39 protein-coding genes (1 of these 39 only partly in view) are annotated in these 57,671 nt (G+C 73.3%); 25 read left to right on the plus strand and 14 right to left on the minus strand.

Translation table 11 applies throughout. From position 1 onward, the window contains the following. The 8 genes from OG823_RS03385 to OG823_RS03420 all read left to right on the plus strand — a co-directional run. Nucleotides 1–936 carry the 3' portion of an ABC transporter ATP-binding protein gene (locus OG823_RS03385; protein ID WP_371477359.1) on the plus strand. 831 nt of this gene lie to the left of the window's left edge, so only the last 936 of its 1,767 coding nucleotides appear in the window; its start codon lies beyond the left edge, outside the window; the stop codon is at nucleotides 934–936. Nucleotides 937–1,272: 336 nt separating this feature from the next. Further along, on the plus strand, nucleotides 1,273–3,111 hold the full coding sequence (locus tag OG823_RS03390; RefSeq protein WP_371477361.1) for a cellulase family glycosylhydrolase: 1,839 nt from the start codon (nucleotides 1,273–1,275) through the stop codon (nucleotides 3,109–3,111). Nucleotides 3,112–3,397: 286 nt separating this feature from the next. Beyond that, on the plus strand, nucleotides 3,398–5,893 hold the full coding sequence (locus OG823_RS03395) for a glycoside hydrolase family 9 protein (RefSeq protein ID WP_371477363.1): 2,496 nt from the start codon (nucleotides 3,398–3,400) through the stop codon (nucleotides 5,891–5,893). 85 nt (nucleotides 5,894–5,978) lie between these two features. Continuing rightward, the gene (locus tag OG823_RS03400) at nucleotides 5,979–7,436 is read left to right on the plus strand and encodes an endo-1,4-beta-xylanase (protein ID WP_371477365.1); all 1,458 of its coding nucleotides are present in this window, start codon (nucleotides 5,979–5,981) and stop codon (nucleotides 7,434–7,436) included. Between the two features lie 393 nt (nucleotides 7,437–7,829). Then, nucleotides 7,830–9,938: a discoidin domain-containing protein gene (locus tag OG823_RS03405; protein WP_371477367.1), complete on the plus strand. Its 2,109-nt coding sequence runs from the start codon at nucleotides 7,830–7,832 to the stop codon at nucleotides 9,936–9,938. Nucleotides 9,939–10,354: 416 nt separating this feature from the next. After that, nucleotides 10,355–11,413, plus strand: coding sequence for a phosphatidylinositol-specific phospholipase C domain-containing protein (locus OG823_RS03410; protein WP_371477368.1), 1,059 nt, complete (start codon nucleotides 10,355–10,357; stop codon nucleotides 11,411–11,413). A gap of 186 nt (nucleotides 11,414–11,599) precedes the next feature. Further along, nucleotides 11,600–12,403 (plus strand): VOC family protein, encoded by an 804-nt coding sequence (locus OG823_RS03415; RefSeq protein WP_371477369.1) that lies wholly within the window; start codon nucleotides 11,600–11,602, stop codon nucleotides 12,401–12,403. A gap of 574 nt (nucleotides 12,404–12,977) precedes the next feature. Continuing rightward, on the plus strand, nucleotides 12,978–14,192 hold the full coding sequence (locus OG823_RS03420; protein ID WP_371484286.1) for a carbohydrate-binding protein: 1,215 nt from the start codon (nucleotides 12,978–12,980) through the stop codon (nucleotides 14,190–14,192). A 237-nt stretch (nucleotides 14,193–14,429) separates the two neighbouring features. On the opposite strand, the gene OG823_RS03425 is transcribed toward OG823_RS03420, so the two are convergent. Then, nucleotides 14,430–14,711, minus strand: coding sequence for a hypothetical protein (locus OG823_RS03425; RefSeq protein ID WP_371484287.1), 282 nt, complete (start codon nucleotides 14,709–14,711; stop codon nucleotides 14,430–14,432). Between the two features lie 353 nt (nucleotides 14,712–15,064). On the opposite strand from OG823_RS03425, the gene OG823_RS03430 reads away from it, so the two are divergent. Beyond that, nucleotides 15,065–17,302, plus strand: a complete 2,238-nt coding sequence (locus OG823_RS03430) for an RICIN domain-containing protein (RefSeq protein WP_371477370.1) — start codon at nucleotides 15,065–15,067, stop codon at nucleotides 17,300–17,302. A gap of 229 nt (nucleotides 17,303–17,531) precedes the next feature. Here the strand turns inward: OG823_RS03430 and OG823_RS03435 are convergent, their stop codons facing one another. Next, the gene (locus OG823_RS03435) at nucleotides 17,532–20,402 is read right to left on the minus strand and encodes an RICIN domain-containing protein (RefSeq protein ID WP_371477372.1); all 2,871 of its coding nucleotides are present in this window, start codon (nucleotides 20,400–20,402) and stop codon (nucleotides 17,532–17,534) included. A gap of 161 nt (nucleotides 20,403–20,563) precedes the next feature. Next, on the minus strand, nucleotides 20,564–22,810 hold the full coding sequence (locus OG823_RS03440) for a glutaminase domain-containing protein (protein WP_371477373.1): 2,247 nt from the start codon (nucleotides 22,808–22,810) through the stop codon (nucleotides 20,564–20,566). A gap of 662 nt (nucleotides 22,811–23,472) precedes the next feature. Here OG823_RS03440 and OG823_RS03445 point away from each other — a divergent pair. The 6 genes from OG823_RS03445 (at nucleotide 23,473) to OG823_RS03470 (ending at nucleotide 30,590) form a co-directional block, all read left to right on the plus strand. After that, nucleotides 23,473–24,570 carry an ABC transporter substrate-binding protein gene (locus tag OG823_RS03445; RefSeq protein ID WP_371477375.1) on the plus strand — a complete coding sequence of 366 codons (1,098 nt, stop codon included), beginning with the start codon at nucleotides 23,473–23,475 and terminating at the stop codon, nucleotides 24,568–24,570. A 98-nt stretch (nucleotides 24,571–24,668) separates the two neighbouring features. Next, entirely contained in the window at nucleotides 24,669–26,330 is a 1,662-nt protein-coding gene (locus tag OG823_RS03450) for a sugar ABC transporter ATP-binding protein (protein ID WP_371477376.1), read from the plus strand. Then, complete coding sequence (locus tag OG823_RS03455) at nucleotides 26,327–27,298, plus strand: ABC transporter permease (protein ID WP_371477378.1); 972 nt, start codon at nucleotides 26,327–26,329, stop codon at nucleotides 27,296–27,298. The genes OG823_RS03450 and OG823_RS03455 overlap by 4 nt, the downstream gene beginning before the upstream one ends. Then, nucleotides 27,295–28,308, plus strand: a complete 1,014-nt coding sequence (locus OG823_RS03460) for an ABC transporter permease (RefSeq protein ID WP_371477380.1) — start codon at nucleotides 27,295–27,297, stop codon at nucleotides 28,306–28,308. The genes OG823_RS03455 and OG823_RS03460 overlap by 4 nt, the downstream gene beginning before the upstream one ends. 124 nt (nucleotides 28,309–28,432) lie before the next feature. Continuing rightward, complete coding sequence (locus OG823_RS03465) at nucleotides 28,433–29,446, plus strand: LacI family DNA-binding transcriptional regulator (RefSeq protein ID WP_371477381.1); 1,014 nt, start codon at nucleotides 28,433–28,435, stop codon at nucleotides 29,444–29,446. 61 nt (nucleotides 29,447–29,507) lie between these two features. Beyond that, nucleotides 29,508–30,590: an aldose epimerase family protein gene (locus OG823_RS03470; protein ID WP_371477383.1), complete on the plus strand. Its 1,083-nt coding sequence runs from the start codon at nucleotides 29,508–29,510 to the stop codon at nucleotides 30,588–30,590. Nucleotides 30,591–30,614: 24 nt separating this feature from the next. On the opposite strand, the gene OG823_RS03475 is transcribed toward OG823_RS03470, so the two are convergent. The 3 genes from OG823_RS03475 to OG823_RS03485 all read right to left on the minus strand — a co-directional run bounded on the left by OG823_RS03475 (nucleotide 30,615) and on the right by OG823_RS03485 (nucleotide 34,673). Next, on the minus strand, nucleotides 30,615–32,855 hold the full coding sequence (locus OG823_RS03475) for an MMPL family transporter (RefSeq protein WP_371477384.1): 2,241 nt from the start codon (nucleotides 32,853–32,855) through the stop codon (nucleotides 30,615–30,617). 185 nt (nucleotides 32,856–33,040) lie between these two features. Then, the gene (locus OG823_RS03480) at nucleotides 33,041–34,072 is read right to left on the minus strand and encodes a ribokinase (RefSeq protein ID WP_371484288.1); all 1,032 of its coding nucleotides are present in this window, start codon (nucleotides 34,070–34,072) and stop codon (nucleotides 33,041–33,043) included. A gap of 67 nt (nucleotides 34,073–34,139) precedes the next feature. After that, on the minus strand, nucleotides 34,140–34,673 hold the full coding sequence (locus OG823_RS03485; protein WP_371477386.1) for a GNAT family N-acetyltransferase: 534 nt from the start codon (nucleotides 34,671–34,673) through the stop codon (nucleotides 34,140–34,142). 264 nt (nucleotides 34,674–34,937) lie between these two features. On the opposite strand from OG823_RS03485, the gene OG823_RS03490 reads away from it, so the two are divergent. Then, on the plus strand, nucleotides 34,938–35,840 hold the full coding sequence (locus OG823_RS03490) for a hypothetical protein (RefSeq protein WP_371477388.1): 903 nt from the start codon (nucleotides 34,938–34,940) through the stop codon (nucleotides 35,838–35,840). Nucleotides 35,841–36,016: 176 nt separating this feature from the next. Further along, nucleotides 36,017–37,504 (plus strand): bifunctional phosphatase PAP2/diacylglycerol kinase family protein, encoded by a 1,488-nt coding sequence (locus OG823_RS03495; protein WP_371477390.1) that lies wholly within the window; start codon nucleotides 36,017–36,019, stop codon nucleotides 37,502–37,504. A 314-nt stretch (nucleotides 37,505–37,818) separates the two neighbouring features. Here the strand turns inward: OG823_RS03495 and OG823_RS03500 are convergent, their stop codons facing one another. The 3 genes from OG823_RS03500 to OG823_RS03510 form a co-directional block, all read right to left on the minus strand. Next, nucleotides 37,819–38,322: an AAA family ATPase gene (locus OG823_RS03500; protein ID WP_371477392.1), complete on the minus strand. Its 504-nt coding sequence runs from the start codon at nucleotides 38,320–38,322 to the stop codon at nucleotides 37,819–37,821. Between the two features lie 91 nt (nucleotides 38,323–38,413). After that, nucleotides 38,414–40,747 (minus strand): SpoIIE family protein phosphatase, encoded by a 2,334-nt coding sequence (locus OG823_RS03505; protein ID WP_371477393.1) that lies wholly within the window; start codon nucleotides 40,745–40,747, stop codon nucleotides 38,414–38,416. Between the two features lie 546 nt (nucleotides 40,748–41,293). Beyond that, on the minus strand, nucleotides 41,294–41,632 hold the full coding sequence (locus OG823_RS03510; protein ID WP_371477394.1) for a hypothetical protein: 339 nt from the start codon (nucleotides 41,630–41,632) through the stop codon (nucleotides 41,294–41,296). A gap of 376 nt (nucleotides 41,633–42,008) precedes the next feature. On the opposite strand from OG823_RS03510, the gene OG823_RS03515 reads away from it, so the two are divergent. Further along, nucleotides 42,009–43,739, plus strand: a complete 1,731-nt coding sequence (locus tag OG823_RS03515; protein ID WP_371477396.1) for a SpoIIE family protein phosphatase — start codon at nucleotides 42,009–42,011, stop codon at nucleotides 43,737–43,739. 324 nt (nucleotides 43,740–44,063) lie between these two features. Here OG823_RS03515 and OG823_RS03520 read toward each other — a convergent pair whose 3' ends face one another. Together OG823_RS03520 and OG823_RS03525 are read right to left on the minus strand one after the other, a co-directional pair. Further along, nucleotides 44,064–45,689: a cellulose binding domain-containing protein gene (locus OG823_RS03520; RefSeq protein ID WP_371477397.1), complete on the minus strand. Its 1,626-nt coding sequence runs from the start codon at nucleotides 45,687–45,689 to the stop codon at nucleotides 44,064–44,066. A gap of 284 nt (nucleotides 45,690–45,973) precedes the next feature. Continuing rightward, nucleotides 45,974–46,924 carry a diiron oxygenase gene (locus OG823_RS03525; RefSeq protein WP_371477400.1) on the minus strand — a complete coding sequence of 317 codons (951 nt, stop codon included), beginning with the start codon at nucleotides 46,922–46,924 and terminating at the stop codon, nucleotides 45,974–45,976. 449 nt (nucleotides 46,925–47,373) lie between these two features. Between OG823_RS03525 and OG823_RS03530 the strand changes: the two genes are divergently transcribed. The 4 genes from OG823_RS03530 (at nucleotide 47,374) to OG823_RS03545 (ending at nucleotide 50,015) form a co-directional block, all read left to right on the plus strand. After that, nucleotides 47,374–48,384 (plus strand): NUDIX domain-containing protein, encoded by a 1,011-nt coding sequence (locus OG823_RS03530; protein WP_371477402.1) that lies wholly within the window; start codon nucleotides 47,374–47,376, stop codon nucleotides 48,382–48,384. Between the two features lie 209 nt (nucleotides 48,385–48,593). Further along, nucleotides 48,594–48,875: a hypothetical protein gene (locus OG823_RS03535; protein ID WP_371477405.1), complete on the plus strand. Its 282-nt coding sequence runs from the start codon at nucleotides 48,594–48,596 to the stop codon at nucleotides 48,873–48,875. Nucleotides 48,876–48,945: 70 nt separating this feature from the next. Next, nucleotides 48,946–49,158: a DUF6480 family protein gene (locus tag OG823_RS03540; protein WP_371477406.1), complete on the plus strand. Its 213-nt coding sequence runs from the start codon at nucleotides 48,946–48,948 to the stop codon at nucleotides 49,156–49,158. 74 nt (nucleotides 49,159–49,232) lie between these two features. Then, nucleotides 49,233–50,015, plus strand: coding sequence for an SGNH/GDSL hydrolase family protein (locus OG823_RS03545; RefSeq protein ID WP_371477408.1), 783 nt, complete (start codon nucleotides 49,233–49,235; stop codon nucleotides 50,013–50,015). A 271-nt stretch (nucleotides 50,016–50,286) separates the two neighbouring features. On the opposite strand, the gene OG823_RS03550 is transcribed toward OG823_RS03545, so the two are convergent. Beyond that, nucleotides 50,287–50,823 carry a MarR family winged helix-turn-helix transcriptional regulator gene (locus OG823_RS03550; RefSeq protein ID WP_371477410.1) on the minus strand — a complete coding sequence of 179 codons (537 nt, stop codon included), beginning with the start codon at nucleotides 50,821–50,823 and terminating at the stop codon, nucleotides 50,287–50,289. A gap of 268 nt (nucleotides 50,824–51,091) precedes the next feature. Between OG823_RS03550 and OG823_RS03555 the strand changes: the two genes are divergently transcribed. Together OG823_RS03555 and OG823_RS03560 are read left to right on the plus strand one after the other, a co-directional pair. Beyond that, the gene (locus tag OG823_RS03555; protein WP_371477411.1) at nucleotides 51,092–53,236 is read left to right on the plus strand and encodes an MMPL family transporter; all 2,145 of its coding nucleotides are present in this window, start codon (nucleotides 51,092–51,094) and stop codon (nucleotides 53,234–53,236) included. 277 nt (nucleotides 53,237–53,513) lie between these two features. Beyond that, nucleotides 53,514–54,977 carry a DUF2252 domain-containing protein gene (locus OG823_RS03560; RefSeq protein ID WP_371477412.1) on the plus strand — a complete coding sequence of 488 codons (1,464 nt, stop codon included), beginning with the start codon at nucleotides 53,514–53,516 and terminating at the stop codon, nucleotides 54,975–54,977. Nucleotides 54,978–55,088: 111 nt separating this feature from the next. Here OG823_RS03560 and nadE read toward each other — a convergent pair whose 3' ends face one another. Then, entirely contained in the window at nucleotides 55,089–55,919 is an 831-nt protein-coding gene (nadE, locus tag OG823_RS03565; protein ID WP_371477413.1) for an ammonia-dependent NAD(+) synthetase, read from the minus strand. A 230-nt stretch (nucleotides 55,920–56,149) separates the two neighbouring features. Between nadE and OG823_RS03570 the strand changes: the two genes are divergently transcribed. Further along, on the plus strand, nucleotides 56,150–57,382 hold the full coding sequence (locus OG823_RS03570) for a DUF5685 family protein (RefSeq protein WP_371477415.1): 1,233 nt from the start codon (nucleotides 56,150–56,152) through the stop codon (nucleotides 57,380–57,382). A gap of 66 nt (nucleotides 57,383–57,448) precedes the next feature. On the opposite strand, the gene OG823_RS03575 is transcribed toward OG823_RS03570, so the two are convergent. Then, the gene (locus OG823_RS03575; RefSeq protein ID WP_371477417.1) at nucleotides 57,449–57,598 is read right to left on the minus strand and encodes a hypothetical protein; all 150 of its coding nucleotides are present in this window, start codon (nucleotides 57,596–57,598) and stop codon (nucleotides 57,449–57,451) included. Nucleotides 57,599–57,671: the final 73 nt, after the last annotated feature.

The following is a 57,671-nucleotide window of genomic DNA, read 5'->3' on the forward strand; positions in this document are numbered from 1 at the left end:
GTCGCGTACTACGGCTGGCTGGACGTCACGGCGGGCCAGGTCGTCATGCTCAGTGCCTACTTCTCCAGCCTCACCGGCTCGGTGACCAGCCTGATGAGCCTCACGCCGATCATCGGCAAGGGACTGGCGTCGGTCCGCTCGGCCGGCGAGGTGCTCCAGGCCCCGGACCTGGAGGAGAACTCCGGCAAGGCGGAGGTCGCCCGGGTCCGCGGCCGGGTGGACTTCCGCGGCGTCGGCTACCGCTACGAGGGCGCCGAGCAGGACTCGATCAGCGGCTTCGACCTGAGCGTCCGGGCCGGCGAGACGATCGCGCTGGTCGGCGGGTCGGGCGCCGGAAAGTCCACGGTGCTCAATCTGGTGATCGGCTTCCTGCGCCCGACCGAGGGGCGGATCCTGCTCGACGGCCAGGACATGGAGGCGCTGGACCTGCGCAGCTACCGCAAGTTCCTCTCCGTGGTGCCGCAGGAGTCGATCCTCTTCGAGGGCACCGTGCGGGAGAACGTCACGTACGGCATGCGGGACGTCGGCGAGGAGGTTGTCCGGGCGGCCCTGCGGGACGCCAACGCGCTGGAGTTCATCGACCGCCTTCCGCAGGGTCTGGAGACGGTGGTCGGCGAGCGCGGCGCCCGGCTGTCGGGTGGCCAGAAACAGCGCCTGGCCATCGCCCGCGCGCTGATCCGCGACCCGCGGATCCTCGTCCTGGACGAGGCCACCTCGGCGCTGGACTCGCGCTCGGAGGCGCTGGTGCAGCAGGCGCTGGGCCGGCTGGTGCAGGGCCGGACGGTCTTCGTGGTGGCGCACCGGCTCTCCACCATCAAGGGCGCCGACCGGATCGTGGTGCTGGACGGTGGCCGGATCGCGGAGATCGGCTCGCACGCGGAACTGCTGCGCGGCGGCGGCGCGTACGCCGGTCTGCAGGCGGCGCAGCTGGCCTGAGCGGGCGGCCGGCCACCGGGTGACCGGGGTCCCGAGGGGTGGTCCGCATCGTGCGGGCCACCGCCACCCACGTCCCGTCAGAGTGCCCTCCCGGCGGCCGAGTTGAGCGCGGAAGTTGGTACACCGGTCGATTTGCGTTCAGATAGTGAAGGATGAGCGGGCTCTTGACGCCCCGACCGTCCATGGGTTCACTGGAGCCCGCCAACTCGGCATGCCCGCCCCCACCCCGGGCGACCACCCCCACTCCAGCGGCAACGATCGAGCCCTCCCCCGCCACCGCACGTGGGAGCGCTCCCATAGATCATCCGCCGGACAGTCCCAGAGAGGACCAGCGACGTGCTCCACCCCGTACGCCGCCTGCGCGAGGCCCTGCTGGCCGTCGCCCTGGCATCATCGGCACTCCTGCTCCCGACCGCGGCGGCGCAGGCCGCCCAGGCCGCCGCACCCGCCGCCGCCACTGCCGCGACCACGGCCGATGCCCTCGGAACCGGCGCCGGCTACTGGCACACCAGCGGTCGCCAGCTCCTCGACGAGGCCAACCACCCGGTCCGCATCGCGGGCATCAACTGGTTCGGCTTCGAGACCGCCAACTACTCCCCCCACGGGCTCTGGTCGCGAGACTACAAGAGCATGCTCGACCAGATGAAGTCGCTGGGCTACAACACCATCCGGCTCCCGTACAGCGATGACATCTTCAAGCCCGGCACGTCACCGTCGAGCATCAACTACTCCAGTGGCATGAACGCGGACCTTCAGGGCCTGAACTCACTCGGCGTCATGGACAAGATCGTCGACTACGCCGGGACCACCGGCCTCAAGGTCATCCTCGACCGCCACCGCCCCGACTCCAGCGGTCAGTCCGCGCTCTGGTACACCGCCGCCGTGCCCGAGACGACCTGGATCAACGACCTCACCGCGATCGCCACCCGCTACTCGGGCAAGTCCGCGGTCGTCGGCATCGACCTGCACAACGAGCCGCACGACCCGGCCTGCTGGGGCTGCGGCGACACCAGCGTCGACTGGCGGCTGGCCGCCGAGCGGGGCGGCAACGCGGTGCTCGCCGCGAACCCGAAGCTGCTGATCTTCGTCGAGGGCAACCAGACCTTCAACGGCAGCTCGTACTGGTGGGGCGGCAACCTCCAGGGCGCCGGTCAGTACCCCGTGCGGCTGAACGTCGCGAACCGGCTGGTCTACTCCGTGCACGACTACGCGACCAGCGTGGCGCAGCAGACCTGGTTCACCGACCCGTCGTTCCCGGCCAACATGCCGGGCATCTGGGACAAGAACTGGGGCTACCTGTTCAACCAGAACATCGCGCCGGTCTGGGTCGGCGAGTTCGGCACCACCCTGCAGTCGACGACGGACCAGACCTGGCTGAAGGCGCTGGTGCAGTACCTGCGGCCGACCGCGCAGTACGGCGCGGACAGCTACGGCTGGACGTTCTGGTCCTGGAACCCCAACTCCGGTGACACCGGCGGGATCCTGAACGACGACTGGACCACCGTCAACACCACCAAGGACGCGTACCTCGCCTCCGTCAAGGCGCCGTTCGGCGCCGCGACCGGCGGCGGCGGGGGTGGCGACGTCCAGGCGCCCACGGCTCCGGCCGGGCTCACCGCCACGGGCACCACCAGCAGCACCGTCGCGCTCGGCTGGACCGCCTCGACCGACAACGTCGCCGTCACCGGTTACGACGTCTACCGGGGCGCCACCCTGGTCGGCACGGCCACCGGCACCTCCTACACCGACACCGGCCTGACCGCCGCCACGGCCTACTCGTACAGCGTCAAGGCCCGTGACGCGGCCGGCAACGTCTCGGCGGCCTCGGCCGCGGTGAGCGCCACCACGGCGGCCGGCGGCGGCACCGGCGGCACCGGCGGGGGCTGCACCGCCGCCTGGCACGTGGACAACCAGTGGAGCACCGGGTTCACCACGACGGTGACGGTCACCGCGACCGCCGCGACCAAGTCGTGGACGGTGGCCTGGGTCTGGCCGAACGGCCAGCAGCTCAGCAGCGCCTGGAGCGCGACCGTCCAGCAGACGGGCAGCTCGGTCACCGCGGCCAGCCTGGCGTACAACGGCACGCTCGCCGTCGGCGGCACCACCTCGTTCGGCCTGCAGGGCACCTGGAGCGGCACCAACGCCACTCCGACGCTCAGCTGCACCGCCGCCTGACATCCATAGGAGCATCCGTCCGACACCGGCGGGGGCGGGCCACCACCCGGCCCGCCCCCGCCCCCACACCCACCCCCGCACCGCCCCCGCACCCGCCCCGCACCGCGCCACCCGGCTCGCCGCCCCCGGCGGCGCCGTCCCCGGGACCCCGCGCCACCGCCCCGCGTGCCCCACGCCGGCGCGGGCGGCGAGCAGGGGCGCGCCCCCATGCCCCCACGCCCCCATGCCCCCATGCCCCCACGCCCCCATGCCCCCATGCCCCCTCCCCCGACGAAAGGCCCCACCCGTGCCTCCCGTCACCACCCGTGCCACCGCCCGCCGCCGGCCGGCCGCCCTGCTGCTCGCCGGCGCCCTGCTGGCCGCCGGCGCCGCCACCGGACTGCCGGCCCTCACCGCCGACGCCGCCGTACCGACCGCCGCCCAGGCGGGCTCCGCCACCGGCCCGAGCGTCCGCGTCAACCAACTCGGCTACCTGCCCGACGGCCCGAAGCGGGCCACCGTGGTCAGCGGTGCCACCGCGCCGCTCGGCTGGCAGCTGCGCAACGCCGGCGGCGCGGCCGTCGCCTCCGGCGCCACCGTGGTGCACGGCGCCGACGCGGCCTCCGGCGACGCCACCCACACCGTGGACTTCTCCGCCTTCACCGGCTCCGGCACCGGCTTCACTCTCGTCGTGGACGGGGTGAGCAGCTACCCGTTCGACATCTCGGCGTCGCTGTACGACGGCCTGCGCGCCGACAGCATGTCCTTCTTCTACCAGCAGCGCAGCGGCATCGCGATCGACCCCGCGCTGGCCGGAGCGGCCTACGCCCGCCCGGCCGGGCACCTGGGCGTCGCGCCGAACAAGGGGGACGTGGCCGTCCCCTGCCAGGCGGGCGTCTGCGACTACACCCAGGACGTGCGCGGCGGCTGGTACGACGCGGGCGACCAGGGCAAGTACGTGGTCAACGGCGGCATCGCCACCTGGGAGCTGGTCAACTCGTTCGAGCGGGCGAAACGCGCCGGGACGGACGCGGCGGTCGGCGACTCCACGCTGCGGATCCCCGAGCGCGGCAACGCCGTACCGGACGTCCTGGACGAGGCCCGCTGGGAGCTGGACTTCCTGATGCGGATGCAGGTGCCGGCCGGGAAGCCGCTGGCCGGAATGGCCTTCCACAAGGTGCACGACGCGCAGTGGACCGGCCTGCCGACCCGTCCCGAGCAGGACGACCAGCAGCGAGAACTGCACAAGCCGTCGACCGCCGCCACGCTGAACCTCGCGGCCACCGCCGCCCAGTGCGCCCGGGTCTACGCGCCCTACGACGCCGCCTTCGCCGCCCGCTGCCTGGACGCGGCCAAGCGCGCCTGGACGGCCGCCAAGGCGAATCCCGACCTGCTCGCCCCCAGCACCGACAGCACCGGCGGCGGTGCCTACGAGGACGCCCAGGTCGGCGACGAGTTCTACTGGGCCGCCGCCGAGCTGTTCGCGACCACCGGGGAGAGCCAGTACCGCGACGCGGTGACCTCCTCGCCCTTCCACAGCGGGCCCGCCGACTCCTTCTGGTGGGGCGGCACGGCGACGCTCGGCCGGATCACCCTGGCCACCGTCCCCGGCGTGGCACTGCCCGCCGACGACCTGGCGCGGATCCGCGCCTCGCTCACCACCGCCGCGGACGGCTATCTCACCACCATGTCCGGACAGGGCTACGACGTCCCGATCGCCGCCGACGGCTACGTCTGGGGTTCCAACAGCTCCGTCGCCGACAACGCGATGGTGATCGCCGTCGCCTACGAGCTGACCGGGCAGCAGCGCTACCGCTCGGCCGTGCTGGAGTCGATGGACTACCTGCTCGGGCGCAACGCGCTCAACCAGTCGTACGTCACGGGCTACGGCGAGCACGCCTCCGAGAACGAGCACCACCGGTTCTGGGCGCACGAGAACGACGCCTCGCTGCCGCACCCGCCGGCCGGCTCGTTCGCCGGCGGGCCGAACGCGGGCCTGCAGGACCCGGTGGCGCTGGCCCAGCTGACCGGCTGCGCGCCCGCCAAGTGCTACGTCGACGACATCGGCTCGTACTCCACCAACGAGGTGGCGATCAACTGGAACGCGCCGCTGGCCTGGCTGGCCGCCTTCGCCGCCGACCGCTCCGGCGCGACTCCCCCGGCCCCGCCCAAGGTCCTGGCCGCACCGGCGAACGTGACGGTGCCCGAGGGCTCCTCGGCCGCGGTGGCCGTACGGCTGTCCGCCGCGCCGGCCCAGAACGTGACGGTCGGCGTCACCCGCGCCTCGGGCGACCAGGATCTGTCGGTGACCGGCGGAGCGAGCCTGGTCTTCACCCCGGCGAACTGGTCCACCCCCCAGCAGGTGACGGTGTCGGCCGCACAGGACGCGGACACCCTGAACGGCACGGCGGCCTTCGCGGCCGGCGGCACGGGCGTCGAGGCGGCCTCCTTCACCGCGGTCGAGGCGGACGACGACACGCCGCCCGCGGCCGCCTGCTCCGTCGCGTACCACGTCGACAGTGCCTGGGCCGGCGGCTTCACCGCGACCGTCACGCTCAAGAACACCGGACCGGCGACGATCACCGGCTGGACCCTCGGCTGGACCTTCCCCGGCAGCCAGCGGATCACCAACGGCTGGAACGCCACCGTCGTCCAGAGCGGCGCTGCGGTCACCGCCAGGGACAGCGGCTGGAACGGCACGCTCGCCCCCGGCGCCACCGCGAGTTTCGGCTTCCAGGCGGGCTACTCCGGCAGCAACGACGCACCCTCGGGATTCACGCTGGGCGGCGCCGCCTGCGGTTGATCCGGGCCGCCACCGCCCGGCCCACGAGCCGGCCGCCGGGACCCACCCGCCCGGCGGCCACCCCCAAGGAGAGGACGACCCACCCATGCGCCACCTGTTCGCCCGTCATGCCGCCCGGCTGAAACGGGCCGGCCTGGCCACCGCCGTGCTGGCCGCCACCGCCCTCGGCGCGGCCGTGCTGCCCGGCGCGGCCCACGCCGCCGACACCCCGCTGCGCGACCTCGCCTCCACGAAGGGGATCTACGTCGGCAACGCCGTCGCGGGCGGCAAGCTGAGCGGCACCGCCCAGTACGCGGCCATCGCGGGCACCCAGTTCAGCTCGCTGACGCCCGAGAACGCCATGAAGTGGGGCTCGGTCGAGGCCAACCGGGGCACCTTCAACTGGGCCGAGGCCGACCAGATCGTCGCCTTCGCCCAGGCCCACAACCAGCAGGTACGCGGCCACACCCTGGTCTGGCACAGCCAGAACCCGAGCTGGCTGACCAACGGGAACTTCGGCGCGACCGAGCTGAGCGGCATCCTCCAGCAGCACATCGCCACCGAGGCCGGGCGCTACCAGGGCAAGATCTACGCCTGGGACGTGCTCAACGAGCTCTTCAACGAGGACGGCACGTACCGCACCTCGCTCTGGTACAACACCCTGGGCACCGGCTTCATCGCCAACTCGCTGGCCTGGGCCCACCAGGCCGACCCGGCGGCGAAGCTCTACATCAACGACTACAACGTCGAGGGGCTCGGCGCGAAGAGCGACGCCCTCTACAACCTGGTCAAGTCGCTGAAGGCACAGGGCGCGCCGATCGACGGGGTGGGGCTGCAGGCGCACTTCATCCTCGGGCAGGTCCCCTCCACGCTCCAGGCCAACATCCAGCGGTTCGCGGACCTCGGCGTCGACGTCGCGGTCACCGAACTCGACATCCGGATGCAGACGCCGTCCACCGCCGCCAAGCTGACCCAGCAGGGCGCCGACTACACCACGGTGGTGAAGGCCTGCCTGGCGGTCACCCGCTGCAAGGGCATCACCGGCTGGGACATCTCCGACGCCGACTCCTGGGTGCCGAGCGTGTTCTCGGGCTACGGCGCCGCGACCCTGTACGACGAGAGCTACCAGCCCAAGCCCGCCTACCAGGCGGTCGCCACGGCGCTGGGCGGGAGCACGAGCACGGCCTCCCCCTCGCCCTCGGCCTCCGCGTCGGCCTCCCCCTCGCCCTCTCCCACCGCCACCGCCACCTCGACACCGACCGGCGGCAGCGGCTGCACCGCGGCGTACTCGGTGTCGAACCAGTGGAACACCGGCTTCAGCGGCGCCGTCCAGGTCAGCTGCCCCGCGGGCGCCTCGCTGGCCTCCTGGAAGGTCGGCTGGGACTTCGGAGCCGGCCAGCAACTCACCCAGGCGTGGAACGCCACCTGCACCCAGAGCGGGGTCCACGTCACCTGCACCAACGCGACGTGGAACGGCGCCGTACCGGCCGGGGGCTCCGCCTCCTTCGGCTTCAACGCCAACTGGGCCGGCAGCAACCCCGTCCCGGTGGTGACCCTGGGCTGACCGGCCCGGCGGGCTGCTGGGGGTGGGGGCGCGGCGGTGCCCCCACCCCCTTCGGCATGCCCGAACGCCTGCGGCCAACATCTCGGCTGTGTTTCGGAATTGACGTCACAATCATCTGAAGGCCGACATTTCGTAGCGGCCAGCGTGCACATGCCTTGACACTTCGGAAACGCCGCCGCAATCATCGGCTGAGTCGGAGAGCGTTCTCCACGCACTCGCCGACCGGCCCGGTCTTCCTCACCCTCCGTGTTCCACAGCCTTGTCGTCCGGCGCCGCACCACCAGTCCCCCACCCTCGGAACCACTTCCCCCAGGAGGTTTCGTGCCAGTCCCTTCTTTCGACTTCCGAACGCGAGACGGAGCCGCCGGAGCAGTCCGGCGCGGCTTCCGGCCCGTGACCCTGTTGCTGGTCGTCGCCCTGATCGCCGCGCTCGCCCTCGCCGTCACCGGCGCGCCCGCGCGGGCCGCGGGCACCCTGCTCTCCCAGGGCAAGCCCGTCACCGCCTCCTCCGTGGAGAACGCGGGCACCCCCGCCTCCGCCGCCGTGGACGGCAACACCGGTACCCGCTGGTCGAGTGCGGCCGCCGATCCGCAGTGGATCCAGATCGACCTCGGCTCGACCGCGACGATCAGCCAGGTCGCCCTGAACTGGGAGTCCGCGTACGCCAAGGCGTACCAGATCCAGACCTCCGCCGACGGCTCCACCTGGACCACGGTGTACGCCACCACCACCGGTTCCGGCGGCACCGAGACGCTCAACGTCACCGGCAGCGGCCGCTACGTCCGGATGAACGGCACCGCCCGGGCCACCGGCTACGGCTACTCGCTCTGGGAGTTCCAGGTCTACGGCACCATCGGGACCGGCACCGGCGGCGCCTGCAGCAGCAACAACGCCGCGCTCAACCGGCCCTCCTCGGCCTCCTCCAGCGAGAACGCGGGCACCCCGGCGAGTTCCGCGTTCGACGGCAACACCGGTACCCGGTGGTCGAGTGCGGCCGCCGACCCGCAGTGGCTCCAGGTCGACCTCGGCTCGGTGCAGTCCGTCTGCGGCGTCCAGCTCGCCTGGGAGTCCGCGTACGCCAAGGCGTACCAGATCCAGACCTCCACCGACGGCACCAACTGGACCACCGTCTACTCGACCACCACCGGCCCCGGCGCCACCGAGCTGATCACGCTCACCGGCACCGGCCGCTACGTCCGGATGACCGGCACCCAGCGCGCCACCCAGTACGGCTACTCGCTCTGGGAGTTCCAGGTCTTCACCGGCACGCCGGCGAACAACGGCCCGGCGCTGCTCTCGTACGGCAAGCCCGCCACCGCGTCCTCCTTCCAAGACGACGGCAACTGCTCCGGCTGCACCCCCGCCAAGGCCTTCGACGCCGATCCGGCCACCCGGTGGGCGAGCAACGCCACCACCGGCTGGACCGACCCGGGCTGGATCTCCGTCGACCTCGGCGCCACCGCCGCGATCAGCAAGGTCGTCCTGCAGTGGGATCCGGCCTACGCCTCGGCGTACCAGATCCAGACCTCGGCCGACGGCACCAACTGGACGAGCATCTACTCCACCACGACGTCCACCGGGTACAAGCAGAGCCTGGACGTCTCCGGCACCGGCCGCTACGTCCGGATGTACGGCACCGCCCGCGGCACCGCGTACGGCTACTCGCTCTGGGGCTTCGACGTCTACGGAACCGGCGGCAACCCGACCGCGCCGCCCGCCACCCCGCCGAACCCGGGCAACCCCGAGAAGCTGGTCTGGAGCGACGAGTTCAACTCGGCGGCCGGCACCGGACCGGATCCGGCGAAGTGGACCTCGGACTCCGGCGCGGGTGTCAACAACGAGCTGGAGTACTACACCCCCGGCAACAAGAACACCTACCAGGACGGCACCGGGAACCTGGTCATCGAGGCGCGCAAGGAGGTCACGGCCGGCTCCTCGTGCCCCCGCGACCCGCTGAGCGGCAGCACCACCTGCCAGTACACCTCGGGCCGGATCAACACCTCCGACCACTTCAACTTCACCTACGGGCACGTCGAGTCGCGGATCAAGGTCACCGGCACCCAGGGGCTGTGGCCCGCGTTCTGGCTGCTCGGCTCGAACTTCAAGACCGGTACGCCGTGGCCCAACTGCGGTGAGATCGACATCATGGAGCACGTCGGCAAGGTCGCGGACTCCGTCTACTCCACGCTGCACGCACCCGCGTACTTCGGCGCGGCCGGCTACGGCTCGCCCTACACGGTGGCCGGCAGCGACTTCGCCTCGGCGTTCCACACCTACGCGCTGGACTGGGACTCCAGCCACATGACCTTCTCGGTCGACGGCAACGCCTTCTTCACCGTCAACCGCAGCACCCTGGAGCAGACCCGCGGCCCGTGGGTCTACGACCACCCGTTCTACATCATCCTCAACAACGCGGTCGGCGGCGACTGGCCGGGCGCGCCGGACGCCACCACCGTCTTCCCGCAGAAGATGCTGGTCGACTACGTGCGGGTCTCCCAGTAGCGCCCACCGCCCACACGTAGCCGGCGCCGGGCCGGAGAGGTCCGGCGAGCGGCAGGACAGGCACCGAGCCGGTGCGGACGGAGTACTTCCGTCCGCACCGGCTCCGCCGTTCCCCCGCCGTTCCCCCGCCGTTCCCACCGCCGTTCCCACCGCCGTTTCCACCGCCGGCGCGACCCGACCCCCGAGCAGCGGGCGGCCACCGACCACCCGCCACCCGCCACCCGCCACCGACCCCGCCTTCGTGAACGTCGTTGGCCGAAAACGGATGTGACTTTCAGTCAGGCGAGAACCGGCACCCGTCGGCGGCCCCGGATTCTTTCGACACGGTGTCAGCAGAATTCCTTGTCATGTCACCTCGAATCCGCTCGGATGGGCGAGGCTTTCGTCGCCGACCCGGCCCTGACGAGGAGACCCCGTTGTCCGTACGCCGCTTCATCGCCGCCGCCACACCGCTGCTGGCCGCCGCAGCGCTCGCCCTCGCCGTCCCCGCGCAGCAGGCGGACGCCACCGGGCCGTCCGATCTCCCGTTCTCCGGCGCCACCACCGTGGGGCTGCACAACACCTACGACCCTGCGGCCTTCCCGTTCCTGGCCCAGGCGCTGGACACCGGCACCGGCCTGATCGAACTCGACGCCTGGACGGACACCGTCACCACGGAGTGGAAGGTCAGCCACTCCAACCCGCTCGGCAACGCCAACAACTGCGTCAGCGCGACCAGCCCCGCCCAGCTCTACAGCGGCGGGGCCAACAAGAACCTGGAGACCTGCCTGGACGACATCCGGGTCTGGCTCGGCGCCCACCCCGGCAGCGGACCGCTGGTCGTCAAGCTGGAGCTCAAGGGCGGCTTCGCCGCGAACCGCGGAATGGGCCCGACCGAGCTGGACTCGCTGATCGCCGCCCACCTCGGCAGCGCCGTCTTCCGGCCCGCCGACCTGCTGGCCAAGCCCGGGGGCGGCGCGTACGCCACGCTCGACGACGCGGCCCGGGCCGGCAACTGGCCGAGCCGCTCGGCGCTGGCCGGCCGGGTCCTGCTGGACGTCATCCCCGGCACGGTGGAGGAGCAGAACCCGTTCGACACGCTGCACACCGACGTCGAGTACTCCCGCCACCTGCGCGACCTGGTCGCCGCCGGACAGGCCGGCAAGGCCCAGGTGTTCCCGGTCGTCCACGGCGCCGCGGCGGGCGACCCCCGCAGCGCCTACGCGGAGACCTCGATCCGTCCCTGGTTCGTGGTCTTCGACGGTGACGCCGCCGCCTACCTCGGCGGGATCGACACCGGCTGGTACGACAGCCGCCACTACCTGCTGGTGATGACGGACGCCCAGAACGTCGCCCCGGCCATCAGTGCCACCGACCCGACCGCCGACCAGGCCGCCGCCCGGGCGGCGCAGCTGGCCGCGGCCCACGCGAGCATCGTCTCCAGTGACTGGCGCCACCTCCCCTCCGTACAGTCCCAGGTGCTCCCGCGCGGCTGACCGGGGCCGCCGCCCCGCCCCGGGCCGCGAACGGCGGCCCGGGGCGGGGCGCCCACGGGGCCCTGCCCGTGCCGTGCCCTTCGAGACCCCTCGACGCCGTGCTTCCCCCGACTGCCCCGGGCGGCGCGCGCCGACCGGGACCGGATGCCAGGCTGGCCGGGCAAGGGATACCCGAAGGGAAGCACCATGATCACCACTGACTACGTCGACGGCTCGCCCTGCTGGATCGACCTCGGCGCTCCGGACGTCCCGGCCGCGGTCGCCTTCTACGGCGCGGTGTTCGGCTGGAAGTTCCAGCCCTACGGTCCGGACGGGGGCGACTACGGCTTCTTCCGCTCGGACGGCAGGACCGTCGGCGCGGTCGGCCGGCTCACCGAGGAGGGAGCCCGCTCGGCCTGGATGCTCTACTTCCGGACGTCCGACGCCGAGGCGACCGCGCGGACCGTGGAGCAGGCCGGCGGCGCCGTGCGGACGGCGCCGGGCGACGTCGAGAGCCACGGCCGGATGGCGCAGTTCACCGACCCGCAGGGAGGACAGTTCGCGGTCTGGCAGCCCCGCGCCACCCAGGGCATGGAGGCCGTGGACGAGCCCGGCACGCTCAGCTGGGTCGAGCTCTACACCACCGACGCGAAGGCCGCCAGAGCCTTCTACGGCACCGTCTTCGGATGGGCCACCCAGGACATGCCGATGCCCGGTGGCAACGAGGGGACGTACACGCTGATCACCCCGGCCGGCCTCGCCCCCGAGCGGATGCACGGGGGGCTGATGGAGCTGCCGGCGGAGCACCTCGCGCTGAACGGCGGCCGCCCCTACTGGCACCCGGTGTTCGGCACGGCGGACTGCGACGCGAGCGTCGCCAAGGTGACCGCGAACGGCGGGAGCGTGCAGATGGGCCCGGATGACGCGCCCGGTGTCGGCCGGATCGCCGTCTGCCTCGATCCGCACGGCGCGGACTTCGTGCTGCTCGCCCCGGCGCCGGCGGAGGGCTGAGGGCCGGGCCCGAAGCCCCTCCGGATCCGGGGCGAGCGGCCCCAGGAGCGCCCCCGGCGCACTGCGGGACAGCACCCGAACGGCCCGAACGGCCCGGGCGCACCACGCGACTCCCCGCGTGGTGCGCCCTTTCGCGTGCCCCCACGCCGCCTCCCGCCGCCCGACGCCGCCGGTCGCCGCCGCTCCCGCCTTCGGCGACGCCGCCCCGCCGCTCACCGGGCACGACGGCGGCCGGCGGCCGACCGACAACCTTCACGCTCTCGCCAACAGCGGTCCGGCTGCCCTGGTCGCGGGTCAACGGTTGGTCAAATAATCGATGACGTGGCAGTGACAGCAGGCCGAGGCCTTGACCTGCCAACTGGTCTAGTCCAACTTAGGGGCAAGCCGATCCGCCCTCCGCTCCGCGCCCAAGTCCCCACCGACGCGCGGGCCACGGCCTCCCACGCCATGGGCGGCCGGCCTCCCCCACAGCCCGCGCATCGAGAGGTTCACCATGGAACGAAACCAGCCTTCGGTGACACCCGCACCCTCCGCCCCCGCCGGGCACCGCCGTCGTCGGCGCACCCTGGCCGGCATGGCGGCGTTCGGCCTGCTGGCCGGCGGTCTGAGCGCGCTGGCAGTCGTCGGCTCGGCCGACGCCGCGACGACCACGACCGCGCTCAGCAGCAACTGGTACGCCTCCGCGCCGTACCTGATGCCCGAGGACAACAACCCGCCGGACGCCGCGGCAGTCATGGACGCCACCGGCCAGAAGGCCTTCCAGCTCGCCTTCATCCTGGACTCCGGCGGCTGTAACCCCGCCTGGGGCGGCACCTCCTCCATCAACACCGACACCACCATGCCCGCGGTGATCCAGAAGATCCGCGACAAGGGCGGCGACGTCTCCGTCTCCGTCGGCGGCTACGGCGGCAACAAGCTCGGCCAGAGCTGCGGCACCCCCGAGGCGACCGCGGCCGGCTACCAGAAGGTGATCACCAAGTACAACCTCAAGGCGATCGACTTCGACCTGGAGGAGCCGGAGTACGAGAACACCGCGGCGATCCACAACGAGATCGGCGCGGCCCGGATCCTGCAGCAGAACAACCCCGGCCTGTACGTGTCGATCACCACGGCGGGCACCACGGCCGGCACCGGCTGGTTCGGCACCCAGATGCTCAACGAGGCCAAGTCGCAGGGCTTCACGCCGAACAACTTCTCCATCATGCCGTTCGACGGCGGCTTCAGCGGCGCGGCCGCGCAGACCGACGCCCTGGTCAAGTTCAACACCCTGCTGCAGACCACCTTCGGCTGGAACGAGGCCACCGCCTACGCCCACGAGGGCGTCTCGTTGATGAACGGCCGCACCGACGCCGCGGAGTACTTCAAGCAGGCCGACTTCCAGACCGTCCTGGACTTCGCCACCGCGCACCACCTGGCGCGCTACACCTACTGGTCCGTCAACCGCGACCGGCAGTGCGCCGGTTCGGTGGACCCGGGCCTCTCCGGTGCCTGCTCCAGCGTCGCCCAGGCCGACTGGGACTTCACCAAGTACACCGTGAAGTTCGCCGGTGCCACCCCGCCCACCACCACCGCCAGCCCGACGGCGACCGCGACCGCCTCGCCGACCAGCACCACCACCTCCAACCCGGGCACCTGCACCGCACCGGCCTGGAGCGCGACCACGACCTACGTCGCGAACGACAAGGTCTCCTACAGCGGCCACAACTACCACGCCAAGTGGTGGACGCTGAACGAGAACCCGAGCGCCAGCGGCCAGTGGGGCGTGTGGGGCGACGACGGCGCCTGCTGATCCTCCGATCCCCGTTGGGGGCGCCGCCCGGCCGGTCCGACACCCGGGCCGGACCGGCGGCGCCCCCAACGGCCGGGAGCCCGTGTGGGCGGGTGACCCGGCGCAGCCCGTACGAACGCCGTCCCCGGTGGTGCTCCAGTGCCGCCGGGGGCGGCGTCCGCGTGCGCCGGCTGCGCCGTCCGGGCGAAGCGGTGCCGGCGGCGGGTGGTTCACCGCTCCCCCGCCGCCGACCCTCCCTCATGCCTCCGCGGGCGCGCCGAACCAGCTCGCCAGGGCCAGCCGCAGCCCCTCCCGGGCCTCCTCGGCCGGCTCTTCGCGCGCCGCGGCCCAGGCGACGTAGCCGTCGGGGCGGATCAGCAGCGCCGCGGCGGGCGCGCCCGGGCAGGCGGCGGCGCGGACGTCCACCAGGCCCCGCTCCTGCGCCGGGCGCAGAGCGGCCCAGCTCAGCGCGGCCCAGCTCAGCGCGGCCCGTCGCCTGCTTCTTGCGGTCCCGCAGCCCCGGTGGAGCCGCCGGACCAGGGTGCCCGTCGGTCGTCATGGGAGTCAATCCAGCGAGTTCTGCGCGCCACGCACGATTGCCGACCACGCAATCTTTTGGATTCGTGGACGGCCGGACCGGTCGGAGGTCTTGACGCGCTCCTGCCGGACCAGTTAGATCGCGACTTGAACTAAGAGTCGAACTAAGAGCGGGGCGCGGCCCGTTCATGCGTTTCCGTCGGCGGGCGTGCGGCCGGCCCGGCGGAATCCGACACCATCGTCGGCCGGTTCGACCTGCCCCCACCGAAGAAACCGTCCGGCATCCGGCGCGAGCCGATGCCCGACAGCCGAATCCGGCGCGGCCCGACGGGCGGCGCCGGGGATGGAGGAGCTCCATGTCAGCACATCGACCCACGGCGCCCGCACGCCCGCGCCCACCCGCCGGCCGGATCCGGGGCGGACACCCGCGCGCCCTGGCCGGAGCGCTGGCCGGCACCCTGCTGGCCACCCTCGGGCTCGGTCTCACCGCCGCGCCCAGCGCGCACGCCGACACCCTGCCCACCGGCTGGACCACCGTGGTCAACAAGGCCAGCGGCAAGTGTGTGGACGCCCGGGCGGCGGCCGCCACCGACGGCACCGCCGTCCAGCAGTACAGCTGCAACGGCTCGGCTGCCCAGCAGTGGCAGCTCCAGGCCACCGACTCCGGCAACGTCCGGGTCAACAGCCAGGTGGACGCGAGCCGCGCCTGGGACGTCACCGGCGTCTCCACCGCCGACAGCGCCCTCGTCCAGCTCTGGTCCTACAGCGGCGGGTCGAACCAGCAGTGGCTGCCGGTCGCGGAGGGCGGCGGGTGGTACCACTTCGTCAACCGCAACAGCGGCAAGTGCCTGGACGTGCCCGCCGCCTCGGCCGCCGACAGCGTCCAGCTCGGCCAGTACACCTGCAACGGGACGGGCGCGCAGTCCTTCTCGCTCGGTGCTCCCACACCTCCGGCCGGGACCCCGGACTTCGGGCCGAACGTCAAGATCTTCGATCCGTCGATGTCGGCGTCGAGCATCCAGTCCACCCTGAACTCGGTCTTCTCCCAGCAGGAGACGAACCAGTTCGGCGGCAACCGCTACGCCCTGCTCTTCAAGCCGGGCAGCTACAACGTCGACGCCAACGTGGGCTTCTACACCCAGGTCGCGGGACTGGGCCTCTCCCCCGACGACGTCACCATCAACGGCGCCGTGCACGCCGAGGCGGACTGGTTCCAGGGCAACGCCACCCAGAACTTCTGGCGCGACGCCGAGAACCTCTCCGTCAACCCCTCCGGCGGCACCGACCGCTGGGCGGTCTCGCAGGCGGCGCCGATGCGCCGCGTGCACGTCCGCGGCGACCTCCAGCTGGACGACGGCGGCTGGTCCAGCGGCGGGTTCCTGGCCGACTCGAAGATCGACGGCCAGGTGCGCTCCGGCACCCAGCAGCAGTGGCTCTCGCGCGGCGACCAGCTCGGCAGCTGGTCCGGCTCCAACTGGAACATGGTCTTCGTCGGCGTCAACGGCGCCCCCGCCACGACCTTCCCCAACCCGCCGGTCACCACGGTCGGGCAGGCCCCGGTCATCCGGGAGAAGCCCTTCCTGTACGTCGACCAGGCCGGCGCGTACCAGGTCTTCGTCCCCGCGCTGCGGGCCAACGCCTCCGGCACCAGCTGGAGCGGCGGCGCGGCGGCCGGCTCCTCGCTGCCGATCTCGCAGTTCTTCATCGCCAAGCCGGGTGACTCCGCGGCCACCGTCAACGCGGCGCTCGCGGCCGGCAAGAACCTGCTCTTCACCCCCGGTGTCTTCCACCTCTCCGACACCCTCCGGGTGACCCGGCCCGACACCGTGGTGCTCGGCCTCGGCCTGGCGACGCTGGTGCCGGACAACGGCGTGACGGCCGTGTCGGTGGCCGACGTCGACGGCGTGAAGCTCGCCGGACTGCTGATCGACGCGGGTACCACCAGCTCGTCCGTGCTGATGCAGGTCGGCCCGGCCGGATCCACCGCCGACCACGCGGCGGACCCGACCTCGCTGAGCGACGTCTTCTTCCGGATCGGTGGTGCGGGCGTCGGTAAGGCGGCCCAGAGTCTCGTGGTGAACAGCAACAACGTGATCGGCGACCACATGTGGCTGTGGCGTGCGGACCACGGCAGCGGCGTCGGCTGGACGAGCAACACGGCCGCCAACGGCCTGGTGGTGAACGGCAACGACGTCACCATGTACGGCCTGTTCGTCGAGCACTACCAGCAGTACCAGACCGTCTGGAACGGCAACGGCGGGCGGACGTACTTCTACCAGAACGAACTGCCCTACGACCCGCCGAACCAGGCCGCCTGGACGAACGGCTCCACCCAGGGCTGGGCCGCCTACAAGGTCGGCGCCTCGGTGACCAGCCACGAGGCGTGGGGGCTCGGCAGCTACGCCTACTTCAACGTCAACCCGGCGGTGGTCGAGGCGCACTCCTTCGAGGTGCCGAACACCGCGGGCGTCCGCTTCCACGACATGGTGACGGTCTCGCTCGGCGGCACCGGGACCATCAGCCACGTCATCAACAACAGCGGCGCGGCGGCCAACTCCGGCAGCAACGTGGCGAATCTGGTCAGCTACCCCTGACCGGCCCGGTGCGTGGCGTGGGGCGGGTCGGTCGCCCCACGCCGCGACCCCGGCTCCGCCGGCCCACGGTCGGCGGGGCCGGGGTCGTGAGCCGGAGCCCGGTACGGCCGTCGCCGTACCGGGCTCCGGCGCTCCCGCACCCGCACCCGCACCCGCACCCGCACCCGCACCCACGGGTTCGTCCACCGGGGGCCGGGGCGCGCGGTCGGCGCCCGCCCCGGCCCCTCGGTCAGCGCACCCGCCAGAGGTGGTCGGCGGTACCGGTGTCGGCGAACTGCACGACGTTCGCGCTGTTCGCGGTCGACATGCCGTCCACGCCCAGCACCTTGCCCGAGTTGCGGTTGCTGATCCGGAACCACCCGGCGCCGTCGTGCACCAGTCGCCACTGGTGGTCGGCGCTGCCGTTGTCGGTGAACTGCACGACCTGGGCACTGTCGGCGGTCGACATGTCCGACACCCCCAGCACCTTGCCGGAGTTGACGTTGCGGATCCGGAACCAGCCGTCGGCGTCGGCCAGGAAGGTCCAGAGGTGGTCGGCCGTGCCGCTGTCGTCGAACTGCACCACCCGGGCGCTGTCCGCGGTGGACATCACGTCCACCCCGAGCACCTTGCCCGAGTTGCGGTTCTCCACCCGGAGCTGGTCGTCCGGGTGCAGCAGCCAGAGGTGGTCGGCGCTCCCGCTGTCGTCGAACTGCACCACGTTCGCGCTGTCGACCGTCGACATGCCGTCCACGCCGAGCACCTTGCCCGAGTTGCGGTTGCGCAGGCGGTACCAGCCGTCCCCGTTGTCCACCAGCTGCCACAGGTGGTCCGCCGTGCCGCTGTCGTCGAACTGCACCACCTGCGCGCCGTTGGCCGTCGACATGCCGTCCACGCCCAGCACCTTGCCCGAGTTGCGGTTGCGGATCCGGTACCAGCCGTCCCCGTTGTCCACCAGCTGCCACAGGTGGTCCGCCGTGCCGCTGTCGTCGAACTGCACCACCCGGGCGCTGTTCGCGGTGGACATCACGTCCACGCCCAGCACCTTGCCCGAGTTGCGGTTGCGGATCCGGAAGTACGCGCCGCCGGCCGTCCAGACCCGTCCGGTCGGCGAGGTGGTGGGGAAGGCCGTGATCCGCAGACGGGCGGCGCCCATCGGGATCAGCGTGACGTTCTCGACGGCGGCGGTGCTGCGGGCCGGGCCGTCCTGCAGCGGGGTCACCACGTGCTGCACGTCGGCCTGCCACTCGGCGATGCGACGGGCGGGCGCGGTGATGTGCACCGGCGCGCCGTCGACCGTGAAGGGGTTGGCGGGCAGCGGTCCGGTGGCGGCGGAGAAGACCGGCGCGCCGGAGTCCAGGGCGAGGCCGTAGTTCCACGGGGTGGTGGCGTGCACGGCGTACTCGGGAAAGACCGCCGTACCGGCGTACTGCTGGTAGCTCTCGCCGATCCGCAGCGAGTACGTGAGCGGCCCGTGGTCGACCGAGACCGCGCCGTGGTTCGCGCCCCAGGTACGGACGGTGGTGGTCTGCGGCAGCCGCAGGACGACGGTGTCGCCGTTCTTCCAGGTCCGGTTCAGCACCGTGTAGGCGGGGCCGGCCGGAGCGGCGACGGCGCTGCCGTTCACCGTGACGGCGGGCGCGGCGCACCAGCCGGGAACCCGCAGGTACAGCGGGAAGGCCACCGGGTGCGGAGTCGTCAGCTTCAGGGTGACCGTGTCGGAGAAGGGGTAGTCGGTGGTCTCGGTGACGGTCACCGCCGTGCCGTCGGCGACCTTCGCGGTCACGCTGGACGGCGAGTACATCGCGGCGGCGAGCCCGTTGTCGGGGGTGGCCAGCCAGAGCTCCTCCAGGAAGTAGGGCCAGCCCATGCCGTAGTTGTGCGGGCAGCAGCGGTACTGGTCGACGCCCGGCATGTACGCCTGCATCGCGAAGCCGTTCTGGAACTGGCCCTGGCTCTTCGGCACGTCGTCGAGGTCGACGCTGTTGGCACTCGTGATGTAGTGCACCGCCTTGCCGGCCGGATCCAGCGAGGCGGGCAGCGAGTTGAAGGCGAGGTCCTCGCAGCGGTCGGCCCAGAGCGGATCTCCGGTGATCCGGTTCATCAGCTGGTGGCTGGCCATGAACTCGACGATCCCGCAGGTCTCGAAGCCCTGGCGCGGGTCGCCGAAACCTGGGCGGGCGTTCTCGTCGCCGGCGAAGCCGCCCCCGGGGAACTGGCCGTAGGAGCCCATCACCGCGTCGTAGTTCTGGTAGGCGGCCCGGGTGTGGGCGGCGTTCAGCGAGCGCAGCGCGTACTGCGCCGGCTCGCGGTAGCCCTGCGCGATGTTGACGTTGTGCAGGCTCGGCAGGTTGTTCACCCAGTTGGCGCCGTTGGCGTGGATCCGGTCGGCCAGGTCGAGCAGGAAGGACTCGCCGGTCCGGTTGTACAGCCAGAAGACGCTGTCCAGCGCGTCGCCCCAGCGCACGGACACCCAGCTGCTGTTGAAGGCGCCGGGGCCCTGCGCGTTCATGAACCGGAAGAAGGCGCTGAGCAGCGGGATGACGCGGGTGTCTCCGGAGTACTCCTGCCAGTTGCGCAGGGCCCAGGTGAGCGGCAGGAACGGCCAGAAGTCGGGCCCGCCGTTCAGCGAGGTCCGCAGCGCGGTGGGGCCGAACCAGCCGTCGGACTTCCGGGTGGCGACGACGGCGTCGATCCAGCGGCGGGTGGTGGCGAGCGCGGTGGCGTCCCCGGTGGCGATCGCCAGGTCGACGTAGCCGCGCAGCCAGTAGGGCACCTCCTCCCAGCCGGCCCGGTCGGGGTGCACCCAGCCGCTGCCGTCCATGTTGAGGAAGTGCGAGATCTCGGCGTAGCGGCCGCAGAGTCCGGCGAGCTGGATCCGGAGCTGGCCGTCGAGCCAGCCCCGCGCGGTGACGCTGCCCGGGGGCAGTCGCAGGAAGGCGCCGGGGGCCAGTGGGGCCTTGTTGGGAGCGTAGAGACCGCCGCGGGCGGGGGCCACGGGGGCGGGGACGTGGTGCTGGCCCGCCGGGCGGGCGGATGCGGGACCGGCGGTGGCCAGTGCGGAGGCGGTGGCGCCGACGGCGACGGCGCCGTGGACGAACTGGCGGCGGTTCAGGCTCAAGGCGAAGCTCCTCGGGTGGGTGGGGCCGGCGCAGACCTGACGGTGCGGCCCGGTGGGTGGTGTCCGGTGGGTGGTGTCCGGGCCGCCGGGTGGTCGGGCCGCCCGGGCGGGCCGGCGGTGGAGCCGGCGGCCCGCCCGGAGAGCCGGATCGGACGGGGTGGTCAGTGCTGGTGGTTCTGCTGGACGGTGAGCAGCGCGAAGATCCCGCCGAGCACGGGCCGCGCCTGGAAGCCGCTCTGGCGGTTGCTCACGGTGTCGTACCAGTCGGTGAACGGGGCCCGGGAGGGGGAGGTGTGCGCGAAGTCGTAGACGGCGCCCACCAGGTAGTCCCGGATCGGCTGGTCGTGCAGCCAGGCGGCGGTCCAGATCTCCCAGTCCGCCTTGGTGTAGGAGTGGCGGACGTCCAGCGGGACTCCGTACTGGTTGACCTGGCCGAGGTACCAGGCCGCCTCCTCCGCGGCCACGGTCCGCGGGACCAGGCCGAGCCCGAGGAGGGTGTCCGGGTAGCCGTTGTACTTCAGGCTCCAGGTGCCGGGCTGGTCGTAGGCGAGCTTGAGGTGGTCGGCCGGGGCGTCCTGGGCCTTGCCGACCCACTGGCCGGCGTAGTCCTTCGCGACGGCGAGATAGCGGGCGGCGTCGGCGGAGTTCCCGGTGAGGGTGGCGATCTTGCTCATCGCACCGACCGCGGTGATGCCCTTGAGGGCGAGGTTGGCGCTGTGGCCGATGAAGCCGGTGAAGTCGTCGGTCTGGTTCTGGAAGCCCGGGTCCAGGGTGTTGTCGACCAGGTAGTCCGCCCACTGCTTGAGGATCGGGTAGTGCTGGGCTGCGAAGGCCCGGGCCGGGGCGCCGATCCGGTCCAGGTAGGCGGCCGTCATGATCAGCATGTTGGCCGACTCCTCGATCGGCATGTCCTCCTCGTTGCCGTCGTTGTGGCCGGTCGCGTTGGGGTAGCCGGAGCCGAGGTCGTGGTGGGCGAAGGTCTTGGGCCAGCCGCCGTGCTCCGGGTAGTCGAAGGACGGCTCAAGGATGTAGCCGAGGTAGGCCGGGTCGGTGTAGAGGAAGGCCGGCATCGCCGGGTAGGTCACGTCGATGGTGGAGACGTTGCCGTCGCTGGAGATCTCCTTGAGGAACGCCCAGGGCGCGCCGCCCCGGCTGACCAGTTCGGTGCCGGCGTAGGCCTGGCGCAGCGAGAGGGCGCACAGTGCGGCGTACTTGGCGCCGCCGGCGTCGGTGGCCTCCTGGCGGACCTTTCGGTCGAAGGCCGCGGTCCGGCGCTGGGCGTCCTGGGCGTCGGTGTGGAAGAAGGCGGTCATCTGCTGCCAGGTGGGCCAGTACGTCTTCCAGAGGGCGGGCAGTTGCTGACCCAGGTAGTTGATCGCGATCTCCCGGACGTGCCCGACGGAGAGCACGACCGGGTCGATGGGCCTGCGTACGGTGCCGAGGTCGAAGTTGTAGGCGAACACGGGCCAGTTGTCGCTGATGGCGCGGGGCTGGCGGGTGTCGGAGGAGTTGGCGAGCGCGCCGGTGGTGATCGCGGCGGCGCGCACGTCCTTGTCGGGTCCGGTCTGCCAGGTCATGCCGGTGCGGTTGGTGGCGCTCCAGACCACGCTGCCCCAGGCCGCCATGTCGTTGACCTCCTGCAGCACCTTCGGCGTCGCGGGGGTGATCGCCAGCGAGGTGACGGAGCCGGTCTGCTGCTGGGCCCAGCCGATCGGGGTGTCGTCGTGCGCGTGGGCCCACTCGCCGGAGATGTCGAAGTAGACGCTGACCTTGTGATCGGCGCCGTCCGTGCTGCGGGCACCGACCGTGAGGTACGAGAGCGGCATCGACTGGCGGCGCGGGTCGCCGGGCTCGACCGGCGAGAGGAAGGTCAGGGTGAGCTCGACGCCGCCCGCCTCCAGGACGTAGGTGGAGCGGGTCGCGGTGATCTCCAGCGAGCGCTGCGCCATGCCGCGCAGGGTCCGGTTCGGGATCTGCGGGTTGCCCATGACGATGAACGGGGTGCCGTCGATCCGGGCGAGGCCGGCCATCGCCGTGGTGCGGCCGGTCCAGAACGTGGGCCAGTTGCCGACCAGGTTGTCGGCCGGCAGCCAGGTGCTCAGGTACGGGGAGCGCACGGCGAGCGGGGTGGCCGGCGGCCGGATCGGGTCGAAGGCCGGGGCGAACGCCGCGGCCCGGCCGTCGGCGGCGCCCCGGGCGGGCGCGTCGGCGGGGCCGTCGGCGGGCGCGTCGGCGCGAGCGGTGCCGCTCTGGAGCAGGGAGGTCCCCGCGGCCGCCACGGCCGCCGTGGCGGACCAGCGCACCAGGCTTCGCCGGCTGACCGAACCGGGGGCCGGCGTCCGGGGCTCGGACTGCCGGGCCGCGGCGGGGTCGGCGGACGGGGAGGCGGCTTCGTACCGATCGGTCATCAGATCTCTCCTGGTGCATGGGACTGTGCGGGGGCCGGCAGCGGCCTGGACGGAACGCGGTCGGGCGCTCGGCCGGGGGCGGGGGTGGCGCGGCCGATCACGGTACGGCGGGGGCGAAGCGGCCGGGTGCGCACGGCCGGGGTACGTGACCTGGGCCGAAACGGCCGGCGGGGACCTGCCGGGACAGCCGGAGCGACTCGGCCGAGGTGGGGGCCGGGTCGGGTGAGCACTATTCCAACGTTAGAAACGCTGCTGCCAACGGCATAAGAGCACGCGTCAGTGGCCCTGTCCAGGGCCCTGGCAGAAGTTCGCCCGAAACCGCCGCCGCCTTTGCCACCAAGCCCACAGGGGCCTTGAGGTCACGGTCAGGAAATGTTCCGGAAACCGGGAGAGCGATCTCTTGTCGCACTCCGCCGGGGTGTGTATAACGTTGTAAACGCCAGGGCGGCCCGACCTCCCGAAGCCGGCACCGACGCCCTCCCGGCGCCGGGCCGCGCATCTCGGTCAGGCCGTCGGCCCAGGTCAACCGCGTTCCACCCGACGCGTGCACCCGACGCGCACCAGTCGTACGGACCACGGCCGACACCGGACGTCCGCCCGACCCCTCAAGACGATGAACCGCACGGCGGTCCCCACCGCCGCCCCCAAGGAGTGTCGTGAGCATGACCATTCGCAGATCTCGCACCCTCACCGCCGCCTGCCTGCTCACCGTGGCGGCCGCCCTCACCGCCTCCGGCTGCGCCAAGCAGGAGTCCTCCACCTCGGCCGGCGGCAACTCCAGCGCCGGCGCCCAGGTGGTCGCCTCGCCGAGTGCCGCCGCCGGCGACGCCGCCGCGGGCAGCGGCTGCACCCTGCAGAGCTACGGCGCCACCAAGATCGACCTCAAGGACGCCGTCGTCGGCTTCTCGCAGTCCGAGAAGGAGGCGAACCCGTTCCGGATCGCCGAGACCCAGTCCATCAAGGACGAGGCCGCCAAGCTCGGCGTCAAGAAGCTCCTCACCACCAACGCGCAGTCGCAGCTCCCGAAGCAGATCAGCGACATCCAGGACATGCTCAACCAGGGCGCGCAGCTGCTCATCATCGCGCCGCTCAACTCGGACGGCCTGGAGCCGGCCCTGCAGGCGGCCGCCGCCAAGCACGTCCCGGTCATCACCATCGACCGCAAGCTCAACGCCACCGCCTGCAAGGACTACCTCACCTTCATCGGCTCCAACTTCGTCGAGCAGGGCAAGCGCGCCGCCGACGCCCTGGCCAAGGCGACCGGTGGCACCGGCAAGGTCGCCGTCCTGCTCGGCACCTCGGGCAACGGCGTCACCACCGACCGCACCAAGGGCTTCGTCGACGAGATCGCCGCCACCGCCCCCGGGCTGGAGATCGTCGCCCAGCAGACCGGCGAGTTCGCCCGCGACAAGGGGCAGCAGGTGACCGAGCAGCTGCTCCAGGCGCACCCCGAGATCACCGCGATCTACGCGGAGAACGACGAGATGGGCCTGGGCGCCGTCACCGCCGTCAAGGGCGCCGGCAAGAAGCCCGGCAGCGACATCAAGATCGTCTCGGTCGACGGCACCCGCAACGCCGTCCAGTCGCTGGCGAACGGCGAGTACAACGGCGTGATCGAGTCCAACCCCCGCTTCGGGCCGCTCGCCTTCGCGACCGCGCAGAAGTTCTTCGGTGGCGAGGGCATCGCGGAGAACGTGATCATCTCGGACCGCGCCTACGACGCGGACAACGCCAAGTCCTCGCTCGACGGCGCCTACTGACGGACGTCCGTTCCCTGCGCCGGGCCGTCCACGCCGCGTTCCCCGGACGGCCCGGCCCCGCTCCCCCGAACCCCGCCCAACCCCGGAAGGCCATCACCATGGCACCACCCCAAGCCGCCCCGGCAGCGTCCGCACCCGCGGCCACCGAAGCGCCGCCCGTCCTGGAGGCCGTCGGCGTCAGCAAACGCTTCCCCGGCGTGGTGGCCCTCGACGACGTGTCGTTCACCCTGCGCGCCGGCGAGATCCACGCCCTGGTCGGCGAGAACGGCGCCGGCAAGTCGACGCTGATCAAGGTCCTGACCGGCGTGCACCGCCCCGACGGCGGTGAACTGCGGCTCGGTGGCGAGCCGGTGTCCTTCGGCCGCCCGTTCGAGGCGCAGCAGGCCGGCGTCGCCACCATCTACCAGGAGGTCAACCTCGTCCCCCTGATGAGCGTGGCCCGCAACATCTTCCTCGGCCGGGAGCCGAAGACCCGGCTGGGCCTGATCGACTTCACCCGGATGCACCGGGAGGCGGCCGAGCTGCTGACCGGGCTCGGGGTCACCGCCGACGTCCGGCGCCCGCTGGAGACGCTCGGCGTCGGGACCCAGCAGATGGTGGCGCTGGCCCGGGCGGTCTCGGTCAAGGCCCGCGTGGTGGTCATGGACGAACCGACCTCCTCGCTGGAACCCCGGGAGGTGGAGACGCTCTTCCGGGTGATCGGCGAGCTGCACGGGCGCGGGATCGCCGTGGTCTACGTCAGCCACCGGATGGACGAGCTGTACCGGATCTGCGAGCGCGTCACCGTGTTGCGGGACGGCCGGCTGGTGCACACCGGGCCGCTGGCCGAGCTGGACCGGATGCAGCTGGTCTCGCTGATGCTCGGCCGCGAGCTCACCGAGGTGCGCCGCGACGGTGTCACCGCGTTCGCGGGGGGCCACCACGCCGAGCGGGAGCCGGTGCTGACGGCCACCGGTCTGACCCGTACCCACGAGCTGCACGGGATCGACCTGGCGCTGCGGCCCGGCGAGGTGCTGGGGCTCGGCGGCCTGCTGGGATCCGGCCGCAGTGAGACCGCCAAGGCGCTGGCCGGGGCGCTGGCCCTGGACGGCGGCGAGATCACGGTGGCCGGCCGCAGGTTGCGCCGGCCCAGTCCGGCGGCGGCGATCCGGGCGGGCATCAGCCTGCTGCCGGAGGACCGCAAGGCGGAGGGCATCGTCCCCGGGCTGTCGGTGCGCGAGAACATCGTGCTGGCCGCCATGCCCCGGCTCTCCCGGTTCGGTGTGGTCTCGCGCCGCAAGCAGGACCGGATCGTGGACATCTTCATGAAGCGGCTGCGGATCAAGGCGGCCGGTCCCGAGCAGAAGGTCGGCGAGCTCTCCGGCGGCAACCAGCAGAAGGTGCTGCTGGCCCGCTGGCTGTGCCTGGAGCCCAAGGTGCTGCTGCTGGACGAGCCCACCCGGGGCATCGACGTCGGTGCCAAGGCCGAGGTCCAGGCCCTGATCGACGAACTCGCCCAGGAGGGACTGGCCGTGCTGCTGATCTCCTCGGACATCGAGGAGCTGATCGAGGGCGCCGACCGGCTCCTGGTGCTGCGCGGCGGCGCGGTCGCCGGCGAGCTGACCGGTGAGCGGGTGACCGAGGAGGACCTGCTGGCCGTCCTCGCGGACCACGCCCCCGCCGCCCCCGCCGCCCACTCCCCGAGTGCCCCCGCCACCGTCGCCACCCACTCCCCCGCTTCCGGCTCCACCGCCCCCGACGGCCAGGACGGCCCGCGATGACCCACGCTCCCCTCTCCCTGCCCCGGACGGCTCCGGTCCGACCGGACGTCACCCGGCTGCTGCAGCAGTACGGCGTCTACCTCGCCGTGGCCGTGCTGCTGCTGTTCAACGCGCTCTTCACCGAGCACTTCCTGACCGTCGCCAACCTGCGCACGCAGCTCGTCCAGGTCGCCCCGGTCGTCATCGTGGCGCTCGGCATGGCGCTGGTGATCGGCACCGAGGGTGTCGACCTGTCGGTCGGCTCGACCATGGCGCTGGCCGGCTCGCTGCTGCCGCTCTACCTGGGGTACGGCCTGGTGCCGGCCCTGTTGGTGGCCCTGCTCGCCGGTGTGCTGGTCGGCCTGGTCAACGGCTCGCTGGTCTCCCTGGTCGGGCTCCAGCCGATCGTGGCCACGCTGGCGCTGTTCGTCGGCGGCCGGGGCCTGGCCCTGGTGATCGCCGACGGGCGCCTCAAGCAGATCGAGAACACCGATCTGCTCGGGCTCGGCACCGACGACGTCCTGGGCGTCCCGGTGGTCGTGCTGATCGCCGGGGTGCTCGCGCTCGCCGTCGCGTTCCTCGTGCAACGCACCACCTTCGGGCGGCAGTTGGTCGCGGTCGGCGGCAACCGGGCGGCCGCGGCGCTGGCCGGACTGCCGGTACGCCGGGTGCTGATCGGGGTGTACGTGCTGTGCGGCGTGCTCGCCGCGCTGGCCGGTGTGCTGGCGACCGCCCGGCTGACCGCGAGCGATCCGTCCGCGCTCGGCAACCTGATGGAACTCTCCGCGATCACCGCCGTGGTGGTCGGCGGCACCCCGCTCACCGGCGGATCGATCCGGGTACTGGGCACGGTGACCGGCGCGCTGCTGATGCAGCTGCTGCACGCCACCCTGGTCAGCCACAACCTGCACGACTCCACCGCCCAGATGGCGCAGGCCGCCATCATCCTCGTCGCCGTCTATGTCGCCCGGGAGCGTCGATCCCGATGAACCTGATCTCCACCGCCTCCACCGCCTCCACCCCACGGGCGGGCGCACTGCCCGCCGGTTCCGTCACCCGGGCCGCCGCCCTGCTGCGCCGTCAGGGCGTGCTGGCCGTACTGCTGCTGGTCGTCGTGGTCTCCTCGTTCGTCTTCCCGGCCTTCGCCAGCCTGGACAACGCCCGGGGCATCACCGTGCAGGTCTCGTTCCTGTCCATCGTCGCCCTCGGTATGACCATGGTGATCATCACCGGCGGCATCGACCTCTCGGTCGGCTCGGTCTTCGCACTCGGCGGCGTGCTGGCCGCCTGGGCCTCCCAGTGGGGCGCCGTACCGGCGCTGTTGGTACCGCTCGTGGTCTGCGGCGCGATCGGCGCGGTCAACGGCCTGCTGGTGGCGAAGGCCGGGATGGCTCCGTTCATCGTGACGCTGGCCTCCCTGCTCGCCGCCCGCGGCCTGCTGCTGGCGCTGACCCACGAGGGCGGCACGACCTACCTCGTCCCGCACGGCTCGCTGTTCGCCGAGCTCGGCCAGGGCACCGTCGGCGGCTTCGGCTACCCCGTCCTGTTCGCCCTGGCGCTGTTCGGGGTCGGCGCTCTGGTGCTGCAGCGCACCTCGCTGGGGCAGACCATGTTCGCCGTCGGCGGCAGCGCCGACGCGGCCACCCTGATGGGTCTGCCGGTGGCCCGCACCAAGGTCCTGGTGTACGTGCTGAGCGGTCTGCTGGCCGGTCTGGCCGGCGCGCTGAACGCGGCGCGGCTGTCCTCCGGCGTGACCATCATCGGCGTGGGCATGGAGCTGGACGCGATCTCCGCCGTCGTGATCGGCGGCACGCTGCTGGTCGGCGGCGCCGGATCGATCTCCGGCACCCTGTGGGGCGTACTGCTGCTGGCCGTGATCCAGAACCTGATCAACCAGATCGGCTCGCTCAACTCCTCGTACCAGTCGGTGGTCAGCGGCGGATTCCTGATCCTGGTCGTGGTCACCCAGCGCTATCTCTCGAAGGTCCGCCGGACCTGAGCCCGCCCGGCCCCGGGCGAACACGCCCGGCCCCGGTCCCGGATGTCACCGTCCGCGGGGCCGAAGGGCCACACTGGGGCCGGGCACCGCCGCGCCGAAACGGCCGGCCGAAGGAAGGAAATCCGTGGGCGCCAGCCTCAAGGACGTCGCGCAGCTCGCGGGCGTATCGGTCAAGACCGTCTCGAACGTGGTGAACAACTACCCGCACGTCACACCCGCGATGCGGGAGCGGGTCCAGGCGGCGATCGACGAGCTCGGCTACCGGCCCAATCTGATCGCCCGCCACCTGCGCAAGGGGCGGACCGGCATCATCGCGCTGGCCGTGCCCGAGCTCGGCAACCCGTACTTCGCCGAACTGGCGGGCGCCGTGATCGACGCGGCCGCCCGCCACGACTACACGGTCCTGCTGGACCACACCGGTGGCCGGCGGGAGAAGGAGGTGCTCGTCTCCCAGGGCTTCCGGGCCCACGTCATCGACGGACTGATCCTCAGCCCGATCGAGCTGGAGGCGGAGGACCTGCTCGGCCGCTCCGAGGACGCGCCGCTGGTCCTGCTAGGCGAGCGGGAGTACGACGCGCCGTACGACCAGATCGCCATCGACAACGTGGCCGCCGCCCGCAGCGCGGTGCGTCACCTCACCGGCCTCGGGCACCGGCGGATCGCCTTTCTGGGCGCCCGCCGGGAGAGCGCCCGGCGCCCCGCCCACCTGCGGTTGCGCGGCTGGCGGGAGGAGCTGACGGCGGCCGGGCTGCCCTGCGACGACTCCCTGGTCGCGGCGACCGACGGTTACGGCCGGGTGGACGGCGCCGCCGCGATGAACGCCGTGCTGGACCGCGGCGAGCGGCCCGACGCCGTGTTCGCGTACAACGACCTGGTCGCGCTGGGCGCGATGCGGGTGCTGACCGAGCGCCGGCTGAGAGTGCCGCAGGACATCTCGGTGGTCGGCTTCGACGACATCGAGGAGGGCCGCTTCTCGCCGGTCGCCCTCACCACGGTCTCACCCGACAAGCAGGCCATCGCCAGACTCGCCGTCCAGCGCGTCGTCGCCCGGCTCGCCGGCGCCGACGGACTGGAGCCCGAGCACATCCAGCCCGGCTACACGCTGACGGTCCGGGAGTCGACCGCCCGCCGCACCTGACCCGCACCGCAACCGACCGCCCGCCGCCGCCCGGCGCGCCGCACCTCCCCGAGGACTGACGATGCCCCAGCCCGTACCCCACCGCGAAGCGTTCGGCCGCACCCCCGACGGGCGGCCCGTGGACCTCTGGAGACTGGAGTCGGCCTCCGGTGTGACGGCCGAGATCCTCACCTACGGCGGCATCCTGCACCGCCTGTCGGTGCCGGACGCCGCCGGCCGCAGCCGCTCCGTCGTGCTCTCCCTGCCGGACGCGGCGGCCTACGCCGAACCCGACGGCCCCTACCTCGGCGCCCTGGTGGGGCGGTTCGCCAACCGGATCGCGGGGGGCCGGTTCGAGATCGACGGGCAGACCTACCGGGTGCCGGCCAACGACCAGGGCCACACCCTGCACGGCGGCCCGGACGGCTTCCACACCCGGCTCTGGCAGGCCGAACCGGCCCCGGACCGGGCCGCCGTCCGGCTCTCGCTGCTCAGCCCGGACGGCGACATGGGCTTCCCCGGCGCCCTGTCGGTGACCGCGGAGTACGCGCTGGACGAGGCGGGCACCCTGTCGGTGGCCTTCGAGGCCGCCACCGACCGCCCGACCGTGGTGAACCTGACCAACCACGCGTACTTCAACCTGGGCGGCGCGGGCTCCGGCGACGTCCTCGGCCACCTGGTCGAGGTGGACGCCGGCCACTACCTGCCGGTCGCACCGGACGCCATCCCGTTCGGCCCGCTCCAGGCGGTCGCCGGCACGCCGTTCGACCTCACCTTGGCCCGGCCGGTCGGCGAGGCGCTGGCGGCCGAGGACCAGCAGCTGAAGAACGCCGGCGGCTTCGACCACTGCTGGGTGCTGCGACCGGCGTCCGAGGCCGGCGGTCTGCGGCCCGCGGCCCGGCTCCGCGATCCGGAGAGCGGACGCGCCATGGAGGTGTGGACCACCGAGCCGGGCCTGCAGGTGTACACCGGCAACAAGTTGGACGGCACGCTCGCCGACGCCGACGGCCACCACCACCCGGTGCACGGCGGCATCTGCCTGGAGACCCAGCACCTGCCCGACTCGCCGAACCGGCCGGAGTACCCGAGCACCGTGCTGCGGCCCGGCGAACTCCTCACCAGCCGGACGGAGTTCCGCTTCCCGCACCTGCCGCCCACCGGCTGAGGCCGCCGGGCGGCGCTCCCGTCGTCAGGCCGGTTCCTCCTGGCCCTCGGCGTCGATGTGCGGCAGGATCCGGTCCAGCCAGTGCGGCATCCACCAGGCCCGCGCGCCGAGCAGCGTCATCACGGCCGGGACGAGCAGCAGGCGCACGATGGTGGCGTCGATCAGCACGCTGACGGCCAGGCCCAGGCCCAGCATCTTCACCACGATGTTGTCGCTGAGCAGGAAGGCCGCGAAGACGCTCACCATGATCAGGGCCGCGCAGGAGATGACCCGGGCGGTGATCTCCAGGGCGTGCGCGACCGCGCCCTTGCTGTCCCGGGTGCGGATCCACGCCTCCTGCACCCGGGACAGCAGGAACACCTCGTAGTCCATGCTCAGGCCGAAGACGATCGCGAACATCATCATCGGCACGTAGCTCTCGATCGGCACCTTGCCGGAGACGCCCAGTGCCGGGCCGCCCCACCCCCACTGGAAGACCGCGACGACCACGCCGTAGGAGGCCGCGATCGACAGCAGGTTGAGCACCGCGGCCTTGACCGCGATCAGCAGGCCCCGGAACACCGTGAGGATGATGATGAACGCCAGGCCCACGACGGTCGCGATGATCAGGGGGAGCCGGGCCGAGACGATGTCCAGGAAGTCGACCTGGGCGGCCGTCGTGCCGGTGACGTAGCCCGCGGCCGGGGTCCCCGCGACCGCCTGCGGCAGGACGGTGTCCTTGAGGTGGTTCACCAGCGAGGTGGTGGCGCGGTCCTGCGGGGAGGTGGTCGGGATGATCGTGGAGACCAGCACCTGCCCGTCGGTGGTCGGCTGGAGCGGACTGACGCTCTGGGTGCCGGAGACGCCCGCGAGCGCGCTCTGCACGGTGCCGGCCAGCGCGGCGCGGTCGCCGGAGGCCACCGCGGACTGGTCGATCACCACCGTCAGCGGCCCGTTGGTGCCCGGGCCGAACCCCTCGGAGATCAGGTCGAAGGCGCGCCGGTCGGTGAAGCTGGTCGGGTCCGCGCCGTCCCCGATGTGCCCGAGCTGGATCGAGAAGAGCGGGATCGCGAGCACGCCGATCACCACGACGCCGCTGATCAGGAACCACCACGGTTTGCGCTCCACCCGCTGCGCGTAGCGGTGCCAGGTACCGGTGACCTCCTCACCGGGTGCCGCCTCGGTCTCGGCGATCGGCTTGCGCAGGTGGTAGCGGTCGATCCGGCGCCCGACCAGCCCGAGGAAGGCCGGAGTCAGGGTCAGCGCGCCGAGTACGGCCGTGATCACGGTGACGGCCGCCGCGACGCCCAGGTTGCCGATGAAGGTGACCCGGGAGACGTAGAGGCCGGCCAGCGCGACGATGACGGTGCAGCCCGACACCAGGACGGCCCGGCCGCTGGTGGCGACCGCCCGGCCGGCCGCGGCCACCGGATCCTCGCCGTCCATCAGGCGCTGCCGGTGACGGGTGATCAGGAAGAGCGAGTAGTCGATGCCCACGCCCAGGCCGATCATGGTGGCCAGGGTCGGTGAGACGGTCGCGAAGGTCAGCGCGTTGGCGAGCAGACTCAGACAGCTCAGGCCGACGATGACGCTGATCAGCGCCGTGATCAGCGGCATCCCCGCCGCGATGACGCTGCCGAAGCCGACGATCAGGACCACGATCGCGACCACGAAGCCGATCGCCTCGCTGAGCAGGTCGCCCGTCTCCGGCCGGGCCAGCTCGCCCAGGGAGCCGCCGTACTCGACCTGGATGCCGGCCGCGCGCAGCGGCTGGACGGCGGCGTCGATCCCGTGCAGGTAGTCCTGCCCGAGCGAGGAGGGGCTCTGGTCGAAACGCACCGTGAGGTAGGCGATGGTGCCGTCGGCGGAGACCGGCGAGGGGTTCGGCGGCTGCGCGGGCGCCGTGGCCGGCAGCGGGTTCGTCACCGCGAGGACGTGCGGGAGCTGCTGGAGCGCGGCGGTGGTCTGCCCCAGCTGGGCCTGGACGGAGGTCAGCGGCCCGGCGGCGTCGTGCAGCACGATCTGGGAGCTGAAGCCGCCGGCCGAGGGCTGGTAGGTCTTGAGGACGTTCAGCCCGGTGTTGGACTGCGTGCCGGGCAGGGTGAAGTCGTCGGAGTAGGTGCCGCCGACGGTGCTCTGCAGGGCGTGCAGGCCACCGAGCCCGACCAGCCACAGAACGATGACGACCACGAAGTGGCGCGCGCACCACTCCCCCAGTGCCCGCAGCCCCTTCGGCGGGGCGGCGGAGGGGCTGGTGGCCCTGGCCCTGCGACCCGGTGCTGGCATACGGACTCCTGGGCGTACTCGCGGGGGACGACGACGGCGGGATCCGGCCCGGGCGGTGCCGCCCGACTCCCGGACGGAGCGTAGGTTCCGCGCCGGCACCCGGGGCGTTCGACACCCGGATCGGGGTGCGAACGCCGCCCATCCGACACGGATGGGCGACGATCCTCGTCATTCGGCGGTACCGGTCAGTACGCCCCGAGCTCCCGTGCCGTCGGGAAGGAGCCCTGCGCGCCGTGCCGGGTGACCGTCGCGGCGCCCACCCGGACCGCGAAGCGGGTGGCCTCGGCGAGCTGGTCCCCGGCGCCGAGGCGCCAGGCGAGCGCGCCGGTGAAGGCGTCGCCCGCGCCGGTGGTGTCCACCGCCCGGACGGCCGGGCTCGGTGTCCGGGAGCAGCCCCCGGCCTCGGCGGTGACCGCGCCGCCCGCGCCCAGGGTCACCACGACCGAGCGTGCCCCGAGCGCGAGCAGGGCCCGGGCCCACGCCTCGGGTTCGCCGCCGTCCGCGTCACCGACCGCGTCACCGACCGCCTGACCGACCGCGTCACCGACCGCGTCACCGGCTGCCTCGCCGACCGCCGCCGGCCCGCCGTCCGGGACGTCCGCTCCGCCCGGGTGCTCGCGGCCGCCGATCAGGAACAGCGCCTCGTGCTCGTTGACCACCAGCGGGTCGCAGGCCGCCAGCACCTCGGCCGGCAGCGGCGCGGCCGGCGAGGCGTTGAGCACCACCCGGGTGCCGGGCCCGACCGTACGGATCACCTCGGCCACCGTCGCCGGCGGGATCTCCAGTTGGAGCGAGACCACGGGCGCGGCCGCCAGCAACGGCGCGGCGGCGCGGACGTCCGCCACCGAGAGCAGGGCGTTGGCGCCCGCGGACACCACGATGGTGTTGTCGCCGTCGGGACCGACCGTGATCAGCGCGAGGCCGGTGGGCGCGCCTCCGCTCAGCACGCGGGAGATGTCCACCCCGGCCTCGCGCTGCGCGTGCAGCAGCAGCGCGCCGTTCGCGTCCTCGCCCACCCGGGCGAGCAGCGTGACGCGTGCGCCGAGCCGGGCGGCCGCGGCGGCCTGGTTGGCGCCCTTGCCGCCGGCGTGGGTCGCCACGTCGGAGCCGAGCACCGTCTCCCCGGGCCCGGGCAGCCGCTGCGCCCGGACGACGATGTCGGCGTTGGCCGAACCGACCACCACCAGCTCCGGGGCCGTGCCCGTGTTCTCCACCAGGTACTCCCTCACGGCGGGGCCGACGTCCTACCCGGCCATGGTGCCACCCCGGGCCCGCCGGGCGGGCTCAGCCGGTGGTGGCGGCGGCCGCGAGCTCCCGGGCGTACCAGATCTCGGCGTACGGCCCCGCGCTGTAGGCCGGGATCTCGACGTAACCGTGCCGGGCGTACAGCGCGCGGGCCTCGACCAGGTCGAGCCGGGTGTCCAGGACGATCCGTTCGGCGCCGAGTCCGCGGGCCGCCTCGTCGACCGCCGCCAGCAGGTGCCCGCCGCCTCCCGTCCCGCGCAGGGCGGGGCGGACGAACACCCGGGTCAGCTCGACCGTCCGGCCGTCCAGCACCCGCAGGCCGGCGCAGGACTGCGCCGCGCCGCCGTGACGGCCGATCAGGAACACCCCGGTGGGTGGGACGAGGTCGTCGCTCGGCGAGCCGGCGAGGCCCTCCTCGATCTCGGCGGGTGTGGAGGACCGGCCCTGGTGCAGCTCGTAGTAGCGGTCGCTGACCTCGATGTAGTAGTCGCGGAGCAGCGCCAGCGCGTCGGACGAGCCGACCGGGGCCGGGGTCACCGTCCAACCGGTCGGACGTGGGGTGGAGAGGGTCATGAGCCCGATTGTCCGGGTTCCCCTCCGGGCGCGCCCGGATTTTTCCCGCCGGCCCCCGGAGCGCGCGGCGGAGCGGCCCAATCATCCCATTCGACTCATTCGTGGACCAACGGAGCATCAGGGAGCGCCCGGACGGGACGGTCTGATCACGATTGAATGACCATACGGACCCTCGGATCGATCAGACTTTCGGATCATTGCGCGACACCGATAGGTTGCGGCCCTCACCGTCACCACGTCAGCTTCGACCTCTGAGGGATCACGTTGTCCACTCCGCCGCCCCAGGCGCCGTTCGACACTCCGCCCGCCGGGCCCAACCCCTACGCCGCACCGCCGGCCGGAGCACCCGGGCAGGACGCCTTCGGTACCCCCCAGGGCTTCGGCGCTCCGCAGCGCTTCGGCGCTCCGCCGGCCGGTGCGCCCACGCCGGGCGTCTACGGCGACGCCCCCCACGGCTACGGCGGCGTACCGCAGGGCTACGGCGCCCCGCAGGCGTTCGGGGGCCCCCAGGCGTTCGGGAACCCGCAGGCGTTCGCCGGCCCGAGCTGCCGGTTCTGCGGTTCGGTCCCGGCCGTCCAGGCCACCGTCCGGGGCCACCAGGGGTTCGTGATCATCATGCGGTTCCTCAAGCTGCAGGGGCCGTTCTGCCGCAGCTGCGGCATCGCCGCGCACCGCCGGATGACCGCGGACAGCCTCTGGCAGGGCTGGTGGGGCATCGGCTCCGCGTTCATCAACCCGATCACGATGCTGATCAACCTGCCCCAGCGGGCGAAGATCAACAAGCTCGCCCCGCCGCTGCCCGGCGCCCCCGGCCTGCCTGCCGACCCGGGTAAGCCGGTGTTCCGGCGCCCGGCGATCCTGGGCCTGCTGATCCCGCTGATCGTCGTCGGGGCCATCGTCTACAGCGCGCAGCGGGACCCTGGCTACGCCTCGGTCGGCGACTGCGTGCACAGCAAGCACACGGTGGTCGCCGGGGTCGAGGACAAGGACGCCGACGTGGTGGTGATCGACTGCTCCGACTCGGACGCCGACGCCAGGATCGTCGGCAAGGTGCCCGGCACCCATGACGGCGAGAGCGCCTGCACGGCGTTCTCGGACGCCGACGGCTACTACTACCGGGAGCAGGGCTCGGACCAGTACACGCTCTGCCTGCACTTCCTGAAGTAGCCGACCGGACGGTCCGGCGGCCGGAGCGCTCCCCGCTCCGGCCGCCGCCCGCTCCGGTCGCCGCCCATCGGTGCCCGCTCGGGTCCACGGCCGGTCGCCGCCCATCGGTGCCCGCTCGGGTCGCCGGACCGGTGTCGCACGCGAGTGACCTCGGAGTTCGCGGGTAGCCTCCGGCCATGGCCACCCTCGACGCGCTCGACCGCGCACTGTTCACCCGTATCGCGCTGGCCCGTCTGCCCGGAGCCCGCCCCGTCCTGCCTCGGCTGAGCCGGGCCGCCGACCACGGTGTGCTCTGGATGTCCTCGGCCGCCGTGCTCGCCGCGGTCGGCGGGCGCACGGGGCGGCGGGCGGCGATGCGCGGCGTCGGCTCGCTCGCGGTGGCCTCCGCGGTCGCCAACGTGGCGGCCAAACACCTGACCCGCCGTCCGCGCCCGCTGCTCGACCAGGTGCCGGTGATACGCCGGTTGGTCCGACAGCCCTTCACCACCTCCTTCCCCTCCGGCCACTCCGCCTCGGCGGCGGCCTTCGCGGTCGGCGTGGCGATCGAGGCCCCGCTGCTCGGGGCGCTGGTCGTCGCGCCGGTGGCGGGAGCGGTCGCGGCCTCCCGGATCTACGTGGGCGCGCACTACCCGGGCGACGTCCTGGCCGGTCTCGCGCTGGGTGCCGGCGCCGCCGCACTGACCCTGCGCTGGTGGCCCCGGCACGTCGAGAGCCCGGTGCCGGCGGCGCCGGCCCGGGTGGCGGTGCCCGCACTGCCGGGCGGCGCCGGACTCTGCGTGGTCGTCAACGCCAACTCGGGCCGCGGCAACGGCAACGAGCAGGATTCGCCGGCGGGGCGGCTGGCCGAGCTGCTCCCGGGGGCCGACGTCAGGACTGCCGGCCCGGACGACGACCTCGTGGCGCTGCTGGAGTCGGCCGCCGAGGACGCGGCCGCACGCGGCGGAGCCCTCGGAGTCTGCGGCGGCGACGGCACCGTGAACGTGGCCGCGACGGTCGCGGCCCGGCGCGGCCTGCCGCTGGCGGTCTTCCCCGGCGGCACGCTCAACCACTTCGCCGTCGATCTCGGCATCCGCACGCTGGACGCGGGCGCGGCGGCCGTGGAGGCCGGCAACGGCTGCGCGGTCGATCTGGGGCTGGCCACCGACGACCGCGGGCAGCGGGTGTTCGCCAACACCTTCAGTCTCGGCGTCTACCCCGAACTGGTACAGCTGCGCGAGAAGTTGGAGGGCCGGCTGGGCAAGTGGCCGGCGCTGGCCGTCGCGGTGGCTCGCGCCCTCGTCAAGGCCGAACCGGTCGAGGTCGAGGTCTCCGGCGTACCGCGCCGACTGTGGCTGCTGTTCGCCGGCAACGGCGTCTACGACCCGCCCGGGTTCGCGCCCACCCGCCGCACCGGGCTCGCCGACGGCCTGCTGGACGTGCGCACCGTCGACGGCAGCAGCCCGTTCGCGCGGACCCGGCTGGCCGGCGCCCTGCTCTCGGGCACCCTCGGCCGCTCACGGGTCTACCGGGCCGCTCGACTGTCGGCGCTGGAGGTGACCTCGCTCGGGACGGCCCGCCGGATGTCGGTGGACGGCGAGGCGGTACCGGCCACCGGGAGTCTGCGGCTGGCCAAGGCCCGGGCCGGCCTCACGGTCTACCGCCCCACCGATCCCGAGCCCGCCTGACCGCCCGAGCACCTGTCTGACCGCCCGCCCGGCCACCTGAACGCCTGCCGGACCGGCAACCCGGCCCGGTGACCCGCGAGGCGCACTGCCGGCCCGACCCCCGGGCCGGCAGTGCGCCTCGCTACTGCTCTGACCGCCGCACAGGTTCACCGGGATTCTGCTGGCGAAGGCCGGGACCGATTGGATGGGGGCTGACGAGCTGGACCGGATCGAGCACGTGCTGGCCGCCCGACGCCGTGAACGCGCACGCATCCGCGGCGAAAAGGACATCCGCTGGGGCGGGCGTCCCATCCCCGCCGGACGGCGTCAGATCCTCACGTCGAGGACTGCATGACGACCTGCTCACCCTCTCCCTTCGGTTCCTCGAAGGTGGCCAGGTAGCGGTTGAACAGCGCCTCGTCCACGGTGACGGCGTTGGCACCCTCTACACCGCTCCGTACTGCGAGGCGGCGCTCCAGCGTCGTCCGGTCAGCCTTGAGGTGGACCAGTTCCCAGTGGCAACCGTGGTGCTCGATCAGCGCCTTGTAGTCGTCGCGAGCGGCGCGACTCCAGAAGCTGTAGTCCACCACCACGTCGCGCCCGGCCAGCACCAGCTCGACCAGTTCCTGCCGTTGCTCGCGGCGGATCACTTCCTTGAGCCGGTCGAACGCCTCAGCTTCCAGCACCAGGCCGGCGTCGCGCTGCCCGAGTCGTTGCCAGACCACTTCGTCGATCGACAACCGGGCGAAACCGCGTCGCACCAGATCCATCGCGTAGGTGGTCTTGCCCGCTCCGGGAAGACCGCACATCAGCACCACCGTGCTCAATTGCTCCGTCACGGAGCCAGGTTAGACCGACCGCCCCGGCGAACCCATGCGGTCAGAGCACTCGTCCGCCGCCGTCCGGGGCGTTCAGCGCTCCCCGGCGCGCTCACCTTCCGCTCGGCGCGCCGGGCAGGCCCTCCGGCAGGGGCTGCTCGGACCAGATCGTCTTGCCCGAGCGGGTGTACCGGCTGCCCCACCGGCTGGACACCTGCGCGACCAGGAAGAGTCCGCGCCCGCCCTCCTCGGTGGCCAGCGCCCGGCGCATCCGGGGCTGGGTGCTGCTCGGGTCGGAGACCTCGCAGACCAGCACGCCCGCCCGGATGAGCCGCACCTCGACCGGACCGCCCGCGTACCGGATGGCGTTGGTGACCAGTTCGCTCACCACCAGTTCGGTCGGGAACACCAGGTCCTCCAGCCCCCAGCGCTCCAGTTGCTCGCCGACCAGCCGCCGGGCCCGGGAGACGACCACCGGATCGGCCTCCAGCGTCCAGGAGGCGGTGTCCTGCGGTGGAACGATCCTGGTCCGGGCCAGCAGCAGGGTCACGTCGTCCGGCAGGCGGACCGGGGGGAGACCGCCGGTCACGTCCCGCCCGACGGCCTTGAGCGGGCGGCGCAGCACGTCCGCCTCCAGCAGCCGGGTGCGCAGCTCGGCCATGCCCTCGTCGAGGTCCCCCTCGCCCCGCTCGACCAGGCCGTCGGTGTACAGCGCCAGCACGCTGCCGGCCGCCACCTCGAAGTCCACCGGCTCGAACGGCAGGCCGCCCACCCCCAGCGGCGGGCCGGGGTTGAGCCGGACGAACTCGACGCTGCCGTCCGGGCGGACCACGGCCGGCGGCGGGTGACCGGCGCTGGCCACCGTGCAGCAGCCCGACACGGGGTCGTAGACCGCGTACAGGCAGGTCGCGCCGACGGAGGAGTCCTGGGCGGTGCGCTGTGGGGCGTCCTCCTCGTCGAGGTCGCCGGCCGCCTCGACGGTGAGCTGGGCGACCAGGTCGTCCAGGTGCAGGAGCAGTTCCTCCGGATCGAGGTCCAGATCGGCCAGCGCCCGTACGGCCGTCCGCAGCCGCCCCATCGTGGCGGTGGCCTGCAGGCCGTGCCCGACCACGTCGCCGACCACCAGGGCGACCCGGGCCGAGGACAGCGGGATCACGTCGAACCAGTCGCCGCCGACCCCACTGGCCGCGTCCGTGGGCAGGTAGATGCTGTCGGTCTGGGCCGCGACGATGTCGGTCGCCGCCGGCGGGAGGAGGCTGCGTTGAAGGCTCACGGCGGCCCGGTGCTCGCGGGTGTAGCGGCGCGCGTTGTCGACGGCGAGCGCCGCGCGGCTGGCGATCTCCTGGAGCAGCGAGAGGTTCTCGTCGTCGAACGGGGGACGGTCGCTGCCACGCCACACGGTGACGGTGCCGAGAAAGCCGCCCCTGGCCAGCAGGGGCGCGCTGATCGGCCGCCGGGTCTCCTGGCCCTGGTCCGTCCCGGCGGTGGCGGTGCGGCGCACGGCCGTCTGCCGCTGATCCTCGGGGGCGGGCTCCTCGCCGGTCAGCACGGCCTCGGCGATGTCGATCGCGGCGACGTCGGCGAGGGCCGGCACCAGGACGCCCGCCAGGTCCTCCGTGATCCGGGTGACGGACAGCGAGCCGCCGAGCGCCACGGTCGAGCGGTGCAGCACCTCCAGCCGCTGGCGGGCCCGGTCGAAGTCGGTCACGTCGGTGAAGGCGATCGTCACACCGATCGGCGGCCCCTGGTCCTCCTGAAGGCGGAAGGCGGTGAACATCATCACCCGCCCGTCGCCGGAGTCGTCGCGGGTGCGGACCCGGGCCTCCGTCCCGAACCGCGGGACACCGCTGCGCAGCACCTCCAGGAGGTGGGTGGTGATCGAACGGGCGTCCTCCGGCTGGAGGAAGTCCTCGACCCGGAAGCCGCTGAGGTCGGCCGGCACGCCGGTGTAGGGCATCAGATGGGAGTTGGTGCGCAGCAGGCGCAACTCCTCGTCGAAGACGGCCAGGCCGATCCGGTCCTGGAGGAACAGCTGCTGGGTGAAGGCGTGGTCCTGGCGCCACTTGGCGACCAGCGCGGTCGGCGCCCCGAGCACCAGCATCCCGCTGCCCCGCCTCGGCCCGTCGCCGTCCGCGCCCGCCCCGCCCCGTACGCCCGCGGACAGCGGCAGGACCCGGAAGTCGATGTCCAGCTCCCGCCTGCTCCCGTGACGCAGCGTGGCGCGGCCGGTCCACGCCCCGGCGGTGCGCTGTGCCAGGACGTCCGGCCAGTCGGACGGGTCCGCGAGCAGCGCGCTGACGGGACGGCCGCAGACCTCGGCGGCCCGGATCTCCAGCAGTTCCCGGGCCGCCGAGGTCCAGCCCACCACGATGCCGTCCTCGTCGACGAGAGCTCCGGCGGTGCTCTCGGCCTCGAACGGGGACCGGTATCTGTCCGCGCCGCGCATAAGCTCACACCTCAATCCGCCCGGATACCCCCATCATCCGATGCTTCACGGCAGTCAGCACGACGTGGCGGAGGAACGGGAACGGTGACGGAACGTGACCGGCGCCGGCCGGCGCCGGCCGGGGGCCGACGGTCGGCGGCGCCCGACCGGTTCGCCGGGGTGGTTTCGGGTAGGCGGATCAGGGGGCGAGAGCGCGGCCCTGCGACCGGCGGGGAGCCGACCGGTGTGCCGCGCGGCCGAGCGCAGCTGGAGGCACCCGCGATGACCATTCCCGTTCCCCAGGACCCGGACGCGCGGCCCTACCCCGGCCCTGCGCCGACCCCGGGACCACCCGATCCCCTCCCCCGGCCGGTGCCGCCGGAGCCCGACCCCGACCCGGCACCACCGCCGATGTGACCGGGTGCGGCCGACGCAGGCGGGCGGCGGAGCCGGCGTCGCGCGGCCGCCGGTGTGACCGGGCGCGGGTGGCGGAAGCACGGGTAGCGGTAGCGACGCAGGCGGTAGCGCGGCAGGCAGGCGGGCGGTGTGCGGGCGGCGGCCGAGAGGCTAGCGGCCGGAGCGCCGGTACTCGCCGACCAGCGCGGCGGCGGCGACCGCCACCACCCCGGCGGCCACCCCGGCGGCCATGAAGCCCCCGTCGGAGCGCCAGGAGAGCACCGACCACCGCGAGCGGGCCGACAGCAGCGATCCGGTGCTGAGCCACGAGGCGGTGGAGAGCAGCGAGAGGGCCGAGCCGATCGAGCCGACGGACAGCGCGCTGCCCACCGAACCGACCGACAGGACGGATCCGACCGACCCCACGGAGAGCACCGAGCCGACCGAGGCCACCGAGAGCACGGAGTCCTCGGACCAGAGCGACAGCGACGAGGCGACGGGCTTCAGCATGGACCGATCGTAGACCGGCCGCGTCGAGGTCCGCAGGCAGAGCGCGGAGGCGGTCCCACCCGGGCATCGGAGCGCCACGGCGGTCGGGCCGGCCCGTTCACGGCCCGCGTCACCGTCGGGGCGGTCTGCGCGTTTCGGAACGCTCCTGACCTCGGGGCGGGCTCCGACGGGCCCCGGCGCCCGGCCCGGTCGGCGCCCGGGCGGTCACGCCGACGGCGCGGCCGCCCGGCCCACGGATGCGGACCCACCCCGGCGGCGTGATCATGGACGGACCCGCGTTGACGGGAGGGGTGCCCTGTCGGGTACGGTCCGGCGGTGCCGCCCGCCCACGGCGGCGACGCTCGCGGGCGGCGCGCGAGGTGGAGAGAGGTGTGCGGTGCACGGCGAAGCGCCGGACGAGGACGCCGATCGGGTGCGGGGCGACGACGAGACCGGCCTGGAACTGCTGCGGGCCGTCCTCGACCGTACCTCCGCGGCCATCGCGGTCACCGACGGACGGTTGCGCTGGGTGCACGCCAACCCCGCCTTCGAGGCCGCCGCCGGCGTGCGCTCCGGGGAGCTGCTGGGGCTGCCCGTCACCGCCACCGCGCTCGCCGCGCTCTCCGCCGCGCTGTCCCGCGCACTGGCCGACCGGCTGGGCCGTGAGGTTCTGCTCGACCGGTGGGGCGGTGAGGTCCTGCTCGACCCACCGCCGGGAGAGGCCGGGCCGGCCGGGCCGCCGCGGTGGTCCTGTCGGCGCGTCGAGCTCCGCGGGCGGGCGGCCGGTGTCGTCGTGACCCTCGCCCCGGGCCCGGCCCTGCCGGGCGGGGCGCCGTCCCGGCCGGCCCCCGGCGGTGCCGCCGAGGAACGCCTGGCACTCGCCAGGGCCGCCGACGAACGGGTGGGCACCACCCTGGACGCCGACACCACCTGCGTCGAACTCGCGGAGTTCGCCATCGCCGGGGGTCTGGCCGACATCGCCGCCGTGGACCTACTGCCGGATGCCCACAGCCCGTACACCGGCGGCCGGATCAGGCTGCGCCGGTGCGCGCTGGCGGCCCGCCGCGCCGGTGGGGCCGACACCTCGGGCCTGCCGCAGCCGGGGGAGAGCGTCCGCCACCAGGCCGGCGCGCCCACGGCCGAGGCGCTCACCGGCGGGCGGGCCGTGGCGGTCGACCTGGGCGAGGACGCCGGGCCGACGGGAGAGGGGCCGCCCGCCGCCGACAGGGCCTTCCGCGCGGCCGGTGCACACCATCTGCTGGTGCTCCCGCTCATCGCCCGCGGCCGCTCGCTCGGCGTGCTGCACCTGGCCCGCCTGGCCGCCGGGGGCCGGGGCTTCACCGGCGAGGACCTCGCGCTCGTCGGCGATCTGGCCGGACACGCCGCCCTCGCCCTGGACAACGCCCAGCGCTACACCCGGACCCAGCACGTCGCGCTCGACCTGCAGCGGGCGCTGCTGGCCGAGCCCGCCAACCCCCACCCCAACCTGGAGCTCGCCACCCGCTACCTGCCGTCCGGCAGCCACAGCGTCGTCGGCGGCGACTGGTACGAGACGGTCCGCCTGCCCTTCGGCCGCACCCTGCTCGTCATCGAGGACGTGATGGGCCACGGTGTCGAGGCCGCCGTCGACATGAGCACCTACCGCTCGATGCTCCGCTACATCGCGGGCATGGATCTGCCGCCGCACCGCATCCTGCGGCAGCTGGACACCCTGATCTCCGAGAACGAGGCCTCCCGCCCCGCCACCTGCCTGCTCGCCCTCGCGGACCCGGCACGCCGGCGCTGGACCTTCGCGAGTGCCGGCCATCTGCCGCCGGCACTGGTCACCCCCGGCCGCCCCACCGAACTCGTCCGGCTGCCGACCGGACCGCCGCTGGGCACCGGGCTGGCCGACTACGAACAGACCCGGCTGCCCCTGGAGGACGGTCAGACCCTGCTGCTCTACACCGACGGGCTGGTCGAACGCCGCGGCGAGGACATCGACGTCTCGCTCGACCGCCTCGCGGCGCTGTCCCTGCCCGCCGCCGGGGACCTGGAGGATCTTCTCGACACCGTCCTGCACGCACTGGCCGCCCACCCGGCCGAGGACGACACCGCCCTCCTGGCGGCCCGGCCCCGTATGCGCTGAGCGCGCGGCCACACCCGTCGGGCCCGGCGGAGCACCGCCGCCCCCGGCCCGGGCCCGGGAGGGCGCGCGGTCGGTGGGTGCGCCACCCCGGCTCCGATCAGCGGAAAGCGCCCGCCTCCGCGCCGCTGGGGCGGGGAGGCGGGCGCCGGCCGTGGCCCTCGGCTCCGGCCCGGGCCTTCGACTGCTGCCCGGGGTTCTCTGCTGCCCGGGCCTTCAAGTGCTGCCCGGCCCCCGCCTCCGGCCGAGGGCCGGGCGGCGCGGGCGAGCCGGACGGGAGCGGGTTCGGGGGGAGCGGCCCCGGCCGGAGGCGGTCGGCCCGGGAGGTCAGCCGTTGAACGCCGCGAACAGCTTCGAGAACTGGTAGGGCGTCTGCGTGACGTTCGTGCACTTCGACAGGCCGCCGGTGCAGGCGTTGGCGTCCCTGGTCATCTCCCAGAAGGCCAGCTCACCGAGGTGGTTCTGCTGGGCGAAGGTGACGAGCTGCTGGGCGTCCGCGAGGCCGAACACCTCGGAGGCGCTGTCGTTCTGGCCGAGCATCGGGGTCACCCCGACCATGGCCCACGCCTGCGCCGCCGTCAGCGCCGGCCAGACCTGCTTGATCTGTGCCTGGGTGGACTGGGCGGACTGGATCGCGTAGGTGCCCATCCGGCCGCTGGGGCTGGGCGCGGCGGAGTCGCCGAAGTCCATCGCCATCACGTTGACCACGTCCACCGCGACGCCCGCGTTCTTCGCGGACTGCAGGATGTAGAACCCTTCCGTGGTGAGGCCGTTGGGCAGCACGGGAAGGGTCAGACTGACCTTGAGGTCACGGCCCTTGGCCCGCTGCGCGGCCTGGACCTGGGCGATGGCCGCAGAGCGGCGGTCCACGGACGCCCGGTCGGGGACGGCGGTCCCCTCGATGTCGAAGTCGATGCGGTCCAGGCCGTAGACGTCGACGACCTTCTGGTACTGGGCAGCGAGCGAGGCGACGGTGGTGCAGGACTGCGCGAGCTCGGTGCCGTTGGCACCGCCGAACGACGGGCGGACGTCGCCGCCGGCGGCGCGCAGGGCGTCGATGTCCGACTTGTACCAGCCGCCGGCCGGGTCGTACGCACCGAACCAGCTGGCGGTGCAGGGCTGGCTGCCGTTGATGAGGAAGGCCAGCGAGAACTGCTTGAGGCCACTGGCCGCCGAGAGCGCGGTCAGGCTCGGCGTCGGGTACGCACCCAGGTCGACGTAGGGCGCGGCGGCACCGGGCACCGTACCGGTGCCCGCGGTGGCGCTCACCGCGGCGGAGACCGGTGACTCGTTGCCGGTGGCGTCGAAGGCCGACACGCCCACGGTGTGGCTGCTGCCCTGGAGCAGACCGGAGAGCACCGCGCTGGTGCCGGTGACGGTGGCGACGACCGACGTCCCCTCCCAGAGGTGGTAGCCGGCGACCGACTGGTTGTCGGTGGAGGCGTTCCAGGAGAGCGCGACGGCCCCGGGGGTCGTCGCGGTGACCTTGAGACCGGCGGGGGTGGTGGGGGCGGCCGTGTCGGCGGGCAGGCCGGCGCAGGGCTGGTTGTTGACGGTGCAGTTGGCAGGCGGGGTCTGGGCGCCCGTGCCGGTCGCGACGTCGAACCCGACCACCGGCGCCGTGGCGCCCGGCGCGAGCGCGGCGGCCCAACTCGGCGCGGTGACGGTGTAGTGCGTGCCACCGGTGACGGCGACAGAGGTCAGCGTGCCGTTCCAGACACTGCTGACGCTCTCTCCGGTCGGCAGGTCGAAGGCCAGCGACCAGGTGTTGACGGTGGCGTTGGTGTGGTTCGTGATGGTGTAGCCGGCCTCGAAACCGCTCTGCCAGCTCTGGGTGACCGCGAGGTCCGCGATGAGGCCGGTCAGACCGCCGGCGGCCTGGGCGCCGGACGCGGTCAGCGGGGCGGCCAGCAGGACTGCGGCCGTGGCGAGGGGCAAGGTGACGCGCCTCATGGGCGAGTTCTCCTCGGATGTGGGGGGCGGCGCGCAGGGCCGCGCCGCCGAGAAGGGTGGGGGTGGTCAACCGCGCGGCCTTCACAAGATGGTCCAGACCATTGGCCGCCGTCAAGGGATCACTTCCCTAAGCTTCCTTAAGGCTGCGCGCATCCGCGACCATCAGGCGCCCCCGGTCCCCGGGCAGTTGGCGGGCGCGCCCGGCCCCGCGCCCGCCCCGACCGCCCCGACCGCCCCGCCCGTCCGCCCGCCCCGCCCGCCCATACCGCCGCCGGGCGACCCCGCTACCTCCCGGACGCCTCGCGACCGGTCTGCACGACGCCGGCCGCACGCAGCAGCCAGCGGTTGGCCCGACCGATCAGCCCCGCCCCGTCGAGGACCTCCAGCGTCTTGGCCGCCATGTCCCGCTTGGTCGCGCGCCAGTGCGGGTTGGCCCGGGCCGCCCGGCGGCCCTCCGCCGGATCCACCCCCACCGCGGCGTACAGACGCGGGTTGATGAGACTGACGGTCGAGTAGTAGATGATCACCCCGATGGCCAGCTGCTCCCACCGTCGGCGGATCGGACCGAGCCGCCGACGCTGCAACTCCTCACGGGCGTAGCTGATATGACGGGACTCCTCGATCACGTGAATGCGGGAGACCTGTCGGGTCAGCGTCTGGAGCGACTCGTCCGCCATCGCCTCGCGCTGGAAGGCGTCCAGGATCTCCTCCACGTACATCGTGCCGCCGAACGTCTGACTGTGGGTGGAGACGGCCTTGAAGATCCGGCCCAGTTCATGGGCCCGCCGGCCGGGGCCGTACGCCGGCACGCCCATCCAGGAGATCATCCGGGCGAACATCACCGAGTGGCGGCACTCGTCGGCGATCTCCGTGAGCGCGTACTGGACGTGCGCGGTGGTCGGGTCGCGGTCGAAGGCGTGGCGCAGCAGCATCTGCATGAGGATCTCCTCGAACCAGATGCCGACGCTGGCGATGCTGGCGACCTCGTGCTTGCTCAGCTCGACGCGCTGATCCTCCGTCATCCGCTCCCACTGGGGCGTCCCGTAGAGCGACAGCCGCCGGGGCGGGGCGTAGTAGCGGCCTGGCTCCGGCTCCGCGGACCAGTCGACGTCCTTGAGCGGGTCGAAGGACAGCTTCGCGGAGGAGGCCAGCAGACGCCGGGCGGTGCGTTCGCGTCCGGGCGCCTGGTCGGGTGCGTCCGGGCCGGTGCCGACGCGGCGGGCGGTTGCTGTCATGAACGGCTCCTCGGTTCCTGGATCGCGCGGCACCCCGGGTGACACGCCGGTCGGCACGCCGGTGACACGCCCGTGGGGACGGCTGTCCGGCTGCGGGCCCTTTCGACACGGCCCCGATCCAGAAGCTAGAAGCTATTAGACGCGCCGTCAATAGAACTGTCGTCACCTCCCCGCCGAGGGCCCGAGGGGCCGCCTGGGCCGGGTGGTCGGCCTCCTCGAAATCTGCCCGTTCGACCCGGGCGCTCCCGAAACCTCCTGGCTTGAACACCTGGGACGAACCGCACCATCATCGACCGGGAGCCGTTCGCCGACGCACAACTCAGCCGAGGCGAAGCCGACTCGACGAGCCGCGTCGCCCCTGGTCGCGGTGGTGGCCCGCCGCCGGGCCGTCACCGGCGGACGGGCCCGCCGGTCCGTCCACCCGCCCGTCCCACCCCTGGAGAGTCCCGGTGACCGCAGCCATGCCCGACGACAGCATCCCCGCCCGCGATCCCGAGCTCGCCCGCTACCTCGTCGCGCACGCCGCCCCGGCCGCCTGCGCCGACGCCCTGATCCGTGACCGCCACGGCCGGATCCTGCTGGTGGACCCGGTCTACAAGGACGGCTGGGACCTGCCTGGCGGCATGCTGGAGGACGAGGAGCCGGCCGTCGCGCTCCGCCGCGAGATCGACGAGGAACTCGGGCTCGCCGTGGAGGTCGGGCGACTGCTCGCGGTCGACACGGTCCCCGCCGCCACCCACGGCCGCACCATCCTGGCGCTGCTGTACGCCGGGCACGTGGCGGGCGAGTTCGACCCGGCGGCGCTGACCCTGCAGAGCAGCGAGATCCGCGCGGCCGACTTCCTCCCGGAGGAGCAGGCGCTGGCGCTGCTTCCACCGGCCGAGCGGCGCCGCCTCACCGCGGCGCTGCTGGCCGAACGCGGCGCCCACACGGCCGTACTGCGCGACGGACACTCCTCGACTCCGCGCACGCGCGACCACTACGCACAGCTGGCGGCTCCGATGATGGCCGCCACCGTCCTGCTCACCGACTCGGCGGGCCGGGTGCTGGTCCTGGATCCGAGCTACAAGGACCACTTGGAACTCCCGGGCGGGATGGTCGAGGCCCACGAGTCCCCCTCGCAGGCCGCCGAACGGGAACTGGCCGAGGAGCTGGGGCTCGCCGGGCCGGTCGGCCGACTGCTGGTGGTGGACACCGCCTCGGCGTCGGCGGCCGCCCACGGCCGGGCGTTGACCTGCATGGTCTACGCCTCACGGACCTTGACGCCGGATCAGGTGGACGGTCTGTCCTTCCCGGACGGGGAGATCCGCGCCGCGTACTGGCTGGACCGCAAGGAGGCCGTCCGACGCCTCCCGGCCCGGCTCGCCGCGCGGGTGGAGGCCGGCCTGGAGGCGCTCGCCGACGGCACGATCATCCACCTGGAGGGCGGCGAACGGGCCCCGGCACCGAAGGCGGGCTGATACCGAAGCTCGGCAGCGGGCGGGCGGCGGCGGGCCGCACGGGCGGGGGGCGGCGAGCCGCGCCGCCCGCCCGTACGGCCTCCACCGGCGCAACGCCAACCGTTGCGGCAACGGTGCGACTCGACTCCGCACGGCCCTGGGAGCACCGTCGACATCAGGGACCTCACAGGAGGTCCGGTCCCGCCGGACACGGACGGAAGGAACACCTGATGATCGTGCGCAAGCTCCACGAGGCCGGGGTGACCAGCGAGCACGCCTACGCGGCCGCATTCGGCTCGATCGGCCTGTCCCTGGTCAGCTGGGTCACGTCGATGAAGGCCGAACACGCGGGCGTCGAACGGGCCGACCGCTGGGGCATCTTCATCGGCGAGTGGGCCCCCACCTTCTTCGGCCTCGGCCTGGCGCTCGCCGGCTACGAGAAGCGTCCGGCGGCGCCCGCCCAGGGGGTCGACACCCCCTGGTGGGGGAAGCAGGAGGAACGAACCGGCTGACCGGGCACACGCCCGACGGCCCGCCCCGGACGCCCGGGGCAGCACATCGAGACACCGACCGGGAGATCTCATGTCCAGCATCTCTCCGACGGCCCTTCCCGCCGGAAGGTCCGTCCCCACCGAAACCCCGGAGTGCGAGTCCAGCACCACGGCCGGCATCTCCACCCCGGAGAGCACGGAGCTGCACAACGCCTGGCCCAGCTGGCCGCCGATGGTCTTCGTCGCCGTCCTCGTGGTCGCCGTGATCGGGTTCATGGTGGCCCGGATGATCGCCTTCGGCTGAGTGGCCAATCTCACGCACCGCGACCGGTCACCTACGGTGGCGTAGGTTACTTGAGACAGTGAAGTATCGCTTCCATGGCCGACCACCAGGAGACCCCTGACCTTCGTTCCTACGTAGCCCTCGGCGACAGCTTCACCGAGGGCCTGGACGACCCCGGCCCGGACGGCGTCTACGCCGGCTGGGCCGATCGGCTCGCCGGGCTGCTGGCCGAACGCCGCCCACCCGGCGAGTTCCGGTACGCCAACCTCGCCGTGCGCGGCCGACTGCTCGACCAGATCGTCGCCGAACAGGTGCCCCGGGTCCGGCTCATCGGGCCCGACCTCGTCACCCTCGCGGCCGGCGGCAACGACATCCTGCGCCCGGGCAGCGATCCGGACGCGGTGGCCGAACGCTTCGAGGCCGCGGTCCACGACCTGCTGGAGTCCGCCGGAACGGTGCTGATCTGCACCGGCTTCGACACGCGGGACACCCCCGTCCTGAAGCATCTGCGCGGCCGGATCGCCACCTACAACGGTCACCTGCGTGCCATCGCCGACCGCAACGGCTGCGCGGTGGCCGACCTCTGGTCGCTGCGCGCCATGCACGACCGGCTCGCCTGGAGCGAGGACCGGCTGCACCTCTCCCCCGAGGGCCATCAGCGGGTCGCCCTGCTGGCCGCCCGCGCCCTCGGCGTCCCGGTCGAGCAGGACCCGGACGCGCCCTGGCCGCACCGCCGCGTCCCCAGCCCGGCGGAGCAGCGGCGGGAGAACCTCCAGTGGGCCCGCGGGTATCTGCTGCCCTGGGTGGGGCGCCGCCTGCGGGGCGAGTCCTCCGGGGACCACGTCGAGGCCAAGCGTCCGGAGCTGCTACCGCTCTGACCGGCCGTCACCCCGGCTCCGCACGGCGGGGCCCCACCGACCGCGTCGACGCGGCGGTGGGGCCGTCGTGCGGAGCCGACCGCTCTTCCGGCCCACCGCGGCGAAGCCTGGTCCGCCGCGAAGCCGGGTCGGCTCGCGGCGCCCGCCCGTACGGCCGCGCGGCCCGCGGACCGCCCCCGGGCCCGGCTGCCCCCGCCGCCCCCGGTGGCGCCTTCGGTGCACCTGACGATGCGGCGCGGACACCGAGCCCGGCCGCGTGGCGCCCGTCCGGTCAGCGCGCCGGCCCCCCGGCCTCGGTGCGTCGCTCCTGGCGCAGGGCGGCCAGCTCCTCGGTCATCCGCCCCAGGAAGCGGGCGACCACGCCCAGTTCGTCGGGCGTGAAGTCGGCGCGGACCACGTCGGTGCGCTCCGCCACCGGGGTGAACCACTCGGTGGCGATCCGCCCTGCGCCGGGGTTGTAGTGCACGTGCACCTGGCGGCGGTCGACGGAATCCCGGGCACGGCGCACGTGACCGGCGCGCTCCAGGCGGTCGAGCACGGCGGTCACGGCGCCCGAGGTGATGCCGAGCTGCTCGCGCAGCCGTCCGGGTGTCATCGCCTCCGCCTCCGCGCCCTCACCGCGGCCGCCGCGCATGATGGCGAGCAGCGCCTGGACGTCGGTCGCGTGCAGGCCCTGGGTGGCGGCGAAGTCGTGCCCGAGCAGGTTCATCTCGGAGGCCAGCCCCTGGAGCAACCGTCCCAGCTCACGGCGGTCGGCGCCGCGGTCGCTCGATTCGTTCTGGGTCACCGGCGCGTGCTGCTCGGGCAAGGTCGCCTTCCGTCCGTACGGTCGGCGGGAGCCCGGACGCACCCGCCGCCCACCAGTTTAGAGCGGCCGGCCCCGGGCACCCGGCCCGTGGTGCCCCTCCGGGCACCTGCCGGGGAGTCCGGATCCGCCGGGTAATTCACCGATCAAGTCTCTCAATCATTGAGATATCATCGGTGTCCGGGGCACCGGGACGCCCCTGACACCCCCTGACACATCTGCACCGACCCGACCGGTACCGACCGAACCGGCACGCACGAAGGACTCCGCCATGCCGAGATCCACCCGTCGTACGCGATTCCTGATCCCGCTCCTCCTGCTGGTGGCCTGGCTCGGTCTGGGCGGCGCTTTCGGCTCCTACGCCGGCAAGCTGGGCGAGGTCTCCTCCAACGACAGCGCCGCCTTCCTCCCCAAGAGCGCGGAGTCGACCGAGGTCGCACGGCTGCGCAAGGCGTTCGAGGCCGACGCCACGCTGCCGGTGATCGTGGTCTGGGAGGCGAAGGACGGCAAGGTCACCGAGGCCCAGCGCGGTGCGGCCGCCGCCGCGCTGCAGGCCGCCGCCCACGTCCCCGGCGGGACCGGGAGCGCCTCGCCCGCGCTCCCCTCCGAGGACGGGCGGGCTCTCTCCGGGGTGGTGGCCCTGCGCGGCGACCTCGGCCGCACGGTCGGCGACAGCGTGGACGCCGTCCGCGCCGAGGTCGGCAAGGTCGAGGGTGCGAACGTCGGCCTGGCCGGCCCGGCCGCCATCCAGAGCGACCTGGCGGGCGCCTTCGCGGGAATCGACGGAATCCTTCTCGGGGTGGCGCTCGGCGTCGTCCTGGTGATCCTGCTCGCGGTCTACCGCAGCGTGCTGCTGCCCTTCCTGGTGATCCTCGGCGCGGTGTTCGCACTCGGGGTGTCCTGCGCGATCGTCTACGTGCTGGCGCAGCACGGCGTGGTCCGGGTGGACGGCCAGGTCCAGGGCCTGCTGTCGATCCTGGTGATCGGCGCCGCGACCGACTACGCCCTGCTGCTCTCCGCCCGCTTCCGCGAGGAGCTCCAGCGGAACCCGGACCGCTGGGCGGCGATGCGGATCGCCTGGCGCCGCTCGGTGGAGCCGATCGCCGCCTCCGGCCTGACGGTGGCACTCGGTCTGCTCGTCCTGCTGCTGTCCGACCTGACCAACAACCGGGCGCTCGGCCCGGTCGGCGCGATCGGGATCGTCTGCGCCGTCCTGTCCGCGCTCACCTTCCTGCCGGCCGCTCTCGTACTGCTCGGCCGGGGCGCCTACTGGCCGGCGCGGCCGCCGGCCGACGGCGGCACCCCGGTGCACGGGATCTGGCGCCGGGTGGCCGGCCTGGTCGGCCGCCGGCCGCGCGCCACCTGGGCGGTCGCGCTCGCCGTCCTGGCCGCCTGCGCCGCGTTCGCGCCGACGCTCAACGCCCAGGGCGTTCCGCAGAGCGAACTGTTCATCAAGAAGCAGCCGTCGGTGACGGCGCAGCAGATGCTCTCCGCGCACTTCCCCGGCGGCTCCGGCAACCCGGCACTGGTGATCACGGACGGGGCGGCGGCGGAGCGGGTCCGCGCGGCGGCCACGGCCGTGCCCGGCGTGAGCTCCGTCCAGCCGTACACCGGGGGCGCCCCCGGTGCGGCGCCGCGGGTCGCCGACGGGCGCGTCCGGCTGGACGCCACCCTCGCCGACCCGGCCGACAGCGACGCCGCGATGGCCACCGTGCAACGCCTGCGGGCCGCCGTGCACGCGGTGCCCGGAGCGGACGCGAAGGTCGGCGGCTACACCGCCCAGCAGTACGACACCCGGATGACCGCACGGCACGACCGGGCGGTGATCATCCCGGTCGTCCTGCTCTGCATCCTGCTGATCCTGATCCTGCTGCTGCGCTCGCTGGTCGCCCCCCTGCTGCTCGCCGCGACGGTCGCGCTCTCGTATCTCGCGACGCTGGGCGTGTCCGCGATCGTCTTCCCGCACGTGTTCGGCTTCTCCGGCACGGACCCGTCGGTGCCGCTGTACGGCTACGTGTTCCTGGTGGCGCTCGGTGTGGACTACAACATCTTCCTGATGACCCGGGTCCGCGAGGAGTCGCAGCGCCACGGCACCCGGGAGGGCGTGCTGCGCGGCCTCACCGCCACCGGCGGGGTGATCACCTCGGCCGGCGTCGTCCTGGCGGCGACCTTCGCCGCCCTGGGGGTCATCCCGCTGGCCTTCCTCGCCCAGATCGCGTTCATCGTGGCGTTCGGCGTGCTGCTCGACACCCTGCTGGTCCGCTCCCTGCTCGTGCCCGCGCTGGTGTACGACCTCGGCGAGCGCACCTGGTGGCCGGTCCGGCTGTACCCGAGCCGTCCGGAGCGGGACGGGAACGGCGACGACGGCGGGGAGCGGCGCTCCTCCGAGCCGGTACCGGACGGCGTCATCGGCTGACCCTTCGTCAACGTCGGCCCTCAGCACGGCCGGCCTCGACTGTCGGCGTCGACGGATGCCCCTCGCCGGCCGGACGGCGCGAGGGGCATCCGCCCGTCCGGCCCGCGCCGGTCGGGGGCCGCGCCGCCGGGCCCCGACCGGCGCACGCCGCCACCGGCCGCGCACCACAGCCACGAGCAGGGGATCCGCCTGCCGAGGGGCCGCCGCCGCTCGGTAGCCTTCATCGCGACAAGGGGAATCCGCCGGGGCCGGCGGCGCGACGAACGGGGCGGTTGTGGTGGGGTTGACGGAGACGACGGTCGAGTCCGGAGCAGGGATCGACGGGGCGGCCGGAGCTACCGGCCGGACCGGTGAGGGGCACGGCTTCGCCGTCCAGGGCTTCGCCTCGGGCACCCGCGGCCCGGCGGCCGGGCGCCGGGGCAAGGCCCTGCGCGACAACGCCGCACGCGAGCAGCACGCGGACTTCGCCCTCGCCCCGGAGCGGCCCGGCATCGTCGAGGTGATCGAGGCCTCGAACGCCGGCCGGATCCCGCACCTGGTGCCGATCCGTCTGGGCCGGATGTCCGCGACCCCCTTCGCATTCCTGCGCGGTGCGGCCGGGCTGATGGCCGCCGACCTCGCGACCACACCCACCAGCGGGATCACCGCCCAGCTCTGCGGCGATGCGCACGCCGCCAACTTCGGCCTCTACGGGGACGCCCGCGGCCGGCTGGTGATGGACATCAACGACTTCGACGAGACCGTGCCCGGCCCCTGGGAGTGGGACCTCAAGCGACTGGCCGCCAGCCTGGTGCTCGCCGCGCGCGAGGTCGGGGCGGACGAACACACCGCCCGCCAGGCCGCGTTCGACGCGGTCGGCTCCTACCGCCGCACCATGCGCACGCTGGCCAAGCTCCCCGCCCTCGACGCCTGGAACGCCGTCGCGGACGAGCACCTGATCGCGGTCGCCGACGCCCACGAGCTGTCCGAGCTGCTGGAGAAGGTCTCGGCCAAGGCGCTCAACAACACCAGCGCCCGGTTCGCCGCCAAGTCCACCGTCCGTGACGCGGACGGCCGGTGGCGCTTCACCGCCGCACCGCCCGTGCTCAGCCAGGTGCCCCACGAGTCGGCGGCCGGCGTCGCCGCGTCCCTGGAGCGGTACCTGGACACCGTGCCGCCGGAGCTGCACCCGCTGCTCGCCCGCCACCGCGTGCAGGACGTGGCGTTCCGAGTGGTGGGCACCGGCAGCGTCGGCACCCGCTCGTACGTCGTGCTGCTCACCGACCACCGGGACCGGCCGCTGGTCCTCCAGGTCAAGGAGGCCCGCCCGTCCGTGCTCCTGCCGCACCTGGCCCGGGCGGGCTACCCCGTCCGGGAGCTGCCCGCGCACGAGGGGCAGCGGGTGGTCCTCGGCCAGAAGCGGATGCAGATCGTCAGCGACACCCTGCTGGGCTGGACCACGGTGGACGGACTCCCCTACCAGGTACGGCAGTTCCGCAACCGCAAGGGAAGCGTCGACCCGGCCGCGCTGCTGCCCGCGCAGCTGGACGACTACGCCCGCATCACCGGGGCGCTGCTCGCCCGCGCACACGCGCACACCGCCGACCCGGGGCTGATCTCGGGCTACTGCGGCAAGAACGAGGCCCTGGACGAGGCGGTGGCCACCTTCGCGGTCGCCTACGCGGACCGCACCGAGGCCGACCACGCGGAACTGACCGCCGCCATCCGGTCGGGCCGGCTGCCGGCTGAACACGGGATCTGACCGCTCGGGCCGGGGCCCGGCGTCCCGGCCCGGCGGTGCCTCACCACATGGGCACCCTCGCGGAGCCGGCCCGACCGGGCCGGGCTCCGCCCGGGTGATCGGCGGGCACCGCTACGGGGCGACCGGCAGTTGGCGCTTGTGCTCGGTGAGACGGTAGCGGCGGACGATCGTCTCGAAGACCCCCTCGTCGACCGGCTTGCCCTCCAGGAAGTCGTCGATGTCGTCGTAGGTCACGCCGAGCGCGTCCTCGTCGGCCTTGCCCGGGTCGAGGGTCTCGAGGTCGGCCGTCGGGATCTTCCACACCAGCTCGGCGGGCGCGCCCAGCAGGTCCGCGACGGCGCGCACCCGGCGCTTGGTCAGGCCGGTCAGCGGGACCAGATCCGCCGCGCCGTCGCCGAACTTGGTGAAGAAACCGGAGACCGCCTCGGCGGCATGGTCGGTGCCGACCACCAGGCCGTCGTGGGCGCCTGCCACCGCGTACTGGGCGATCATGCGCTGCCGGGCCTTGATGTTGCCCTGGACGAAGTCCTGGTGGTGGGCGTCGCGGAACTCGACGTCGGCGGCCAGCGCGGCCTCCAGGGCGGCGTCGCTCGCGGGCTTGACGTCCACGGTCAGCACGTGGTCGGCCCGGATGAAGGAGAGCGCCAGCTGCGCGTCGTGCTCGTCGGCCTGGACGCCGTAGGGCAGCCGCATCGCGTAGAACCGCGCCTCGTGCCCGGCGGCCCGGGCCCGCTCGACCGCGAGCTGGCACAACCGGCCGGTGGTGGTGGAGTCGACTCCACCGCTGATGCCGAGTACCAGGGACCGCAGGCCGGTGGAGGTCAGCCGCTCGGCGAGGAACGCCACCCGGCGCTCGATCTCCTTCTCGGCCTCGAAGGTCTCGGCGACCAGGAGTTCCCGGGCGATCTCTCGCTGCAGGGCGATGGACACCGGCTCGCTCACGTCTGCTCCTTCTTCCTGCTCGCGATGTGCTGTCACACCCACCCTACTGATCCCCGGCTCCCGGTCGGCACGTCGGGCGGCAGGTGGTGCGGCAGCGGGCCCACCAGGCGGGCGGTACGTCCGGCGGGCGGTACGTCGGCCGGCCGGGTGCGCCCGGGGATCGTCGCGGCGCTGATCGTACAATTGGCCGGAATTTCGCCGGGCTGCCCGGCATCTGCACGAGGGGGAACATGTTCGGGATCATCAGGCCCTGTCGACACGGGCTCTCCGAGCAACTGCAGACATCCTGGATGGCTCATCTGTGCGGCCTCTGCCTGGCGTTGCGTGACAACCACGGGCAGCTCGCCCGAACCGCGACCAACTACGACGGGCTGATCATCTCCGTACTGGTCGAGGCCCAGAGCGCTCCTGCGGACGGCTCGTGGCGTCGGACCGCGGGCCCGTGTCCGTTGCGCGGCATGCGGACCGCCGAGGTGGCGAAGGGCGAGGGCGCCAAACTGGCCGCTGCCGTGTCGCTCGCGCTGGCCTCGGTGAAGATGCGTGACCACGTCGAGGACCGGGACGGGCTGTTCGCCCGTCGCCCGATCGCCGTCGGCGCCCGCGCGGTGACCCGCCGCTGGGACCGGCAGAGCGCCGGCAGCGGCTCCGCGGTCGGCTTCGACACCGCGGTGCTGCTGACCGCCGGCGCGCGCCAGGGCGAGCTGGAGCGGGCCGCGCGGCCCGGTGGTTCGGTCCTGCTGGTGACCGAGCCGACCGAGAGCGCCACCGCCGCGGCCTTCGCGCACACCGCCGTGCTGGCCGGCCGGCCGGGCAACGCCGCGCCGCTCGCCGAGGCCGGGCGGCTGTTCGGCCGGCTGGCCCACCTGCTGGACGCCGCCGAGGACCAGGCCGAGGACGCCGCGACCGGCGCCTGGAACCCGCTGACCGCCACCGGCACCGACCGGGCGGAGGCCGAACGGCTCTGCCGGGACGCCGTGCACGGCATCCGCCTGGCGCTGCGCGAGGTGGAGCTGACCGACCGCTCGCTGACCCACGTGCTGCTGGGCCACGAGACCGAACGGGCCGTGGACCGGGTCTTCGGAAGTCGCCGCCGTCACACCGCGAGCTGCACGGGCGCGCCGACGGCCGAAGCCCCGCAGCCGACCGCACCGCCCGGACACAACCCCTATCAGCAGCCGCCGGGTCAGGACTTCGGACCGCCGCCCGGCGGTCGCCCGCCGCGACGCAACCTGCTGGCGGGGTGTGCGCTGTGGACGCTGATGGCCTGCACCTGCCGGCTGATGTGCTGCGAGCACGAGGACCCGTTCAGCCGCGAGCGCCGGGACGCCTTCTGCGTGCGCCACGACTGCTGCGACAGTTGCGACTGCTGCGACGCCTGTCAGTGCTGCGGGGACGGGTGCGACTGCTGCAACAGCTGTGACAACTGCGGCTGCGACGGGTGCGACTGCGGGTGCGACTGCTGAGGCGCCCCGGCCGGGACGACGGGCTCGGCCGGCCGGAGCGAACCGCCGGCAGGGCGGCGCAGCGGACTACTCCGACCGGCCGGCGTCGCCCTCGGCGCCGGCCCGCCGGTCGGCCTCCAGCGAGCGTTCCAGGCCCGAGAGAAGCGTCCGGAACGCCGCGGCGTCCGTCCGCGACAGCGGCTCGACGGTGGGTGCTTCGATCGACGGCTGACTCATGCCGGGCGTCTCGATTCTGCGGCGGGTACGGGTACGGGCACGGCCGATCCGGGATCGGGCCGGTGCCCCGGGC

This window comes from Kitasatospora sp. NBC_00315, from assembly GCF_041435095.1.
Classification (GTDB): domain Bacteria; phylum Actinomycetota; class Actinomycetes; order Streptomycetales; family Streptomycetaceae; genus Kitasatospora.

Excerpts from the sequence above, each read along its gene's own strand:
- OG823_RS03400 (WP_371477365.1), top strand. The coding sequence starts at position 5,979 with ATGCGCCACCTGTTCGCCCGTCATGCCGCCCGGCTGAAACGGGCCGGC.
- OG823_RS03415 (WP_371477369.1), top strand. The coding sequence starts at position 11,600 with ATGATCACCACTGACTACGTCGACGGCTCGCCCTGCTGGATCGACCTC.
- OG823_RS03420 (WP_371484286.1), top strand. The coding sequence starts at position 12,978 with ATGGCGGCGTTCGGCCTGCTGGCCGGCGGTCTGAGCGCGCTGGCAGTC.
- OG823_RS03430 (WP_371477370.1), top strand. The coding sequence starts at position 15,065 with ATGTCAGCACATCGACCCACGGCGCCCGCACGCCCGCGCCCACCCGCC.
- OG823_RS03440 (WP_371477373.1), bottom strand. The coding sequence starts at position 22,810 with ATGACCGATCGGTACGAAGCCGCCTCCCCGTCCGCCGACCCCGCCGCG.
- OG823_RS03445 (WP_371477375.1), top strand. The coding sequence starts at position 23,473 with ATGACCATTCGCAGATCTCGCACCCTCACCGCCGCCTGCCTGCTCACC.
- OG823_RS03450 (WP_371477376.1), top strand. The coding sequence starts at position 24,669 with ATGGCACCACCCCAAGCCGCCCCGGCAGCGTCCGCACCCGCGGCCACC.
- OG823_RS03455 (WP_371477378.1), top strand. The coding sequence starts at position 26,327 with ATGACCCACGCTCCCCTCTCCCTGCCCCGGACGGCTCCGGTCCGACCG.
- OG823_RS03460 (WP_371477380.1), top strand. The coding sequence starts at position 27,295 with ATGAACCTGATCTCCACCGCCTCCACCGCCTCCACCCCACGGGCGGGC.
- OG823_RS03470 (WP_371477383.1), top strand. The coding sequence starts at position 29,508 with ATGCCCCAGCCCGTACCCCACCGCGAAGCGTTCGGCCGCACCCCCGAC.
- OG823_RS03475 (WP_371477384.1), bottom strand. The coding sequence starts at position 32,855 with ATGCCAGCACCGGGTCGCAGGGCCAGGGCCACCAGCCCCTCCGCCGCC.
- OG823_RS03485 (WP_371477386.1), bottom strand. The coding sequence starts at position 34,673 with ATGACCCTCTCCACCCCACGTCCGACCGGTTGGACGGTGACCCCGGCC.
- OG823_RS03495 (WP_371477390.1), top strand. The coding sequence starts at position 36,017 with ATGGCCACCCTCGACGCGCTCGACCGCGCACTGTTCACCCGTATCGCG.
- OG823_RS03505 (WP_371477393.1), bottom strand. The coding sequence starts at position 40,747 with ATGCGCGGCGCGGACAGATACCGGTCCCCGTTCGAGGCCGAGAGCACC.
- OG823_RS03510 (WP_371477394.1), bottom strand. The coding sequence starts at position 41,632 with ATGCTGAAGCCCGTCGCCTCGTCGCTGTCGCTCTGGTCCGAGGACTCC.
- OG823_RS03520 (WP_371477397.1), bottom strand. The coding sequence starts at position 45,689 with ATGAGGCGCGTCACCTTGCCCCTCGCCACGGCCGCAGTCCTGCTGGCC.
- OG823_RS03525 (WP_371477400.1), bottom strand. The coding sequence starts at position 46,924 with ATGACAGCAACCGCCCGCCGCGTCGGCACCGGCCCGGACGCACCCGAC.
- OG823_RS03535 (WP_371477405.1), top strand. The coding sequence starts at position 48,594 with ATGATCGTGCGCAAGCTCCACGAGGCCGGGGTGACCAGCGAGCACGCC.
- OG823_RS03540 (WP_371477406.1), top strand. The coding sequence starts at position 48,946 with ATGTCCAGCATCTCTCCGACGGCCCTTCCCGCCGGAAGGTCCGTCCCC.
- OG823_RS03545 (WP_371477408.1), top strand. The coding sequence starts at position 49,233 with ATGGCCGACCACCAGGAGACCCCTGACCTTCGTTCCTACGTAGCCCTC.
- OG823_RS03555 (WP_371477411.1), top strand. The coding sequence starts at position 51,092 with ATGCCGAGATCCACCCGTCGTACGCGATTCCTGATCCCGCTCCTCCTG.
- OG823_RS03570 (WP_371477415.1), top strand. The coding sequence starts at position 56,150 with ATGTTCGGGATCATCAGGCCCTGTCGACACGGGCTCTCCGAGCAACTG.
- OG823_RS03575 (WP_371477417.1), bottom strand. The coding sequence starts at position 57,598 with ATGAGTCAGCCGTCGATCGAAGCACCCACCGTCGAGCCGCTGTCGCGG.